Source organism: Shewanella sp. NFH-SH190041, assembly GCF_024363255.1.
Classification (GTDB): domain Bacteria; phylum Pseudomonadota; class Gammaproteobacteria; order Enterobacterales; family Shewanellaceae; genus Shewanella.
On record NZ_AP026070.1, the window covers coordinates 1 to 57,671 of the forward strand.

46 protein-coding genes, 1 tRNA gene and 6 rRNA genes (1 of these 53 running past the window's edge) are annotated in these 57,671 nt (G+C 49.0%); 33 read left to right on the top strand and 20 right to left on the bottom strand.

Going from position 1 to position 57,671, the window contains the following annotated elements; genetic code table 11:
• Positions 1-31 precede the first annotated feature (31 nt).
• The 4 genes from dnaA to gyrB are packed head-to-tail and all read left to right on the top strand — an operon-like array spanning position 32 to position 6,107.
• Positions 32-1,426, top strand: a complete 1,395-nt coding sequence (dnaA, locus tag NFHSH190041_RS00005) for a chromosomal replication initiator protein DnaA (RefSeq protein WP_261923306.1) — start codon at positions 32-34, stop codon at positions 1,424-1,426.
• Between the two features lie 18 nt (positions 1,427-1,444).
• Positions 1,445-2,545: a DNA polymerase III subunit beta gene (gene dnaN / locus NFHSH190041_RS00010; RefSeq protein ID WP_261923307.1), complete on the top strand. Its 1,101-nt coding sequence runs from the start codon at positions 1,445-1,447 to the stop codon at positions 2,543-2,545.
• Between the two features lie 45 nt (positions 2,546-2,590).
• Positions 2,591-3,673 carry a DNA replication/repair protein RecF gene (gene recF, locus NFHSH190041_RS00015; RefSeq protein ID WP_261923308.1) on the top strand — a complete coding sequence of 361 codons (1,083 nt, stop codon included), beginning with the start codon at positions 2,591-2,593 and terminating at the stop codon, positions 3,671-3,673.
• A 16-nt stretch (positions 3,674-3,689) separates the two neighbouring features.
• Positions 3,690-6,107 (top strand): DNA topoisomerase (ATP-hydrolyzing) subunit B, encoded by a 2,418-nt coding sequence (gyrB, locus tag NFHSH190041_RS00020; RefSeq protein ID WP_261923309.1) that lies wholly within the window; start codon positions 3,690-3,692, stop codon positions 6,105-6,107.
• A gap of 137 nt (positions 6,108-6,244) precedes the next feature.
• Here the strand turns inward: gyrB and glyS are convergent, their stop codons facing one another.
• Positions 6,245-8,314 (bottom strand): glycine--tRNA ligase subunit beta, encoded by a 2,070-nt coding sequence (glyS, locus tag NFHSH190041_RS00025; RefSeq protein WP_261923310.1) that lies wholly within the window; start codon positions 8,312-8,314, stop codon positions 6,245-6,247.
• A 13-nt stretch (positions 8,315-8,327) separates the two neighbouring features.
• Positions 8,328-9,233, bottom strand: a complete 906-nt coding sequence (gene glyQ / locus NFHSH190041_RS00030) for a glycine--tRNA ligase subunit alpha (RefSeq protein ID WP_261923311.1) — start codon at positions 9,231-9,233, stop codon at positions 8,328-8,330.
• A gap of 151 nt (positions 9,234-9,384) precedes the next feature.
• Here glyQ and NFHSH190041_RS00035 point away from each other — a divergent pair, with 151 nt between their 5' ends.
• The gene (locus NFHSH190041_RS00035) at positions 9,385-9,981 is read left to right on the top strand and encodes a DNA-3-methyladenine glycosylase I (RefSeq protein ID WP_261923312.1); all 597 of its coding nucleotides are present in this window, start codon (positions 9,385-9,387) and stop codon (positions 9,979-9,981) included.
• A gap of 279 nt (positions 9,982-10,260) precedes the next feature.
• On the opposite strand, the gene NFHSH190041_RS00040 is transcribed toward NFHSH190041_RS00035, so the two are convergent.
• The 4 genes from NFHSH190041_RS00040 to fadB all read right to left on the bottom strand — a co-directional run bounded on the left by NFHSH190041_RS00040 (position 10,261) and on the right by fadB (position 14,817).
• On the bottom strand, positions 10,261-10,698 hold the full coding sequence (locus tag NFHSH190041_RS00040) for an MOSC domain-containing protein (RefSeq protein WP_261923313.1): 438 nt from the start codon (positions 10,696-10,698) through the stop codon (positions 10,261-10,263).
• Between the two features lie 15 nt (positions 10,699-10,713).
• Positions 10,714-10,959 carry a sulfurtransferase TusA gene (tusA, locus tag NFHSH190041_RS00045; RefSeq protein WP_261923314.1) on the bottom strand — a complete coding sequence of 82 codons (246 nt, stop codon included), beginning with the start codon at positions 10,957-10,959 and terminating at the stop codon, positions 10,714-10,716.
• Between the two features lie 524 nt (positions 10,960-11,483).
• The gene (gene fadA / locus NFHSH190041_RS00050; RefSeq protein ID WP_261923315.1) at positions 11,484-12,647 is read right to left on the bottom strand and encodes an acetyl-CoA C-acyltransferase FadA; all 1,164 of its coding nucleotides are present in this window, start codon (positions 12,645-12,647) and stop codon (positions 11,484-11,486) included.
• 16 nt (positions 12,648-12,663) lie between these two features.
• Entirely contained in the window at positions 12,664-14,817 is a 2,154-nt protein-coding gene (gene fadB, locus NFHSH190041_RS00055; protein WP_261923316.1) for a fatty acid oxidation complex subunit alpha FadB, read from the bottom strand.
• A gap of 383 nt (positions 14,818-15,200) precedes the next feature.
• Here fadB and NFHSH190041_RS00060 point away from each other — a divergent pair, with 383 nt between their 5' ends.
• The 3 genes from NFHSH190041_RS00060 to hemG (NFHSH190041_RS00070) all read left to right on the top strand — a co-directional run bounded on the left by NFHSH190041_RS00060 (position 15,201) and on the right by hemG (NFHSH190041_RS00070) (position 17,898).
• Positions 15,201-15,815 (top strand): YigZ family protein, encoded by a 615-nt coding sequence (locus NFHSH190041_RS00060; RefSeq protein WP_261923317.1) that lies wholly within the window; start codon positions 15,201-15,203, stop codon positions 15,813-15,815.
• Positions 15,816-15,901: 86 nt separating this feature from the next.
• Positions 15,902-17,359: a TrkH family potassium uptake protein gene (locus tag NFHSH190041_RS00065; RefSeq protein WP_261923318.1), complete on the top strand. Its 1,458-nt coding sequence runs from the start codon at positions 15,902-15,904 to the stop codon at positions 17,357-17,359.
• Entirely contained in the window at positions 17,359-17,898 is a 540-nt protein-coding gene (hemG, locus tag NFHSH190041_RS00070; RefSeq protein ID WP_261923319.1) for a menaquinone-dependent protoporphyrinogen IX dehydrogenase, read from the top strand. Before NFHSH190041_RS00065 ends, hemG (NFHSH190041_RS00070) begins: the two co-directional genes overlap by 1 nt.
• Before the next feature lie 40 nt (positions 17,899-17,938).
• Here the strand turns inward: hemG (NFHSH190041_RS00070) and NFHSH190041_RS00075 are convergent, their stop codons facing one another.
• Positions 17,939-18,244 carry an ArsR/SmtB family transcription factor gene (locus tag NFHSH190041_RS00075; RefSeq protein WP_261923320.1) on the bottom strand — a complete coding sequence of 102 codons (306 nt, stop codon included), beginning with the start codon at positions 18,242-18,244 and terminating at the stop codon, positions 17,939-17,941.
• 192 nt (positions 18,245-18,436) lie between these two features.
• On the opposite strand from NFHSH190041_RS00075, the gene hemG (NFHSH190041_RS00080) reads away from it, so the two are divergent.
• Entirely contained in the window at positions 18,437-18,967 is a 531-nt protein-coding gene (gene hemG / locus NFHSH190041_RS00080) for a menaquinone-dependent protoporphyrinogen IX dehydrogenase (protein ID WP_261923321.1), read from the top strand.
• 86 nt (positions 18,968-19,053) lie between these two features.
• Here the strand turns inward: hemG (NFHSH190041_RS00080) and NFHSH190041_RS00085 are convergent, their stop codons facing one another.
• The 5 genes from NFHSH190041_RS00085 to def are packed head-to-tail and all read right to left on the bottom strand — an operon-like array spanning position 19,054 to position 24,726.
• Entirely contained in the window at positions 19,054-20,496 is a 1,443-nt protein-coding gene (locus tag NFHSH190041_RS00085) for a TrkH family potassium uptake protein (protein WP_261923322.1), read from the bottom strand.
• A gap of 19 nt (positions 20,497-20,515) precedes the next feature.
• Positions 20,516-21,925, bottom strand: a complete 1,410-nt coding sequence (gene trkA, locus NFHSH190041_RS00090) for a Trk system potassium transporter TrkA (protein WP_261923323.1) — start codon at positions 21,923-21,925, stop codon at positions 20,516-20,518.
• 29 nt (positions 21,926-21,954) lie between these two features.
• Positions 21,955-23,235, bottom strand: a complete 1,281-nt coding sequence (rsmB, locus tag NFHSH190041_RS00095) for a 16S rRNA (cytosine(967)-C(5))-methyltransferase RsmB (protein WP_261923324.1) — start codon at positions 23,233-23,235, stop codon at positions 21,955-21,957.
• 3 nt (positions 23,236-23,238) lie between these two features.
• Entirely contained in the window at positions 23,239-24,198 is a 960-nt protein-coding gene (gene fmt, locus NFHSH190041_RS00100) for a methionyl-tRNA formyltransferase (protein ID WP_261923325.1), read from the bottom strand.
• 15 nt (positions 24,199-24,213) lie between these two features.
• Positions 24,214-24,726: a peptide deformylase gene (gene def, locus NFHSH190041_RS00105; RefSeq protein ID WP_261923326.1), complete on the bottom strand. Its 513-nt coding sequence runs from the start codon at positions 24,724-24,726 to the stop codon at positions 24,214-24,216.
• 152 nt (positions 24,727-24,878) lie between these two features.
• On the opposite strand from def, the gene NFHSH190041_RS00110 reads away from it, so the two are divergent.
• The 3 genes from NFHSH190041_RS00110 to NFHSH190041_RS00120 all read left to right on the top strand — a co-directional run bounded on the left by NFHSH190041_RS00110 (position 24,879) and on the right by NFHSH190041_RS00120 (position 27,564).
• On the top strand, positions 24,879-25,991 hold the full coding sequence (locus NFHSH190041_RS00110) for a LysM peptidoglycan-binding domain-containing protein (protein ID WP_261923327.1): 1,113 nt from the start codon (positions 24,879-24,881) through the stop codon (positions 25,989-25,991).
• 86 nt (positions 25,992-26,077) lie between these two features.
• Positions 26,078-27,088, top strand: coding sequence for a DNA-processing protein DprA (gene dprA, locus NFHSH190041_RS00115; RefSeq protein WP_261925180.1), 1,011 nt, complete (start codon positions 26,078-26,080; stop codon positions 27,086-27,088).
• 2 nt (positions 27,089-27,090) lie between these two features.
• On the top strand, positions 27,091-27,564 hold the full coding sequence (locus tag NFHSH190041_RS00120) for a DUF494 family protein (RefSeq protein ID WP_261923328.1): 474 nt from the start codon (positions 27,091-27,093) through the stop codon (positions 27,562-27,564).
• Position 27,565: 1 nt separating this feature from the next.
• Here the strand turns inward: NFHSH190041_RS00120 and NFHSH190041_RS00125 are convergent, their stop codons facing one another.
• The gene (locus tag NFHSH190041_RS00125) at positions 27,566-27,811 is read right to left on the bottom strand and encodes a hypothetical protein (RefSeq protein ID WP_261923329.1); all 246 of its coding nucleotides are present in this window, start codon (positions 27,809-27,811) and stop codon (positions 27,566-27,568) included.
• Between the two features lie 312 nt (positions 27,812-28,123).
• Here NFHSH190041_RS00125 and NFHSH190041_RS00130 point away from each other — a divergent pair, with 312 nt between their 5' ends.
• From NFHSH190041_RS00130 to NFHSH190041_RS00150, 5 genes are all read left to right on the top strand, one after another.
• The gene (locus NFHSH190041_RS00130) at positions 28,124-28,693 is read left to right on the top strand and encodes a type I DNA topoisomerase (protein ID WP_261923330.1); all 570 of its coding nucleotides are present in this window, start codon (positions 28,124-28,126) and stop codon (positions 28,691-28,693) included.
• A gap of 144 nt (positions 28,694-28,837) precedes the next feature.
• On the top strand, positions 28,838-29,401 hold the full coding sequence (locus NFHSH190041_RS00135; RefSeq protein WP_261923331.1) for an L-threonylcarbamoyladenylate synthase: 564 nt from the start codon (positions 28,838-28,840) through the stop codon (positions 29,399-29,401).
• A gap of 4 nt (positions 29,402-29,405) precedes the next feature.
• Positions 29,406-30,323 (top strand): oxygen-dependent coproporphyrinogen oxidase, encoded by a 918-nt coding sequence (hemF, locus tag NFHSH190041_RS00140; RefSeq protein ID WP_261923332.1) that lies wholly within the window; start codon positions 29,406-29,408, stop codon positions 30,321-30,323.
• Positions 30,324-31,145: a shikimate dehydrogenase gene (gene aroE, locus NFHSH190041_RS00145; RefSeq protein ID WP_261923333.1), complete on the top strand. Its 822-nt coding sequence runs from the start codon at positions 30,324-30,326 to the stop codon at positions 31,143-31,145. It abuts the gene before it with no gap.
• Complete coding sequence (locus tag NFHSH190041_RS00150) at positions 31,142-31,405, top strand: DUF1488 domain-containing protein (RefSeq protein ID WP_261923334.1); 264 nt, start codon at positions 31,142-31,144, stop codon at positions 31,403-31,405. Before aroE ends, NFHSH190041_RS00150 begins: the two co-directional genes overlap by 4 nt.
• A gap of 72 nt (positions 31,406-31,477) precedes the next feature.
• Here the strand turns inward: NFHSH190041_RS00150 and NFHSH190041_RS00155 are convergent, their stop codons facing one another.
• The gene (locus NFHSH190041_RS00155) at positions 31,478-32,014 is read right to left on the bottom strand and encodes a gamma carbonic anhydrase family protein (RefSeq protein ID WP_261923335.1); all 537 of its coding nucleotides are present in this window, start codon (positions 32,012-32,014) and stop codon (positions 31,478-31,480) included.
• Between the two features lie 522 nt (positions 32,015-32,536).
• Here NFHSH190041_RS00155 and NFHSH190041_RS00160 point away from each other — a divergent pair.
• The 7 genes from NFHSH190041_RS00160 (at position 32,537) to rrf (NFHSH190041_RS00190) (ending at position 43,676) form a co-directional block, all read left to right on the top strand.
• Positions 32,537-34,079: ribosomal RNA gene (locus NFHSH190041_RS00160) — 16S ribosomal RNA — on the top strand.
• A 281-nt stretch (positions 34,080-34,360) separates the two neighbouring features.
• A 23S ribosomal RNA gene (locus NFHSH190041_RS00165) occupies positions 34,361-37,253 on the top strand.
• Positions 37,254-37,357: 104 nt separating this feature from the next.
• Positions 37,358-37,473, top strand: a 5S ribosomal RNA gene (gene rrf, locus NFHSH190041_RS00170).
• Positions 37,474-37,485: 12 nt separating this feature from the next.
• Positions 37,486-37,562, top strand: a tRNA-Asp gene (locus tag NFHSH190041_RS00175).
• Positions 37,563-38,739: 1,177 nt separating this feature from the next.
• Positions 38,740-40,282 (top strand): 16S ribosomal RNA (locus tag NFHSH190041_RS00180).
• Positions 40,283-40,563: 281 nt separating this feature from the next.
• Positions 40,564-43,456 (top strand): 23S ribosomal RNA (locus NFHSH190041_RS00185).
• Between the two features lie 104 nt (positions 43,457-43,560).
• Positions 43,561-43,676: ribosomal RNA gene (gene rrf / locus NFHSH190041_RS00190) — 5S ribosomal RNA — on the top strand.
• Together the 16S, 23S and 5S rRNA genes with 1 tRNA gene alongside form the textbook arrangement of a ribosomal RNA operon.
• Positions 43,677-44,318: 642 nt before the next feature.
• On the opposite strand, the gene NFHSH190041_RS00195 is transcribed toward rrf (NFHSH190041_RS00190), so the two are convergent.
• Positions 44,319-44,867 carry a 1-acyl-sn-glycerol-3-phosphate acyltransferase gene (locus NFHSH190041_RS00195; RefSeq protein WP_261923336.1) on the bottom strand — a complete coding sequence of 183 codons (549 nt, stop codon included), beginning with the start codon at positions 44,865-44,867 and terminating at the stop codon, positions 44,319-44,321.
• 90 nt (positions 44,868-44,957) lie between these two features.
• On the opposite strand from NFHSH190041_RS00195, the gene NFHSH190041_RS00200 reads away from it, so the two are divergent.
• Positions 44,958-45,380 (top strand): YybH family protein, encoded by a 423-nt coding sequence (locus tag NFHSH190041_RS00200; RefSeq protein WP_261923337.1) that lies wholly within the window; start codon positions 44,958-44,960, stop codon positions 45,378-45,380.
• On the opposite strand, the gene NFHSH190041_RS00205 is transcribed toward NFHSH190041_RS00200, so the two are convergent.
• The 3 genes from NFHSH190041_RS00205 to NFHSH190041_RS00215 all read right to left on the bottom strand — a co-directional run bounded on the left by NFHSH190041_RS00205 (position 45,355) and on the right by NFHSH190041_RS00215 (position 48,472).
• On the bottom strand, positions 45,355-46,110 hold the full coding sequence (locus NFHSH190041_RS00205) for an NRDE family protein (RefSeq protein WP_261923338.1): 756 nt from the start codon (positions 46,108-46,110) through the stop codon (positions 45,355-45,357). The genes NFHSH190041_RS00200 and NFHSH190041_RS00205 overlap by 26 nt on opposite strands.
• Before the next feature lie 96 nt (positions 46,111-46,206).
• The gene (locus NFHSH190041_RS00210; RefSeq protein WP_261923339.1) at positions 46,207-47,760 is read right to left on the bottom strand and encodes a metal transporter; all 1,554 of its coding nucleotides are present in this window, start codon (positions 47,758-47,760) and stop codon (positions 46,207-46,209) included.
• A 145-nt stretch (positions 47,761-47,905) separates the two neighbouring features.
• On the bottom strand, positions 47,906-48,472 hold the full coding sequence (locus NFHSH190041_RS00215; RefSeq protein WP_261923340.1) for a chorismate--pyruvate lyase family protein: 567 nt from the start codon (positions 48,470-48,472) through the stop codon (positions 47,906-47,908).
• A gap of 174 nt (positions 48,473-48,646) precedes the next feature.
• Here NFHSH190041_RS00215 and NFHSH190041_RS00220 point away from each other — a divergent pair, with 174 nt between their 5' ends.
• Both NFHSH190041_RS00220 and rlmF read left to right on the top strand, forming a co-directional pair.
• A complete protein-coding gene (locus tag NFHSH190041_RS00220; protein ID WP_261924984.1) occupies positions 48,647-49,018 on the top strand; it encodes a flagellar basal body-associated protein FliL in 372 nt (123 codons plus the stop codon).
• A gap of 32 nt (positions 49,019-49,050) precedes the next feature.
• On the top strand, positions 49,051-50,097 hold the full coding sequence (gene rlmF, locus NFHSH190041_RS00225) for a 23S rRNA (adenine(1618)-N(6))-methyltransferase RlmF (protein ID WP_410010841.1): 1,047 nt from the start codon (positions 49,051-49,053) through the stop codon (positions 50,095-50,097).
• On the opposite strand, the gene NFHSH190041_RS00230 is transcribed toward rlmF, so the two are convergent.
• On the bottom strand, positions 50,091-50,999 hold the full coding sequence (locus NFHSH190041_RS00230; RefSeq protein WP_261923342.1) for a helix-turn-helix transcriptional regulator: 909 nt from the start codon (positions 50,997-50,999) through the stop codon (positions 50,091-50,093). The genes rlmF and NFHSH190041_RS00230 overlap by 7 nt on opposite strands.
• A gap of 17 nt (positions 51,000-51,016) precedes the next feature.
• The gene (locus tag NFHSH190041_RS00235) at positions 51,017-51,847 is read right to left on the bottom strand and encodes a formate dehydrogenase accessory sulfurtransferase FdhD (protein ID WP_261923343.1); all 831 of its coding nucleotides are present in this window, start codon (positions 51,845-51,847) and stop codon (positions 51,017-51,019) included.
• Positions 51,848-52,134: 287 nt separating this feature from the next.
• Here NFHSH190041_RS00235 and NFHSH190041_RS00240 point away from each other — a divergent pair, with 287 nt between their 5' ends.
• The 6 genes from NFHSH190041_RS00240 to NFHSH190041_RS00265 form a co-directional block, all read left to right on the top strand.
• Positions 52,135-52,596 (top strand): DUF3305 domain-containing protein, encoded by a 462-nt coding sequence (locus tag NFHSH190041_RS00240; protein ID WP_261923344.1) that lies wholly within the window; start codon positions 52,135-52,137, stop codon positions 52,594-52,596.
• Complete coding sequence (locus NFHSH190041_RS00245; RefSeq protein ID WP_261923345.1) at positions 52,593-53,252, top strand: DUF3306 domain-containing protein; 660 nt, start codon at positions 52,593-52,595, stop codon at positions 53,250-53,252. The genes NFHSH190041_RS00240 and NFHSH190041_RS00245 overlap by 4 nt, the downstream gene beginning before the upstream one ends.
• A gap of 204 nt (positions 53,253-53,456) precedes the next feature.
• Positions 53,457-55,079 (top strand): 4Fe-4S dicluster domain-containing protein, encoded by a 1,623-nt coding sequence (locus NFHSH190041_RS00250; RefSeq protein ID WP_261924985.1) that lies wholly within the window; start codon positions 53,457-53,459, stop codon positions 55,077-55,079.
• Positions 55,080-55,088: 9 nt separating this feature from the next.
• Positions 55,089-55,754 (top strand): molecular chaperone, encoded by a 666-nt coding sequence (locus NFHSH190041_RS00255; RefSeq protein WP_261923346.1) that lies wholly within the window; start codon positions 55,089-55,091, stop codon positions 55,752-55,754.
• Between the two features lie 130 nt (positions 55,755-55,884).
• A complete protein-coding gene (locus NFHSH190041_RS00260) occupies positions 55,885-56,079 on the top strand; it encodes a formate dehydrogenase (protein ID WP_261923347.1) in 195 nt (64 codons plus the stop codon).
• A 94-nt stretch (positions 56,080-56,173) separates the two neighbouring features.
• A protein-coding gene (locus NFHSH190041_RS00265; protein WP_261924986.1) for a formate dehydrogenase subunit alpha crosses the window boundary here: on the top strand, positions 56,174-57,671 show its 5' portion. It continues 1,352 nt past the right edge of the window; 1,498 of the gene's 2,850 nt are visible here — the first part of the coding sequence; its start codon is at positions 56,174-56,176; the stop codon falls past the right edge of the window.

Consider the following 57,671-nt stretch of genomic DNA (forward strand, 5'->3'; position numbering starts at 1 on the left):
CTTTCGGTTGATCTTTTTGGGGATAAGTTCAGTGGCTGTTTCACTTTGGCAACAATGTATCGGACGACTGCAGGATGAGCTTTCTGCTCAGCAGTTCAGTATGTGGATTAGACCGTTACAAGCTGAAATGGATGGCGATACCCTGGTGCTGTATGCCCCCAACCGTTTTGTGTTGGATTGGGTTCGTGATAAATATTTAAATATTATCAACCAGTTCTTTATTGAGCAGTTGGGCAGTGATGCCCCAAAACTGCGGTTTGATATCGGCAGTCGTCCATCTGCCCGCAGCGCGGCACCCACGCCAGCTGCACGTACCACAAGTTATAGTGCACCCGTGAGCAGCAAGCCGGCGGTCAGTGCCACCTTTAATGCGCCGGTTGAGCCGGCTCCCGCCATGCCGGGACACCGCAGTAATATCAATCCAACTTACCAGTTTGATAACTTTGTTGAGGGTAAATCCAACCAGTTAGGTAAGGCCGCGGCAATGCAGGTATCTGAGAATCCTGGTGGCGCTTATAACCCGCTGTTCCTTTATGGCGGCACTGGTTTGGGTAAAACACACCTGCTGCACGCCGTTGGTAATGGCATTATTAAAAACAACCCGAATGCTAAGGTGGTTTACATGCATTCGGAGCGGTTTGTGCAGGACATGGTAAAAGCACTGCAAAATAATGCGATCGAAGAATTTAAACGTTATTACCGCAGTGTGGATGCCCTGTTTATTGACGATATCCAATTCTTTGCGAACAAAGACAGATCTCAGGAAGAATTTTTCCATACTTTCAACGCATTGCTTGAAGGTAATCACCAGATTATTCTGACTTCAGACCGCTACCCGAAAGAAATTGACGGGGTGGAAGATCGGCTTAAGTCCCGCTTTGGTTGGGGCTTAACCGTGGCCATTGAGCCGCCAGAGCTGGAAACCCGGGTGGCAATTTTGATGCGTAAGGCTCAGGAGAGTGGCATTAATCTGCCGGACGAAGTGGCATTCTTTATTGCCAAGCGACTGAGATCGAATGTGCGGGAATTGGAAGGCGCCCTGAACCGGGTGATCGCCAATGCCAATTTTACCGGCCGACCAATCACGATTGATTTTGTTCGGGAAGCATTGCGGGACTTGTTGGCACTGCAAGAGAAGCTCGTCACCATCGATAATATTCAAAAGACGGTGGCGGAATACTACAAAATTAAGATGGCGGATATGTTGTCCAAACGTCGTTCGCGCAGTGTTGCGCGACCAAGACAGATGGCGATGGCGTTATCGAAAGAGTTAACCAACCAGAGTCTGCCGGAAATCGGTGATGCCTTTGGTGGTCGTGACCATACAACGGTACTGCATGCCTGTCGTAAGATCGCGCAGCTGCGGGAAGAGAGTCACGACATTAAAGAAGATTACGCGAACTTGATCAGAACCTTATCTTCTTAATACAGGGAACTGAAGACCATGAAATTTTCGATTGATAGGGATGCCCTGTTAAAGCCGCTGCAGTTAGTCAGCGGGGCAGTGGAGCGCCGTCATAATCTACCGATTTTGTCCAACCTCCTTGTGGAAGTCAGTCCCCAGTCACTTAAATTGACCGGTACCGATCTTGAAGTTGAATTGGTTGGTGAAGCACCGGTACAGGGCGATATTGAACCGGGACGTACTACTGTGCCGGCAAAAAAATTGCTTGATATTGTTAAGTCTCTGCCAGAGCAGACTGAGCTGAAGATTGAACAGCAAGACAATAAATGGTTGTTGCGCTGTGGTCGTAGTCGGTTTTCTTTGGCCACCTTGCCTGCGGAAGAGTATCCCAATGTGGATGCTTTTCAGAGTGAGATAGAGTTCACCCTTAAGCAGGGCATGCTTAAATCCTTGATTGATGCCACGCAGTTCTCTATGGCCAACCAAGATGTGCGTTATTACCTCAATGGGCTGTTGTTGGAGACAGAAGGTAATATGTTGCGGGCGGTCGCTACTGATGGCCACCGTTTGGCATTGAGTCACCGGGTGCTGGAGGCTAACCTGCCAGAAAAGCAAGTGATCGTTCCTCGCAAAGGGGTGGTTGAGCTGTCACGGCTGTTGGATAACGATGAGCAGGATATTCAGATTGCCATCGGGGAAAATGCCATTCGAGCGACCACTGCAACGGCGGTCTTTACCAGTAAACTGGTGGACGGTCGCTTCCCGGATTACCGCCGGGTACTGCCGAAAGGCGGCGATAAAATTGTGATTGCTGGGCGCAATCAGTTCAAACAGGCGCTAATGCGAGCTTCGATTCTATCCAATGAAAAATTCCGTGGGGTACGTATTCAGCTGGAGCAGAACCTGCTGAAAATTACCGCCAACAACCCTGAACAGGAAGAAGCGGAAGAGATCATTGATGTGGAATATCAGGCGCAGCCATTGGAGATTGGCTTTAACGTATCTTATCTGTTGGATGTACTGAACAGTCTGCGCAGTGAAGATGTTCGTATTACCCTGATCGACGGTAACTCCAGTGCATTGATTGAAAACCACGTGGAAGAAGATTCTATGTACGTGGTCATGCCAATGCGTCTTTAATCAGGATGTCAGCCAGTCACAGAGGCTGGCTGCATGTGGTATTGCATGAGCCTGAACCGCCTTACTATTGAAGCGTTCCGCAACATTGATTCAGCCCAATTGCTACCCGGCACTGGGCTGAATTTGATCTACGGCCAGAATGGCAGTGGCAAAACCAGTATTCTGGAAGCCATTTACTTTTTAGGCATGGGGCGTTCTTTTCGCAGTCACCTATCACAACGGGTGATCCAAACCGATGCCGGTATGCTCACTGTCTTTGCGGCACTAAGTCAGGATAATGGTGATGGGAAAATTGGCTTTCGCCGTTACCGTAATGGGGATACCGAGGTCAAAATTGATGGCTGCAAAGTTCGCCGCTTATCGGTATTGGCTGAAACCTTACCTATCCAAGTCATCACACCGGAAAGTTTTTCATTGCTGTTTGAAGGACCCAAGTCCCGTCGCCAGTTTATCGATTGGGGGGCTTTCCATGCTGAACCCCATTTTTACCAAGCTTGGGTTAATACCCGGCGTATTCTCAAGCAGCGTAATCAGCTGCTACGGGATGGTGCCGATTACCAGAATATTCAGTTCTGGGACCGGGAGTTGGTGCGTTATGCCGAGCAGGTTACCGAGATACGAAAAGCATATGTAGACTCGTTAAATGAACTGCTTAAGGGTATAATCGGAGAGTTTTTACCACAGGTTAGCGTTAAGGTTTCTTTTACCCGTGGATGGGACAGTAAAACGGATTTGGCTCAATTACTTGAAGACCAATATCAGCGTGATTTATCCATGGGGCATACCGTTAGCGGTCCCCACAAAGCGGATTTGCGTTTACGGGTCGGTATTTTGCCGGCTCAGGATGCTTTATCCCGCGGACAGCTAAAGCTTTTAGTGTGTGCATTACGCATCGCACAGGGCAAGCTGCTGAAGCAGCAAACCGATAAAAACAGTATTTATCTGGTGGATGATTTGCCATCAGAGTTGGACGCCGATCACAGGCGACTGTTGCTGAAGCAGTTAACCGATACGGGGGCACAGATATTTGTCACCGCCATCGAACCTACAGCCATAGTTGACTCGCTCCATCAGGCTCCCAGCAGGGTGTTCCATGTGGAACATGGGCGTGTAACGCAAGTTGAATAAACGACGAGAGAATAATATGTCAGAGAATAGTTACGATTCTTCGAGCATTAAGGTACTGAAAGGCCTTGATGCAGTACGTAAAAGACCTGGGATGTATATTGGTGACACAGACGATGGCACTGGCCTGCATCACATGGTATTCGAAGTAGTCGATAACTCTATCGATGAAGCGTTGGCCGGTTACTGCAGTGATATCACCATCACTATTCACACGGACGGGTCTGTTTCCGTGCAGGATGATGGCCGGGGTATCCCGGTGGCGCTGCACCCGGAAGAAGGGGTGTCTGCTGCTGAAGTGATTATGACAATACTGCACGCCGGTGGTAAGTTCGATGACAACTCTTATAAGGTGTCCGGCGGTCTGCACGGTGTGGGTGTGTCGGTTGTTAACGCACTGTCTGAAAAGCTGCAGCTGACTATTCGCCGGGATGGCAAAGTCCATGAGCAGTTTTATACCCATGGAGTACCAGATGCACCTATCGCTGTGGTAGGTGAAGCCAGCTCAACCGGTACGGCTATCCGTTTTTGGCCTAGTAAAGAAACCTTCTCCGATGTTGAGTTTCATTACGAAATTCTTGCCAAGCGGGTACGTGAATTGTCCTTCTTGAACTCAGGCGTTGGTATTCGCCTGATGGATGAGCGGGATCATAAAGATGAATTCTTTAAATACGAAGGTGGTATCAGTGCCTTTGTTGATTATTTGAATCGCAATAAAACCCCGGTAAACAAAGATGTTTTCCACTTCACTGCCGAGCGTGAAGAAGATGGCATTACCGTGGAAGTAGCAATGCAGTGGAACGATGGTTTCCAAGAAAACATCTACTGCTTTACCAACAATATTCCTCAGCGTGATGGTGGTACCCACCTGGCCGGTTTCCGTGGTGCGCTGACCCGTAACCTGAATAACTATATGGAACGGGAAGGGTTTAATAAAAAGGGTAAAACCAGTGCCACAGGCGATGATGCCCGTGAAGGTTTGACAGCAGTTGTTTCGGTGAAGGTACCTGATCCTAAATTTAGCTCCCAAACTAAAGATAAATTGGTTTCGAGTGAAGTGAAAACCGCCGTTGAGCAGACCATGGGTGAGCAGCTCAATGACTACCTGCTGGAAAATCCTGCTGATGCCAAGATGATTGTTGGCAAGATTATCGATGCGGCGCGTGCCCGTGAAGCGGCTCGAAAAGCGCGGGAAATGACTCGCCGTAAAGGGGCACTGGATTTGGGTGGCCTGCCAGGTAAGTTGGCAGACTGTCAGGAAAAAGACCCTGGCCTTTCTGAAATTTACATTGTGGAGGGTGACTCTGCAGGCGGCTCAGCTAAGCAAGGACGTAACCGTAAGAACCAGGCTATTTTGCCGCTGAAAGGTAAGATCCTGAACGTGGAAAAAGCCCGCTTTGATAAGATGCTGTCTTCTCAGGAAGTGGCAACGCTGATCACGGCACTGGGCTGTGGTATCGGTCGTGATGAGTATGATCCAGATAAAACTCGTTATCACAATATCATCATCATGACGGATGCTGACGTCGACGGCTCGCACATTCGTACTTTGCTGTTGACCTTTTTCTTCCGTCAAATGCCTGAGCTGATTGAGCGTGGATTTATTTATATTGCTCAACCACCACTGTATAAAGTGAAAAAGGGTAAGCAAGAGCAGTATCTGAAAGATGAGGCTGCGCGGATTGAATATCTGACTACTCAGGCATTGGACAATGCGGCACTGTATTCAGCACCTGGTGCCCCAGCCATTAAGGGTGAGCATCTGGAGCGTCTGGTAAATCAGTACCGTGAAGTTGAAGCGGATCTGGAGCGTTTGTCTCACCGTTATCCTGTCGTGCTGACTGATCGCATGATCTATCAGGCCGGAGTCACCATGGCGATGCTAACCGATGAAGCGGCCATGCAGCGCTGGTGTGAAACCTTAGTGGCTGATTTGACTGAGCGTGAGTCCAGCGGTGTGCTGTACAGCTACTCTCTGAATCACAATGCTGAGCGCAATATTTTTGTACCAGCAATTACGATGCGTAAGCATGGTATCGATACCTGCTACAGCTTCAGTTATGAGTTCTTCCACTCTGTGGACTATCAGCGCATCGTTAAACTGGGTGAAGCGCTGGATACGCTAATTGAAGATGGCGGTTATGTTCAACGTGGTGAGCGTAGCAAGGAAGTCAGCAACTTTGTGGAAGCCCTGGAATGGTTGATGGCTGAATCCAAGCGCGGCCTGTATATGCAGCGTTATAAGGGGTTGGGTGAGATGAACCCTGAGCAGCTGTGGGAAACCACCATGGATCCTGAGCAGCGTCGTATGCTGCAGGTGACCATTGAAGATGCGATTGGTGCTGATCAACTGTTTACCACCTTGATGGGCGATCAGGTTGAACCTCGTCGTGACTTTATTGAAGCTAATGCCCTGAATGCAACGCTGGACGTTTAATTCGTCCGATTAGTTGTCATTGATTGATAATCCGCAGGCCAAGGCCTGCGGATTTTTTTATGTCTGGTATTTAGTGTAATAATACCAAGCATAAAAAAACGCGCCTAAATGGCGCGTTTTTCGTTAATGCTGAGCTATTACTGCAGCAGGGAAATATCCGCAACATGCAGGAATTGCTCACGTAACTGGTTTAGCAGAGCCAAACGGTTGTTACGCAGTGCCATATCGTCGGCCATGACCATTACATCTTCAAAGAAGTTGTCTACTGGTTCACGCAGGGTGGCCAGTAAGGTCAGAGCTTGTTGATATTCACCGGCTGCAAACAGTGGCTGCAGCTGAGGTTGCAGGGCTGTCAGCGCATCAGCGAGGGCTTTTTCTGCTGCTTCAGTCAGTAATTCTGGTTTGATGTCGGTTGGCAACTCGCCTTCAACTTTGGCCAGAATATTGGATACACGCTTGTTCGCTGCAGCCAATGCCAGCGCCGCATCCAGGGTGCGGAAGTGGGCAACGGCATGGATACGGGCATCAAAATCAGCAGGGCGGGTTGGACGGCGAGCCAATACCGCTAAGATCACATCAGTGCTGATGCCTTTGTCTTGATACCAAGCGCGGAAACGTGCCATCAGGAATTCCAGCACTTCTTCAGCGGTATTTGCATTGCTCAGGTTGTCACCGTGCAGGGCGATGCCTTTAGCAATCAGGTCAACCAGATCCAGTGGCAGTTTGTTTTCCACAATAATACGCAGTACGCCGATGGCTGCACGGCGAAGAGCAAATGGATCCGCTGCACCTTTTGGCGCTTGGCCGATACCAAAAATACCGGTCAGTGTATCCAGTTTTTCTGCCAGGGCCACAGCACAGGAAACACCGGCCGTTGGCACGGTATCACCAGAGAATTTTGGCTTGTACTGTTCATCCAGCGCAACTGCAACCGCTTCGGTTTCACCGTCTAGGCGGGCGTAATGCATGCCCATGGTGCCTTGAGTATCGGTAAATTCCATCACCATATTGGTCATCAGATCGGCTTTGGACAACAAACCTGCGCGCTCAGCATCCGCAGCGTTAGCACCGATTTGCGCGGCAATAAAGCCTGCCAGAGCAGAAATGCGTTCTACCCGGGCTTTCAGTGTGCCCAGCTTTTGCTGGAATACCACGGTTTCCAGGCTGGTCAGACGGGATGCCAAAGTCTGTTTTTTGTCGGTGTTGAAGAAGAACTCAGCGTCAGCTAGACGTGGACGAACGACTTTTTCGTTACCGGCAATAATCTGCTGAGGATCTTTGGACTCAATATTGGCCACAAAGATAAAGTTAGGCAGCAGCTTGCCGGCATCATCAAATACTGGGAAGTATTTTTGATCGCCTTTCATGGTGTAAACCAGTGCTTCAGCTGGAACGGCCAGGAATTTTTCTTCAAAGGCCGCGGTCAGCACCACTGGCCACTCAACCAAAGAGCTCACTTCTTCCAGCAGATCATCTTCAATATCAGCTTTGCCGCCGATTTGCTGGGCTGCCAGTTCGGCATCCGCTTTGATGATGGCCTTACGCTTGTCATAGTCGGCGATTACTTTACCGCGCTGCTCTAAGGCGGTGAGATAATTATCGGCATGCTCCAACTCAAAGCTGGATTCACCCATAAAGCGATGGCCACGGATAGTACAGGCGGACTGAATACCCAATACTTCACCGGCAACCACTTCATCATCTAACAGCATGGTGATGGTGTGAACTGGACGGATAAATTGAGTCTTGTTAGCACCCCAGCGCATAGGTTTAGGGATAGGCAGTTTATCCAGTGCGCGCTGCACCATATCAGGGATCAAGCTTTTGCTTTCAACGCCTTCTACTTTGGCGCGGTATACCAGCCATTCACCTTTATCTGTCACCAGACGTTCGGCCTGATCAACGGTAATACCGTTACCACGGGCCCAGCCTTGAGCTGCTTTGGTAGGGTTACCCTCGGCATCAAATGCTGAGCTCACAGCAGGGCCGCGCTTTTCAACGATTTTGTCTTCCTGAGCCAGTGCCAGCTGATCAATTTTGATCGCCAGACGGCGTGGCGCAGCGTACCAGTGTCTGCTGCTGAAAGGCAGATCGGCTTTTTTCAGCTCATCGGTAAAGTTTGCCAGCAGGGATTGCGCTAAGTTGCGCAGTGCTTTCGGTGGCAGTTCTTCAGTACCGATTTCAATGAGTAAGTTTGCAAATTTCATCTGTGTGTTACCTCTACTTACACATAGGGAAGCCAAGCGCTTCACGGGAGTGGTAATAAGCTTCAGCCACGGCTTTGGCCAATGTCCGTACGCGCAGAATGTAGCGCTGACGCTCGGTCACAGAGATGGCGTGACGGGCATCGAGCAGGTTGAATGCATGGGAAGCTTTCATTACCTGTTCGTAAGCTGGCAGAGGTAACGGTGTTTCCAGCGACAGCAGATGCTGACAGGTCTTTTCACACTGATCAAACAGGCCGAATAGGAAGTCTACGTCAGCATGTTCAAAGTTATAGGTAGATTGTTCTACTTCATTCTGATGGAACACATCACCATAAGTGATGCGACCCAGCGGTCCGTCAGTCCAAACCAGATCGTAAACACTGTCCACACCCTGGATGTACATTGCCAGACGCTCCAGACCATAGGTCAGTTCGCCGGTAACTGGAGAGCATTCTAAGCCACCAACTTGTTGGAAGTAGGTGAACTGACTGACTTCCATGCCGTTAAGCCAGATTTCCCAACCCAGACCCCAGGCGCCCAGTGTTGGCGACTCCCAGTTGTCTTCCACGAAGCGAATGTCGTGAACTTGTGGGTCGATCCCCAGCGCTTCCAATGAGCCTAAGTACAGTTCTTGGATGTTGTCAGGGGAAGGCTTGAGTACTACCTGGAACTGATAGTAGTGCTGCAGACGGTTAGGGTTATCACCATAACGACCGTCAGTTGGGCGGCGGGAAGGCTGCACATAAGCACTGCTCATTGGCTCGGGGCCCAGAGAACGCAGGAAGGTCTGAGGGTGGAACGTACCAGCACCCACTTCCATATCTAAGGGTTGGACAATGGCGCAGCCTTGCTGCGCCCAATATTCCTGCAGGGTCAGGATAAAACCCTGGAATGTTTTTACGTCGTGTTTGCTAGTCATATTTCCGCTGTCAGGCTGAATATAGAAAATGGTTCAGATTATACCTTGTCGCTCTGGTCTTATGTAGGTTAATTTTTAACGTATTGACCCAGTTCATATATCAGAGATAACCAATCAAGCAACCCGTAAACAAATGTATATGGAGGTGTGTATGACGACCCCTGTCCGCTGTGGTTGGGTCACCGCTGATCCCTTGTATCTTGATTATCATGATCAAGTCTGGGGTCGGCCGGTTTATGACAACCTGACGCTATTTGGTAAGTTGTGTTTTGATGGGCAACAGGTGGGATTATCATGGTTAACCATACTAAAAAAACAACAGCGCTATGAGCAGGTTTTTGCTGGATTTGATCCGAAAATAATTGCCCAGTTTGATAGCCATAGGGTAGAAGTGCTGATGCAAGATCGCGGTATTGTGCGCAACCGAATGAAAATCAACAGCATCATTACCAATGCGCGGGCTTATCTTGCCATGGCCGAGACGGGTGAAGACTTCAGTCAGTTTCTCTGGCAATTTGTTGATGGTGTACCGCAACAGCATTTTTTCAGCCGCCATCAGGACATTCCCGCTAGCACTGAAGTCTCTATCGCTTTATCCAAAGCACTCAAACAGCGTGGCTTTAGTTTTGTCGGCCCCACTATTGTCTATGCCTTTATGCAAGCTGTGGGGATGGTTAATGATCATCTCGTGGATTGCCACTGTTATCAGGACTGTGCTCGATTGGGTCAGGCTAACATTAGCGGATAGTTGGTATATGTTTCACGTGGAACATACTCGGTACATTGATGTTGGCAGATCAATATGCAAGGAATATTTCGCGGTAGAAGTTTAAGTTAGCTGTTCGCCTCTGGGGCGCTAAGAGAGTTACAGGCTTTCTGTAAGTGTTTAAGTGACGGGCTGTAGATGCTCTATTGTGGGTGTTTGACTATGTGTGCTGGTTTGTTTTTCGATAGTTGGTATTTGCGGCTCTGAGACGATGGCTCAGAGCCGATGTAATAAGTCGCCTGACTTATCACTGGATTGTTCTTACCTGATGTCGACCTTATCGCCAACGGCAATCTCACCCGGGGTGACAACTTGGCAGGTAACGCCAGCCAGATAATTACCTGTGAGCAATTGCTTTAAACCGGGGGCTGCATCATCCATACGATTGCAGGGCGCGGTTTCGCCGGTGATCAGCAGTGTTAGCTTGCCAATCTGTAATTGTTTGTCGATATCTGTGCTGGAAAAGTTGTAATCATCTACGAGTAAGTTAGCTCGGCGACTGAGCCAAGATAGCGATAGGCCAAGCTGGGCACATGCATGTTGCCACTGTTGTTGTGATACCAGGGTTACTTGACGTGGACCTGGTTTGCCACGCACATCTCCGATTATGCCAGCTTCACAACTCACGTTGGTTTGCTGTAGTTCTAGCATCGGGCCACGTTTTTCCGCTTTATATGCAATGCCGATAAGCTTGGTCATTTTGCTCCCCTTAGATTACAAGCCCTTTTTGATCAGGTATTGATAGGGTGTGCTGTCGGTTTGACTCGCCAGCAGGGTGTGATCCATAAACTGACAGAAGCTAGGAATATCACGGGTCGTTGCCGGATCATCAGCAATAATCAGCAAGGTTTCACCTTCTGCCATATGACGGACTGTTTTACGTACCATCATAACTGGCTCGGGACAGCGCAGGCCCAGTGCATCTAATTGGTGTTGTGCCGCAGCGAATTGGTCGCTCATAAACCCTCTGTGATAATAAAAATCAAAGTGGGTAATTTTACTCCAGCATATGGCATAAACCAAGGGTGCAAGCCTTGGCACCACCACACACTATTCAATTATGCGGTTTGTCAGTCATGGTTGTGGCCATAGATGACTGTGCAATTGCTGCAGCTTGTTTGAATCGGATGATGATGGTTAGTTGAACAACAAAGGTAGTTATCCCTGAGCGTTAATAACGTAAATGTGCAGAGAGTAGCGTGAATGTTTCACGTGGAACATCGACTTTGATGATGTTGTCAGTGTAAAAGCAAAATCATCAGGGGCGTACTCTGTTTGCTCTGATTCTAGTATGCCGAGTACAAATGAATTATTGGGTGATGCGGGGTGATAAAGCCAAGCTATTTAGCCGATGTATTAACAGAGTTCCACGTGGAACATTACTGCATATAAATACTTATGGCGAAGAAGGGGTGAGCTTGCGAAGCCCAGTGTTGGGCAATAAAAAGGCCGGCTAATGCCGGCCCAAATGGTTAAGTAAGGAATTAGACCCGCTCAAACACTGTGGCTATGCCTTGGCCTAAACCAATACACATGGTTGCCAACCCATACTTGGCATCCTTATATTCCATCAGATTGATCAGCGTGGTTGAGATGCGAGCACCAGAACAGCCTAAAGGGTGGCCTAAGGCGATAGCACCGCCATTTAGGTTTATCTTTTCATCCACAACTTCCATTAGCCCCAGATCTTTTACGCAAGGTAAAGATTGCGCCGCGAATGCTTCATTTAACTCAATAACATCCATGTCCGTGATTGCCAGTCCAGCCCGAGCTAATGCTTTCTGTGTTGCCGGGACAGGGCCGTAACCCATAATTGCTGGGTCACACCCGGCAACGGCCATTGACTTAATACGGGCTCGGATCGTCAAACCGAGTGCTTTGGCTTTTTCCTCCTCCATTACCAACATGGCAGAGGCTCCATCAGATAGCGCTGATGATGTGCCTGCGGTAACAGTACCATTGACTGGGTCAAAGACAGGGCGCAGGCTGGCCAGAGACTCGATAGATGTTTCAGGGCGAATCACTTCATCATAATCCACCTTGATTAGGGCACCGTCTGCATCATGGCCTTCAATAGCAACAATCTCATTAGCGAAGCGGCCTTCAATACTGGCTGCATGGGCACGTTGGTGGGAGCGTACGGCAAACTCATCTTGCATTGCCCGGCTGATATTATGCATACGACCAAGCATTTCGGCAGTCAGCCCCATCATGGCAGAAGCCTTGGCGACCTTGTTTGCCAGTGCTGGATGGAAGTCGACACCATGGTTCATGGGAACATGGCCCATATGCTCGACACCACCAATAATGAAGGTATCACCCATGCCCGTCATAATGGCGCGAGCTGCCTGATGCAGCGCTTCCATTGAGGAGCCACATAGTCGGTTTACTGTTACGGCGCCCGCTTGCTTTGGAATACCTGCCAGCAAAGAGGCATTACGGGCGATATTGAAGCCCTGTTCCAGCGTTTGTTGTACACAGCCCCAGATCACATCTTCAATGTCATTGGCATCAACCTTGGGGTTGCGGGTTAGCAGGGCTTTCATGAGTTCGGCGGATAGGGTTTCAGCTCTAACGTTACGAAAGACTCCCCCTTTGGAGCGGCCCATGGGAGTGCGGATACAATCGACGATTACGGCTTGTTTCATTTTTATTTCCTCTCCCTTAGCCTGCTTGATAATAGCTGCCATTATTAGCGGCTAATTCACGCATCTTGTCCGTGACCTGGTATAGACCGCCCAGGTGTGCATACTTATCTGCCAGCGCAACAAAGTTGGTTACACCCATGGTATCCAAATATCGGAAAACGCCACCGCGGAACATGGGGAAGCCCAGCCCATAAATCAGCCCCATATCGGCCTCAGCCGGTGAAGCAATAATGCCTTCTTCTAAACAGCGGACGGTTTCGATAATCATGGGGATCATGGTGCGAGCGATAATTTCATCACTGCTAAAGGCCTTGGTATCACCATACTCAGTATTCAGCAGATTAATGGCCACTGCATCTAACTCTTTTTTGGGCTTACCGCGTTTATCCATGGTGTAGTTGTAGAAGCCTTTCCCATTTTTTTGTCCCAACCGCTGATGATCAAACATGATATCGATAGCATCTCGCCCTGTTTTCCCCATGCGGTCTGGGAAGCCCTCAGCCATAACCGCCTGTGCATGGTGAGCGGTATCCAGGCCAACCACATCGAGCAGATAAGCAGGCCCCATAGGCCAACCAAATTGTTTTTCCATTACCTTATCAATGGCAGAAAAATCTCCTCCATCAGCGAGCAAGCCATTGAAGCCAGCAAAATAGGGGAAGAGTACCCGGTTAACGAAAAAGCCTGGGCAGTCATTCACTACAATTGGCGTTTTGCCCATCTTACTGGCATAAGCCACCACTGAAGCAACGGTTGCATCTGTGGTGTGTTCGCCCCGGATCACTTCAACCAGTGGCATTCTGTGTACGGGGTTAAAGAAGTGCATCCCACAAAAGCGCGCCGGATTTTTCATGCTCTTGGCGAGCAGATCAATCGAGATGGTGGAGGTGTTAGAAGCGATAATAGCGTTGTTGCTAACCTGAGCTTCAACCTCAGCTAACACCATGGATTTTACTTTGGGGTTTTCAACTACTGCTTCAACAACTACATCAGCTTGGGCCAATGGGGCGTAGTCCAGAGCAGGGGTGATATTATTGAGTACTCCGGCCATCTTGGCGGGGGTTGAACGACCGCGTTCTACCTGTTTGGACAGTAATTTGGCCGCCTCATTCAGCCCTAAATCAAGCGCGTCTTGGGCGATATCTTTCATGACGATAGGGGTGCCTTTACTGGCACTTTGATAAGCGATACCACCGCCCATAATACCGGCACCTAAAACGGCGGCTTGGTTTATTGGACTGGCTTGTTTGGCCGTTTTCTTAGCTTTGCCTTTTACCAGTTGGTCATTGAGGAATAAGCCTATAAGCGCCGTTGCCACATCTGTTTTGGCTAATTGGGCAAAAGCTTGGTGTTCTACCTGCAGGGCGTCGGCGCGATTCATTCCGGCCGTGGCTTCTACAACATCTACCGCCGCCATGGGGGCAGGATAATGTTTGCCGGCCAATTTAAACACCATGCCTTTAGCGGTAGTAAAGCTCATGGTGGCTTCCAATTTGGGCAATGTCAGCGCTACTTGTTTGCGCTGGCGACGGCTTTGCCAATCGAGCTTGCCCTTGATGGCATCATTGAGCATATTCAGTCCGGCTTGGTGCAGTTTATCCGGAGCTACGACCGCATCGAGGGCACCCACCGCCAGTGCGGCATCTGGGCGTTGTTCTTTCCCTGACGTGATCCATTCTAAGGCATTATCGACACCTATGATTCTTGGCAAACGGACTGTGCCACCAAAGCCTGGGATAATACCGAGTTTGGTTTCTGGCAGCCCAATGCGGGCGCTGGTATCTGCAATACGCAGGTCGGTGGCGAGAATCGTTTCACAGCCACCACCTAAGGCAAAGCCATTAATCGCTGACAAGGTCGGAAAAGGCAGATCTTCGAGCTTATTAAACACGGCATTGGCCTGTGCTAGCCACTCGAGCAACACATCTTCACTTTGAGCGAATAAGCCGAGGAATTCAGTAATATCAGCCCCGACGATAAAGGCGTCTTTACCACTTGTCAGTAATAAACCTTTGACCTCTTCGTGGGTCAGGATGGCGTCCAGTGCCTTATCCAAGGCGGAAAGAGTGTCACGGTCAAACTTGTTGACTGAGCCCGGGGCATTGAAACAGAGGCGGGCAATTTGGTTGGGCAGAAGTTCGACCTCAATAGGGGTACTTTGGTAGATCATTGCTTGCTTCCTTTTTGCTCTGGTGTGGCACGGGGATATCTCCCCCGATACCTGTCCATTGTGCGGCTGAGCCGATGATTGTTTGACCGGCTGCCGCTCAGTTTGCGGCCAAAATGAAAAAAAAACAACCGTGATTTTAAACGGGTGTTTGATTTTGGTTGCAAAAAGGTGTCTTTGAGCAAGTGTTTGTCTAAGGTCAGATTTTTTGATTATGTATTATTTTATCTGCTGGGATTGGCCTTGAAGCCAAAGCTGGTGTGCCGTTACGGAATAACAAAACTGTGTTTACAACGGCGGTAAAGGGCGCTGTCGGGGTAGAATGGCTCACTACAGCACTGTTGCTGTTATGCCAGTGATTGATTGTGATTTTGCAGAGGACGAGTTTGAGCGAACGTTACCCGATACCGGCCCAAGAGCTGATTTTTGAAGAAGAGATTAAACACAGCCATTTTATTTCTGTGCTGTTTCACTGTGCCAGCCCGGAGCACTTTAAACAGCAGTTAAACGATATTCGGCTGCGCTATCCCGGAGCGACCCATTACTGCCAGGCCTTTCTTACCGGCAAGCCTGGTTGCACTATGACGGCGGGATTCAGTGATGATGGTGAGCCTGCCGGCAGTGCTGGCAGACCCATGCTGGCGGTATTGCAGGGCTCTGGTATTGGAGAGATTGGCGCTGTGGTGATCCGTTATTATGGCGGCATTAAATTAGGCGTAGGGGGGCTGGTTCGGGCATATGCCTCTGGTATTAAACAGGCATTGCCACAGTTACCTACCTTGATGAAGCAGATCCGTTTTCCCGGCACACTGGCCTGTGATTATGCTCGGTTACGGGATGTGGAATATGTTTTGGAGCAACATGATGGCGTGATTGTTGATCGCCAATTTGGCGCAGAAATTGTGCTGGCATTTGAATTACCTCGCTCCCAACAAGAGGCGGTGAATACCCAGTTGGCAACGATCAGCCAGGGTTGTGTTCAGGCGCATTTTGATAACTGAACCGTGCTTGCGCTGCTTATTTATGACAAAATAAATTTTTCTTTATAATCGCATATTTAACGCTAGCGTTTGACCGGGCACTGTCAATGCAATACAGAACGATAACAAGAATCATCGGCCTGCTGGTTGGCCTGTTTTCTATGACTATGCTGCCTTCAGCTCTGGTGGCTTTTATTTATAAGGACGGTGGCGGTAAAGCATTTATTCAGGCCTTTTTCGTCAGTCTGATCATCGCTTTTCTGCTTTGGTACCCAAACCGGCAATGTAAAAAAGAGCTCCGTACCCGGGAAGGTTTTTTGATTGTGGTACTGTTCTGGACCGTGTTGGGACTTATCGGTACCTTGCCGTTTATTTTTTCTCATCAGCCTGATTTAAGTTGGACAGATAGTATCTTTGAATCTTTTTCTGGCTTAACGACCACGGGGGCGACCGTGATTGTCGGTTTGGATTCATTGCCCAAAGCCATCTTATTCTACCGGCACTTACTGCAATGGCTGGGGGGAATGGGGATCATTGTACTGGCGGTGGCTATTTTGCCCGTATTGGGGGTCGGTGGGATGCAGTTGTATCGCGCCGAAATTCCCGGGCCAGTGAAAGACAGTAAAATGACCCCCAGGATTGCCGAAACAGCGAAAGCACTGTGGTATATCTATTTGTTGCTGACTATTGCTTGTGCTTCAGCTTACTGGTTGGCCGGTATGTCGGCATTTGATGCTATCTGCCACTCATTCTCCACTATCGCGATTGGTGGCTTTTCTACCCACGATGCCAGTATGGGCTATTTCCACAGTCCGACTATCAACCTTATCTGCGTATTTTTCCTGCTGGTTTCGGCGATAAACTTCAGTATCCACTTTGCCGCTTTTTCCCGCCGCGGGATTAATTTTAAGGTGTATTGGCGGGATATGGAGTTTAAGGTGCTGATTGGCGTTCAGCTGATGTTGGCGGCTATCTGTTTTGGCACCCTGTATTACACAGGCATTTATGACTCTGCCGAGGAAACGTTGGATTATGCCTTGTTTCAGGCGGTATCGATTTCGACTACGGCGGGCTTTGGTACAGAAAGTTTTCACCTGTGGCCGCTGTTTTTACCTATGCTGCTTATTTTTTCCAGTTTTATTGGTGGGTGTGGCGGGTCAACTGCCGGTGGCATCAAGGTCATGCGGATGATCTTGCTTTTGCTGCAGGGCTCGCGCGAGTTAAAGCGGCTGGTGCATCCCCGGGCGATGTTTTCTATCCGGATTGGTGCAACGGCATTGCCGGATCGGGTCATTGATGCGGTATGGGGATTTTTCTCTGCTTATACCTTGGTTTTTGTTCTTTGTATGCTGGTGTTGTTGGCGCTGGGAATGGATAACATCACCGCCTTTAGTGCCGTCGCCGCCTGTTTGAATAACCTCGGTCCAGGGTTGGGTGAGGTTGCCAGTAACTACGCCAGCATTTCAGATGGGGCTAAATGGGTGCTGGTGATTGCCATGTTATTTGGGCGGCTGGAAATTTTTACCTTATTAGTGTTATTTACCCCAACTTTCTGGAAAAACTGATGAGTCATATCCTAATTGTCTACTCCACCATTGATGGCCAAACGCGGCGTATCTGTGAGCGTATTGCCATTATTTGCCGCGAAGCGGGATCGGGTGTGGATGTGGTTGAGTTGGCGCAGCTCGATGAAACGAGATTGGCGGAGTATGACAAAATCCTACTGGGCGCCAGTATCCGTTATGGCCGCCATCGCCCGGCTGTACAGGCGTTTGTCCAGCGTTATCAGGCATTGTTACACCAGAAAGTCAGCGGCTTTTTCAGTGTGAATGCGGTGGCGCGCAAAGCTGACAAAAATACGCCGCAAACCAATCCTTATATGCAAAAGTTCTTTGCTGAAACCGACTGGCAGCCTGACTGTTTAGCTGTGTTTGCAGGACGAATTATTTATCCGGAATACGGTTTTTTCGATCGTAATATCATTCGCTTTATTATGTGGCTGACCAAAGGGCCAACCAATGTGACGCAGCGGTTTGAGTTTACGGATTGGCAAAAGGTTGATGCTTTTGCTGCGCAATTTGCCACTATGATGGTGGAGAAATAAAACAGCCTGCAAAGTGCAGGCTGAAGGAGGACATGCAGTATCAGACACAGAATTGTCGGTACATAATGCTGATGACATCCCGGACACCATCGTTATTAAGGCGATAGTAAATATTTTGGGAGCTTTTTCGGCAGGCAACGAGTTCTTGCTTGCGTAAAATAGCTAGGTGTTGCGACAGAGCCGATTGGCTAAGGGGAACGGTCGCATTGAGTTGGGTGACACTGAGCTCTTGCTCTAACAACTGGCACAATACAATTAATCGATAGGGATTTGCCATCGCTTTAAGCCACTCAGTTGCTTGCTGGGCATTAGTCACCATTTCCCCGGTATCGATTTTCTTTTCCATATTTACCTGCGTATTTTCAAAGGATTAGCTGATTCTAATCGCAATGGGTTTCAGGCGCCAGTCTTGTTACTGTGGCATTGCACGCCGGGTTGTGGAACTGAGTGTTGGCATATTTGTGATCCTCGCTGCGGCAGCGGTTTGCTGATGCTGTAATATGCTCTACTGGGCAGTTGTCTTCTTAATGGTATCGAGATGAAAACCGTATTAATACTCTATTTTTCTCGCGGTGGTCATACCGCAAAAATTGCCAATACCATTGCGGAGCAGATCCGCTTGGACGGTGATCAGTGTGATGTGGTGAATATTCGTGATGGTGTGGAACCACAATGGGATAAATATGATGTGATTGCCCTTGGAGCGCCGGTACTGTACGGCACTTATCATAAATCTGTTTTTGCTTTTATTGAGCGTTATCGGCAACAACTGGCCGACAAACCGAATAGCTTCTTCTGTGTTAATGTGGTGGCGCGTAATCCGGAAAAGCGGGTGTTAGAAAACAATAAATACCTGCAGAAGTTTCTGACCTTATCTCCCTGGCAACCGACAGATTTAAAGATTATTCCCGGTAAGGTGGATTATCCTTCTTGGCCTTGGTATGACCGTTTGGCAATTCAGTTGATTATGAAAATGACCAATGGGCCGACAGATCCGAAAGCTGTGATTGATTATACCGACTGGCAAGATGTGAAACGTTATGCCAGCCATTTACGGCAACTAGCCTGATACTTAATTACCAGCGACGACCGTTTTTAGGGTTGTGGAAAATGGCGCCTGGGGGACTGGGCGCCATTTTTGATGGTGCGATGGGCTCAGTACTTCCAAAAACTAGGGTGGAATAGTACTGCGACAGTCAGGATTTCCAGTCGCCCTAGTAGCATGCCGATGGCCAGTGACCATTTGGCAATATCCGGCAGCGAAGAGAAATTGCCTGATGGCCCCACTACTGGTCCGAGCCCTGGCCCGACGTTGGTCACTGCGGTGATTGAACCTGAAATGCTGGTCATGGGATCCAGCCCTGTGAGTACCAGAATAAAGGCAATCGCCACAATTACTCCGAGAAAGAGCAGGCTGAATGTCACTATCGAGCGGACAATATCATCGGATACCGGGCGATTGTTGTAGGTTTGACGAAACACGCCATTGGGATGGAATTGCAGTTTCAGCTGTTCCCGCATAACGGATAACGCAATTTGAAAACGGAAAATTTTAATCCCGCCCGCTGTTGAACCTGAGCAGCCGCCAACCAACATGAGAAACAGGAATACCACGTAGGAGAATCCTCCCCAGGTGCCGTAATCTGTTAATCCATAGCCTGTGGTGGTGACCACTGAAACCACGTTGAAACTGGTCAGACGGATAGCATCATTGAAGGCGACATCCCGGGTATACCAAAGCCACACGGCGAGAACCATAGAGACAGTGATCAGCAGCATGATATAACCGCGTACCTGCGCATCTTTCCACACACTCATTGAGCGTTGGCTGATCGTCTGCATAAACAGCAAAAGGGGTAACCCCCCAGCTGCCATAAAGACGGTACCAACCCATTGTGCCCCATGACTGAAATTGGACATGGATTTATCTGAAGTGGAATAACCACCGGTGGACAGCGTGGTCATAGCATGGTTGATGGCGTCAAACCAGTTCATCCCCGCGATGTGATAGCTAATGGCACACATAATGGTGAGCAGGATGTACACCCAGAACAGGTTTTTCGCCATGCTGCGGGTACGGGGAACCGCTTTATCTCCCCAGTCAGAGCTTTCGGTGCGGAACAACCGCATCCCCCCGACGTTGAGGAAGGGCAAAATGGCTACGGCCATCACAATAAAGCCGATCCCTCCCAGCCACTGCAACAGGGAGCGCCACATCAAAATACTGTGGGCCATATTATCCAGTCCGGACAATACGGTAGAGCCCGTAGTTGTTACCCCGGACATGGTCTCGAAAAATGCATCTGTGTAGCCGATACCGTGGTAGAGGGTAAATGGCATCGCGGCAAATAAACTGACAATCAGCCAGGTGAGGCTGGTCAGCAGAAACATGTCGCGGATATTGAGCTTGAACTGCTTTCTTTGCCCACTATGGATACACATACTGGCGACTGTCCCTGTAATCAGGGCCGACAGCATAAATGCGCCCACTGTTTCTTCGCCATAGATCAGCGCAAAGAACAGTGGTAACAGCATAAAGCCTGCCATCATCGACAGAAAAGTACCCAGAATGAACAACAGCGGACGGATGTTCAACATAGGATTGATTTCTACGTGATTAGAAGAAAAATGCGCTCGGCTGGAACAGCTTCTCGACTTCGCCGATAAACTTTTTGTTCACTAAAAACAGAATCACATGGTCCCCCTGTTCGATCACTGTCTTGTCATGAGCCATCAATACCTCTTCGTCACGGACGATAGCACCGATGGTTGTGCCGGGCGGCAGCTTGATATCGCCGATAGCCTTACCGACGACCTTTGAAGTATTGGCGTCACCGTGGGCAATTGCCTCAATGGCCTCAGCGGCACCACGCCTCAAAGAATACACATTACAGATATCGCCTTGACGAATATGGGTCAGCAGCGCCGAGATAGTGGCCTGTTGAGGTGAAATGGCGATATCAATATTGGCCTCCTGCACAATATCCACATAGGCTTCACGCTGGATAAGTACCATTACTTTTTTGGCACCCATGCGTTTGGCCAACAGTGCCGACATAATATTGGCTTCGTCATCATTGGTGACGGCAATAAATACATCGGTCTGATCAATATGTTCTTCCTGTAATAACTCCTGATCGGATGCATCGCCACAAAAGACTGTGGTGTTTTCCAGTTTTTCAGACAGTGCTTCGGCCCGTTCTAGCCGCCGTTCAATCAGTTTAACGGAATGGCTGCGTTCCAGCCGCTTGGCTAATCCCAAACCGATATTACCGCCACCGGCAATCATGATATTGCGGTAGGAATTGTCCAGCTTCTGCATTTCACTCATCACGGCCCGGATATGGCGACTGTCAGCGACAAAGAACACTTCATCATCGGCTTCGATAATCGTGGTGCCCCGGGGCATGATAGGTTTACCTTGGCGGAAAATCGCTGCCACCCGGGTATCAATATTCGGCATATGCTCGCGCAGGGTTGCTAGCGCATTGCCGACTAACGGGCCGCCATAATATGCCCGTACCGCCACTAAGCTTAAGCGGCCTTCGGCGAATTCCAATACTTGGAGTGCACCAGGGTATTCCACCAATCTTTGTATGTAAGCGGTTACTAATTGCTCAGGTGCTATCAGTTCATCGATGATAAAACCACCACGGGGACGGGAGTCACTGTTTTTGGTTTCACTGTCGATAAAAAGTTTGTCCTGGATCCCCAGATACTGCTCGGAACGGATCCGGGCAATTTTGGTGGGAGTGCCAAACAGGGAGTAGGCGATTTGGCAGGCGGCCATATTACACTCATCACTGTTGGTCACAGCAATCAGCATATCGGCATCTTCTGCTCCGGCCTCTTTTAGCACTCCCGGGTGGGCGCCATGACCGGCAACCACACGGAGGTCAAACTTATCCTGCAGTGAATTTAGTCGGGCGCGATCACTGTCGACAATAGTGATGTCGTTGTTTTCGCCCACCAGATTCTCGGCCAGGGTGCCCCCGACCTGACCTGCCCCTAAAATAATAATCTTCATGCGGTTGCCCGTATTATCTCGCCGCTGATTTAGCCGGCTTTATGCAGAAGCGCGTAATAGAAACCGTCCATTTGATGCTGCCCCGGCAGGATTTGCCAACCGGTTTCGCCTTCTTTGGCCTGCGGCAGTGGCTCTAGGGTAGCATCGGCGGTGCGGGCAAGGAAGGCTCTGATTTGATCGCTATTTTCAGCCGGCATAATTGAGCAGGTAGCGTATACCAAGGTGCCGCCGGGCTTAAGCCACTGCCAGCAGTGATCCAGCATTTGGCACTGTAATTCAGCAAGCTCTTGAATATCTTTTTGTTTTCTTAGCCATTTGATATCTGGGTGGCGACGTATTACTCCGGTGGCGGAACAGGGCGCATCCAGTAAGATTCGGTCGAACTGACCACCTTGCCACCAGGTGTCGATATTGGCGGCGTCGCCGTGGATCACTTGCGCGGTGAGTTTTAGTCGATCGAGGTTTTCTTGTACCCGGGTGAGCCGTTTGGCATCAAAGTCGACGGCAACTAATTGGGCATTAGGGGCTTGTTCTAGAATATGACAGCTTTTACCGCCGGGGGCGGCGCAGGCATCCAAGATCAACTCACCATTTTGTGGGGCCAACAATGTCGCGGCCCACTGGGCGGCGCCATCCTGTACTGAGGCTGCACCGTCAAAAAAGCCGGGTAATATCGCAACATCTTTCGGGCTGTCGAGTAAAATGGCATCTGGGCTGTTGCCCGCACTGGCACTGATATCTAACGCTGCGAGTTGCGCAAGGTAAGCGTCACGGCTTTGACTTAGTCTGTTGTTGCGCAACCACATCGGTGGGCGCTCATGACTTTGTTGGATAACCTCTTGCCACTGTTGTGGATAGGCACTCTGCAGGGCTTTAATGATCCAGGCCGGGGTGTTATAACGCAGCACCTCATTGTCTTCTGCCAGTGGTTGTTGGTTACGTTGAATGGTACGCAGTACACCATTGACCACTTTCACCAGCCCTTCAAACTTCAGCTGACGACAAGCTTCAGCTGTTTCAGAAATCGCCGCGTGAGGCGGGATCCGGGTAAAGAACAGTTGGTAACAGCCGACCAGTAGCAACTGATGTACGATGCGTTGTTTGCCCTTGAGTGGTTTGCTCAGGCAATCACTGATCTGTTTATCCAGCTGTGGCAGAAAACGCATTACGCCATAGCAAAGCTCTGCCAGAAGCGCCTTGTCTTTGCCACTGGCTAATTTGTGCTGTTGCTCTGGCAGCGCAACGGATAAAGAGATGCCCCGCTCCAGTACATCAAAGACGGCTTTGGCCGCCAGTGCGCGGATATTCATGGGTTATTCTGCCTCCGCAGTAGCAATTATCTTGCCCGGGGTAAACCAGTCAGCGCGGCCATTAAGGATATCCGCTGCGGCAAGAGGTTTTTTACCCGGTAACTGCAGCGTCTGTAGGATCAGCGAACCTTGGGCTGTGGCTATTTCAATGCCTTGTTTGCCGGCATTGATGACAGTACCCGGTGTTGCATCTGTCGCCGTAGGGTTAACCTGAGTTTGCCATACTTTTACTGTGCTGCCTTCGTGTTCAAAGTAGCTGACTGGCCAAGGATTAAAAGCACGCACTTCACGCCACAGGGTTTCTGCGGGTTTATTCCAATCAAGCCGGGCTTCTTCTTTACTCAGTTTTGCGGCGTAGTTGGCAAGGGATTCATCCTGTTTTTCTGCTATTAAGGTACCGTTGGCTAAACCTTGTAATGCTTCAAGCAGCGCATCTGGGCCTTGCTGTGCCAATTTTTCATATAAGCTGGCAGAGGTATCGTCATCCATGATTGGTAAATGGGTTTTTAGCAGCATATCGCCAGTATCTAGACCAATATCCATTTGCATAATGGTTACACCGGTAGCGCTATCGCCGGCCCATAACGCACGCTGAATCGGCGCTGCGCCGCGCCAGCGTGGCAGAATTGAACCATGCACATTGATGCAGCCCATTTTCGGGGTATCTAGTACCACTTGTGGCAGGATTAAGCCATAAGCAACAACGACCATCAGATCGGCATTTAGGGCTGCCAGTTCACGCTGGGCATCTTCATTACGCAAGGAGGCTGGCTGGTAAACCGGAATATCGTGCTCAAGGGCCAGAGATTTAACCGGGCTTGGCGTCAGTTTTTTACCGCGACCCGCAGGGCGATCCGGCTGGGTGTATACGGCAATAATATTATGATGTGAGCCAATCAGAGCCTGCAGATGGCGAGCGGCAAAATCCGGCGTACCGGCGAAAATGATATTTAACGGTTTCAAGATAAATCCTGTAAATCAGTTGGCTTTAGTTTGCTGGCGGGCGGCTTTTTCTAATTTTTGCCGAATACGCTGTCGTTTCAATGGCGACAGGTAATCGACAAAGAGTTTGCCTTTGAGGTGATCCATTTCGTGTTGGATGCAGATGGCAAATAACCCGTCAGCGTCAATGGTAAATTCGTTTCCATCCCGGTCCAGAGCGGTGACTGTGACCTGCTCGGCACGATCTACTTTGGCATAGAACCCCGGTACAGAGAGGCACCCCTCTTCGTTACAGAAGTCACCACTGCTATGAAGCAGACGAGGATTAATAAAGACCTTGGGGCGTTCAACATCATCTTGAAGATCCATCACAATTAACTGTTGATGGAAATCAACCTGGGTGGCAGCTAAGCCTATGCCCTTTTCTTGGTACATGGTGTCGAACATATTATCGATTTGAGTTTGCAGCGCATCACCAAAGTCCGTGACCGGCTCGGCGATGGTTCTCAACCTCTCATCGGGGAAACGTAACACATTGAGTAAAGCCATATGTAAACTCTTAACAAGTCTGTCAAAATTACACCAGTTAGTTATACTGGCTCTAAGGGGGCTAAATTGAAAAACAAAGCCCACAGTTGCCTTAATTTTAATCCTTAGCGGCATGCAATAACAGTAAAAGCTGACTAACGGCACGAATGAACATGGATGGTCTGATGAAACGCATTTTCCTGCCTCTGATGCTGGGGGGCGCACTTTTAGTGCAAAGTGCTGCTGGGGTTGCAGATACCCTGACCTTGAAAGCCGGTCATCCGGATACTTACCTGGTGAAAAAAGGCGATACGCTGTGGGATATTTCTGCCCACTTTTTAGATGATCCCTGGCGTTGGCCCACGCTGTGGGGGGCTAATCCACAAATTGCCAACCCGCATCTGATTTATCCTGGTGACAGGTTGACCTTGGTATTTATTAATGGCGAGCCAAGATTGGTGGTCAAGCCTCTGGTACGCCAATCGCCACAGGGACGGATACAACCCAAAACGGGTGCTGTTCCGGTTGTCGATTTAGCGCTAATTCGCCCTTATCTTATTCAAAATCGGGTAGTGGCACCTGATTGGCTTGCTAGCCAGCCGGTTGTTTTAGGCGGTGAGTCCCCTTCTCGTCACCATATTGCTGGCGATATTATTTATGTTCAAGGCGCGCTGACTGCCGGAACAAAAGTGGGGCTTTATACTGGAGGTCGGGTTTTTAGCCGGCAACAGGATGGTGAGGTTTTGGGCCAAGAGGCCATTTTAACTGCAGCGGGGCAGGTAGTCAGTTCCGGTGAAATATCCAAGGTTAAATTGCTGACGTCGTACCGAGAAAGTAAAGCGGGTAACCGGATCTTATCTATTGATGATTCCGCTTTGCTGCCCATTTATTTTATGCCCCGGGCTGCGCAAGTCAGTACGCCTGCCCATGTACTTGCATCTGGAATTGATATTCGTGAAATGGGTAAGCTAGACGTTGTTTATCTTGACCGCGGCGCGATAGATGGTGTCACTGCCGGTGATGTTTTTGCGGTGCATCGTCCAGGCGATACTGTGGTATTCAATCATGATAATCAGCCGGTATCTTCGCTGGAACGCTCCCGTTATGAAAATATGCTAGCAGCGGTTTCTGATACCAGCATACAGTTACCGCCGATTTACCATGGGCAGATTATGGTGTTTAAGACGTTTGAACGGACCAGTTTAGGGCTGATTATGGTGAATGAAAGGCCGGTGCGGGTTCATGATAAACTGTCTTCTCCTCAACCTCCGTTGTTGGGAGAGTGACACTGACCGCGCCACTGATAGATTGGGTGACGATTGCCTCTGCATCTGGCATTGGAGCTGCTGGGGTACAGCGGCTACTACAGGTGATGGATGTCGAAGAACTTAGTCAGCGTCTGAGGTTTGAGCCCGACACTTTACCTGGGGTTAATGTTAAACGATTAATGCTGCGGCCGGCGCGGGTTGAACAGGCGCTGCAATGGCGAGATGCCAGTGAGCAACACCATCTGATTGCTTTTGATGACCTTTATTATCCTCCGTTACTAAGACATATATATGATCCGCCTGTGCTGCTATTTGCTAAAGGCGATCATACTCAGTTGTTGCGACCAGCTATAGCTGTAGTCGGAAGTCGTAGTGCATCACGAAACGGATTGGATATCGCGACATCACTGAGTCAGGAGTTAAGTTTGTGTGGTCTGGCGATATGCAGTGGTATGGCATCAGGTATTGATGGTGCTGCCCATCAAGGGGCGTTGGTGAATTCAGGTGTCACTTTGGCAGTATTGGGGACTGGGGTCGATCAATGTTATCCGGCTCGGCATCGGCAGTTATATCAAAATATTGCCGAGCGGGGATGTTTGCTGAGTGAGTTTTGGCCTGGTACTAAACCTGTGGCGGCAAATTTCCCGAAGCGAAATCGGATTATCAGTGGTATCAGTGTCGGTACTTTGGTGGTGGAAGCCCAGCTAAAAAGTGGCTCCTTGATCACAGCACGCCTTGCCTCAGAGCAAGGGCGGGAGGTTTTTTCTGTGCCAGGTGGAATTTTGAGCGGTCAGAGCCGCGGATGTCATGAATTGCTTAAAAATGGCGCCAAACTTGTGGAGAATGTCAGCGATATTACCGAAGAAATTTCACCATTATGTGGGCTACATCTTGAAGATTTACCCCAGCAACACCATATAAAAGGCGATAATGCCTGTGAGTTGCCATTTTTACCCCTATTAGCTAGTGTGAACTATGAGGTCACAACATTAGATGAGGTGGTAGAACATAGTGGAAAGACGATAGATCTTGTGTTGGAACAAATACTTGAACTTGAGTTACAGGGCTGGGTGGCTGCGGTGCCCGGAGGTTACGTCAGACTAAAGAGGAACTAGCCATGTTCGATATTCTCATGTATCTGTTTGAAAACTATGTCCACAGTGAGATGGAAATGATGGTTGATGAAGACGAACTGACTCAGGAACTGACTCGGGCGGGCTTTCATCAGGCTGAAATTCTTAAAGCATTTTCTTGGTTGGAGCGTTTAGCTGAGCTACAGGAAAGTGACAAACCTTATCTGCGCAACCATGATCAACACTCCTTCCGTATTTTTACCGATCAGGAAATGACGAAGCTGGATGTGCAATGCCGTGGGTTCTTGCTGTTTTTAGAGCAAATCCAGGTATTGAGTGTTGCCACCCGTGAAATGGTGATTGACCGGGTGATGGAGTTGGATGAACAGGAGCTGGGGTTGGATGATCTCAAGTGGGTGATCCTGATGGTGCTGTTTAATGCCCCAGGCAATGAATCCGCTTATGCTCAGATGGAAGATTTGATTTTTGAACAGCCCGAAGGGATGCTGCATTCCTAAATCAAATAGTGAGCGCTGCCAAATCATCTTGGAAAGATGGTTTTAAAAAGATAAAGCCATAAAATATGGTGATGTAAATAATGAAGGGGACCTCAAGGTCTCCTTTTTTGTGCTTGCGACATAGTGATTGCAGACTGTATTGACCTAGAGGCTGGCTTTTTACTTGTATATACAAGTCTGTTTGTGCCGGTTTTGTTGGCTGGCCTTGGCCGAGACAGAACAGGGCAGAAAATCCCTTGTTCTGCATTTTGCTCATATCCTGTGGTGTGGCGACTTTTCTACTGATACGGTAATTACTTTATACCTCCTTAATTTCCGGCTAAAACATTGTGGATTTAACATAATATTTAGTGGGTGTTCGGGCGGGTGAAAGGTCATTATTTACTTCGTAAGGGCAGTTATCGTCAGCAGTAATCATATTTGTCCTAAGAGATTTATATTTCTGGTCATTATGAAACTGGCATAGATATTAGGATTGTATTGGTTTGGTGCGGTATTTGATTTTCACTAATCGGCCTGCCTGATAAGATGTGAGAGTAGGCCGTAACGAGAGATAATCATGGCAAATAAGATTGATGAGCAGCTGTTCAGTGTGCATAAACGTGCTTTGGCTCGCGAATATGAAGTTTGTCCCAAGTGTGGGGGGGAGCTGACGGTTCGCCATTCCAAGCACGGTAGCTTTGTTGGCTGTGGTAATTATCCGGCTTGTGATTATATTCGTCCCACAGCTCAGCATGAAAATTTGGCCGCACAGCTTATTTCTGGCTCTGAGTGCCCTGAATGCGGTCATGAGCTCGCAGTAAAGTCCGGTCGATATGGGTTATTTATTGGTTGTAGTCAGTATCCTGCATGTCAGCATATTGAAAAACTAGAATCCCGCGATGAAGCTGAGGTGAGTTGCCCCCAATGTCATCAAGGGGCGTTAGAGCAAAGAACCAGTCGTTATGGTAAGCCTTTTTATGCCTGTAACCGTTATCCTAAATGTCGTTTTATCGTGAACTATCCTCCAGTTGCTGAAGCTTGCCCTGAGTGTGGCTTTGGTATTTTAGTTAAGCGACATGGGGCTGGCGGGGATCGACTGGAATGCCCGAGTAAAACGTGCCGCTATCGCCGAACACTGGCGGACTAGATTTGCTGAATAGGTTTTGTGATCAACCCCATAAACTTTGTTTGTCCTCACCGTGCCGGGTATCATTTATCCAATTTCGCATCAAGGTATTGCCCGGTCTCCGGGAACCCCTGATATCCGCTAATACAAAAGGTAAAGATAAAGATGTTGCAATTGCCACCTTCTGAGAGTGAAGCCGTGATCCGTAAGGGCGGTGTTATTGCTTACCCCACCGAAGCTGTGTACGGTCTGGGGTGTGATCCAGATAATACTGCTGCACTGCAGCAACTGTTAGCGATTAAGCAGCGCCCCTGGCAGAAAGGTTTGATTTTAGTCGCCGCAGATATTGGCCAATTATCAGGGTATGTTGATTTTGCTCAGTTATCGGCTGAGCAATTGGCGCTGGTTAACAGTAAATGGCCCGGGCCGGTGACCTTCGTGATGCCAACATTCAGCCATATATCGCCTTTATTACGGGGCGAGTTTGATTCAATTGCGGTGCGTGTTTCAGCCCATCCGGTTGTACAACAGCTTTGTCATACTTTGGCTAAGCCTCTGGTTTCAACCAGTGCGAATTTAGCGGGAGAACCATCGGCCGTCAGCGCTGATGAGATCTTGACGCGGTTCTCCGGGCAAATCGATGCATTAATTCTTGGCGAGTTAGGACAACAACGTCAGCCTTCCACCATTATCGATGTGCAGTCAGGTCAGGTGCTAAGACAGGGATAACACTATGGAGCAAGTGGACAGCCAGCGAGTTAAAGCGTTTTTGTTATCTCTGCAGCAGCAGTTGTGTGATGAGTTAGCAGCGCTTGATGGACGGCAACAGTTTCAGACTGATTCATGGCAACGTGCCGAAGGTGGGGGCGGTTGTAGCCGAGTGTTAACTGATGGGACTATCTTTGAGCAGGCCGGGGTTAACTTTTCCCATGTTACCGGTGCACAGATGCCAGCTTCGGCGACGGCGCATCGACCTGAGCTTGCGGGCCGCAGTTTTGAAGCCATGGGGGTGTCTTTAGTGATCCATCCCCGTAATCCTTATATTCCCACAACCCATGCTAATGTTCGTTTTTTCATAGCTAATAAGCCTGGGCATGATCCTGTGTGGTGGTTTGGCGGGGGCTTTGATTTAACCCCATATTATCCATTTCGCAGTGATGTGGTGGATTGGCACCGGCAAGCACGAGCACTATGCCAGCCTTTCGGGGCTGATATATACAGCAAATATAAATCTTGGTGTGATGAATACTTTTTTCTGCCTCACCGAGGAGAAACTCGCGGGGTCGGTGGATTATTTTTTGACGATCTCAATCAACCGGGTTTTGAGAATAGTTTTGCTTTTATGCAGGCGGTTGCCAATGGTTTCTTGCCGGCTTATCGGCCAATTGTATTACGGCGGCAGGATACCCCTTACGGAGATAAAGAGCGGCAGTTTCAATTGTATCGTCGTGGCCGTTATGTTGAATTTAATCTGGTATATGATCGGGGAACCTTATTTGGCCTGCAAAGTGGCGGCCGCACTGAGTCCATTTTAATGTCGATGCCGCCCTTGGTGCGCTGGCAGTATAACTTTACCCCTGAGCCCGGCTCTGCGGAAGAGTCGTTATACCGAGATTATCTTAAGCCTTGTGACTGGTTGACTGGAGAGTAAATGAAAGATTTATATGCGGTATTTGGCAATCCTGTTGCGCACAGCAAATCGCCACAAATTCATGAGTTCTTTGCTAAACAGACTGGGCAGGACATGCATTATCAGACTCGGCTCGCTGCTCTCGATGGCTTTGAACATGCTGTGCGGCAGTTTATCGCTCAAGGTGGTCGGGGCGCTAATGTTACCTTGCCTTTTAAAGAGCAGGCATTTGCGCTTTGTGATGAAGTGAGTGATTATGCCCGGCAAGCGAATGCGGTAAATACCCTGAGCATATTGCCTGATGGCCGACTGCTGGGGGATAACACAGATGGTCGGGGGTTGATTGCCGATCTGCTGGCTGTTATGTCGCTTAAGCATAAGCGCATTTTATTGATAGGAGCCGGTGGCGCGGCTCGTGGATGTATTGGGCCATTATTGGCTTGTCAGCCAGCCGCTTTAGTGATCTGCAATCGCACTCAGCATAAAGCTGAACAGTTAGCGAGCTTATTTCAAACTATGGGGCCAGTGACTGCTGAGCCTATAGCAGAGCTAAAAGCTGGCTTTGATTTGGTTATCAACTCTACGTCAGCCAGCCTTAATGGACAACTTCCGGCGATTCCTTCGGCTGTTATCACGGAAAAAACACTGTGTTATGACATGATGTATGGCGCAGAATTGACCGCTTTCAATCATTGGGCGAAGGAACAGGGGGCCCAAGAGGTGAGGGATGGCCTTGGGATGTTGGTCGGACAGGCTGCTATTAGTTTTGAAATCTGGCGCGGGGTTCGTCCAGGGACTGAGTCCCTTATCGCGTTACTCAGAAATCAACTGGAGTCTCAATGAATCAGAATATCTTGTTTCCTGATCTGCAGAGCTGGGATGCCGGCAAACAGCAGGTCGTCTTCCCTGTTCAGGTAGAAGGACGCACATTATTTTGTGTGATTAGCGTGAAAAAATTAGCTCAGATAAGTGGTGTTAATGGTATTACGGCTGACAATGTCCTGACGGTGTTTAACGATGCTCGCTTTGATATTGAAGATATGACCGAAGCTTTAGTCGAAGATGAGGCTTATGATGATCAAGGCCATATTAACCTTGGTTGATGTGCACTAGCCGTGACACTGAATTATTAGAAAGGCTGACATTAACTTTGTCAGCCTTTTATTTTGGGACTGTTATTGCTCAAGGTATTCGTTTTTTAGTCGGACATAATTGTCGGCAGATGTTTTTAGAAAATGGATTTCATCTGCGTTGAGCTGCCGGGCAATTACTGCGGGGCTACCTATATAAAGATGGCCTGATTTTAGTGTCTTATTTGGTGGCACCAGTGTGCCGGCTCCAATCATGACATCATCTTCAATTATGGCACCATCGAGAATGATGGCTCCCATACCAATCAGTACTCTATTTCCTATGGTGCAACCATGTAGCATGGCTTTGTGTCCGACAGTAACATCATCACCAATGAGCAATGGATAGCCTTGAGGATTTTGCCCTGAAGTTCGGGTGACATGTAGTACGCTGCCATCCTGAATATTGCTGCGTGTTCCGATACGGATGTAGTTCACATCGCCACGGGCGGCAACTAAAGGCCAAATACTACTGTCAGCTCCTAATGTGATGTCACCAATCAACACTGCACTACTATCTACATAGCACCCAGCAGCTACTTGTGGCGCCTTCCCTTGGTAATACCGGTTATTTGACGACATCGAATTTTCCATTTTGTAGTTTTTTTAACAGTATAACGGTTAAAAAAACGCTGAATAGGGTGATTTGTCAGCAAACGGCTGTTGAATTGTATTTTTCTTCCAATTTTGGCTTGCGCAAACCATTTGCACGCCTATAATGCACCCCATCGACACGGCACAACGCGCTTCCAGCGGTTGTTGAAGTGATGATTCACTCACTTGCTAAGGCGGTGAGTGACGCGAAAAAACATTTGAAAAAATGCTTGACGCGACAACAGGAAAGCGTAGAATACGCAGCCCTGACCCGGTGAGAAACAGCATCGGTTGCTCTTTAACAATATAAACAGACAAGCAAATCTGTGTGGACATTCGCAGATGTTGATGAGGTCGACAAAGACTTATTTCTCCTAACGGAGAGCATCAATGAAACGAAGTTCGCGCAGCATGCAAATGCAGTCATTGCCTTCTCTTTGTTTAAAGAAAGGGGTAATGATGCAAAGACAGAATTCATTGAGCAGAACCTTCGGGTTCAACCAAAACTTTTAATTGAAGAGTTTGATCATGGCTCAGATTGAACGCTGGCGGCAGGCCTAACACATGCAAGTCGAGCGGTAACAGGAAGTAGCTTGCTACTTTGCTGACGAGCGGCGGACGGGTGAGTAATGCCTGGGAATATGCCGAGATGAGGGGGATAACAGTTGGAAACGACTGCTAATACCGCATAATACCTACGGGTCAAAGCAGGGGACTTTCGGGCCTTGCGCATCTTGATTAGCCCAGGTGGGATTAGCTAGTAGGTGAGGTAAAGGCTCACCTAGGCGACGATCCCTAGCTGTTCTGAGAGGATGATCAGCCACACTGGGACTGAGACACGGCCCAGACTCCTACGGGAGGCAGCAGTGGGGAATATTGCACAATGGGGGAAACCCTGATGCAGCCATGCCGCGTGTGTGAAGAAGGCCTTCGGGTTGTAAAGCACTTTCAGCGAGGAGGAAAGGTTACTGGCTAATATCCAGTAGCTGTGACGTTACTCGCAGAAGAAGGACCGGCTAACTCCGTGCCAGCAGCCGCGGTAATACGGAGGGTCCGAGCGTTAATCGGAATTACTGGGCGTAAAGCGTGCGCAGGCGGTTTGTTAAGCGAGATGTGAAAGCCCCGGGCTCAACCTGGGAACCGCATTTCGAACTGGCGAACTAGAGTCTTGTAGAGGGGGGTAGAATTCCAGGTGTAGCGGTGAAATGCGTAGAGATCTGGAGGAATACCAGTGGCGAAGGCGGCCCCCTGGACAAAGACTGACGCTCATGCACGAAAGCGTGGGGAGCAAACAGGATTAGATACCCTGGTAGTCCACGCCGTAAACGATGTCTACTCGGAGTTTGGTGCCTTGAGCACTGGGCTCTCAAGCTAACGCATTAAGTAGACCGCCTGGGGAGTACGGCCGCAAGGTTAAAACTCAAATGAATTGACGGGGGCCCGCACAAGCGGTGGAGCATGTGGTTTAATTCGATGCAACGCGAAGAACCTTACCTACTCTTGACATCCAGAGAATTCGCTAGAGATAGCTTAGTGCCTTCGGGAACTCTGAGACAGGTGCTGCATGGCTGTCGTCAGCTCGTGTTGTGAAATGTTGGGTTAAGTCCCGCAACGAGCGCAACCCTTATCCTTACTTGCCAGCGGGTCATGCCGGGAACTTTAGGGAGACTGCCGGTGATAAACCGGAGGAAGGTGGGGACGACGTCAAGTCATCATGGCCCTTACGAGTAGGGCTACACACGTGCTACAATGGTCGGTACAGAGGGTTGCCAAGCCGCGAGGTGGAGCTAATCCCAGAAAGCCGGTCGTAGTCCGGATCGGAGTCTGCAACTCGACTCCGTGAAGTCGGAATCGCTAGTAATCGTGGATCAGAATGCCACGGTGAATACGTTCCCGGGCCTTGTACACACCGCCCGTCACACCATGGGAGTGGGCTGCACCAGAAGTAGATAGCTTAACCTTCGGGAGGGCGTTTACCACGGTGTGGTTCATGACTGGGGTGAAGTCGTAACAAGGTAGCCCTAGGGGAACCTGGGGCTGGATCACCTCCTTACCTAAGCGACACATTACGCTGTTGAGTGTTCACACAGATTGCCTTGTCTGGCAACATTGACTCCTTAGTTGAGTTGATGACGTTCTTTAACAATTTGGAAAGCTGATAGTAGAAACAAACCTCTCTTTTTAAGAAAGGCTTTGTTAATACAAAATTGAGTTCTCAAACACTTTAATCAAGTAAATTGAGTATTCTAATCAAGGCGTTGTGATTCGAAAGAATTACAATTATCAAACCAGCAAGTTGCAATGCAACCTGAATGAAACTCATTTGGGTTGTATGGTTAAGCGACTAAGCGTATACGGTGGATGCCTTGGCAGTCAGAGGCGATGAAGGACGTGTTAATCTGCGAAAAGCTGTGCTTAGCCGATAAAAGGCACTTGAGGCACAGATGTCCGAATGGGGAAACCCGGCACCATAAGGTGTCATCATATACTGAATACATAGGTATATGAGGCGAACGAGGGGAACTGAAACATCTAAGTACCCTTAGGAAAAGAAATCAACCGAGATTCCCCAAGTAGCGGCGAGCGAACGGGGACCAGCCCTTAAGTCTTCAGGGTGTTAGTGGAATAAGTTGGAAAGCTTAACGGTACAGGGTGATAGTCCCGTACACGAAAACTAACTGAAGATGAAATCGAGTAAGGCGGCACACGTGATATGTTGTCTGAACATGGGGGGACCATCCTCCAAGGCTAAATACTCCTGACTGACCGATAGTGAACCAGTACCGTGAGGGAAAGGCGAAAAGAACCCCTGTGAGGGGAGTGAAATAGAACCTGAAACCGTATACGTACAAGCAGTGGGAGCGGTTCTTGAGACCGTGACTGCGTACCTTTTGTATAATGGGTCAGCGACTTACATTTAGTAGCGAGGTTAAGCGAATAGCGGAGCCGTAGGGAAACCGAGTGTTAACTGCGCGTTTAGTTGCTAGGTGTAGACCCGAAACCCGGTGATCTAGCCATGGGCAGGTTGAAGGTTGAGTAACATCAACTGGAGGACCGAACCGACTAATGTTGAAAAATTAGCGGATGACTTGTGGCTGGGGGTGAAAGGCCAATCAAACCGGGAGATATCTGGTTCTCCTCGAAAGCTATTTAGGTAGCGCCTCGCACGAATACCATTGGGGGTAGAGCACTGTTAAGGCTAGGGGGTCATCCCGACTTACCAACCCTTTGCAAACTCCGAATACCAATGAGTACTATGCGGGAGACAGACAGCGGGTGCTAACGTCCGTTGTCAAAAGGGAAACAACCCAGACCATCAGCTAAGGTCCCAAAGTTATTGCTAAGTGGGAAACGATGTGGGAAGGCTTAGACAGCTAGGATGTTGGCTTAGAAGCAGCCATCATTTAAAGAAAGCGTAATAGCTCACTAGTCGAGTCGGCCTGCGCGGAAGATGTAACGGGGCTAAGCAATACACCGAAGCTATGGGTACTAGCACTTGTGCTAGTGCGGTAGAGGAGCGTTCTGTAAGCGGTTGAAGCGGAAGCCGTAAGGCACCGTGGACGTATCAGAAGTGCGAATGCTGACATGAGTAACGATAAAGGGAGTGAAAAACTCCCTCGCCGAAAGACCAAGGGTTCCTGTCCAACGTTAATCGGGGCAGGGTGAGTCGACCCCTAAGGCGAGGCCGAAAGGCGTAGTCGATGGGAAACGGGTTAATATTCCCGTACTTCTGCTAACTGCGATGGAGAGACGGAGAAGGCTAGGCCAGCACGGCGTTGGTTGTCCGTGTTTAAGATGGTAGGCAGTGTGTTTAGGCAAATCCGGACACATAATGCTGAGAATTGATGACGAGGTGCTACGGCACTGAAGTGGTTGATGCCATGCTTCCAGGAAAATCTTCTAAGCTTCAGGTTAGTAGGAATCGTACCCCAAACCGACACAGGTGGTCGGGTAGAGAATACCAAGGCGCTTGAGAGAACTCGGCTGAAGGAACTAGGCAAAATGGTACCGTAACTTCGGGAGAAGGTACGCTCCTGTTGGTGATGAGACTTGCTCTCTAAGCTGACGGGAGTCGCAGATACCAGGTGGCTGCAACTGTTTATCAAAAACACAGCACTGTGCGAACTCGCAAGAGGAAGTATACGGTGTGACGCCTGCCCGGTGCCGGAAGGTTAATTGATTGGGTTATCTTCGGAGAAGCTCATGATCGAAGCCCCGGTAAACGGCGGCCGTAACTATAACGGTCCTAAGGTAGCGAAATTCCTTGTCGGGTAAGTTCCGACCTGCACGAATGGCGTAATGATGGCCACGCTGTCTCCAGCCGAGACTCAGTGAAGTTGAAATTGCGGTGAAGATGCCGTATACCCGCGGCTAGACGGAAAGACCCCGTGAACCTTTACTATAGCTTGGCACTGAACATTGACCCTACATGTGTAGGATAGGTGGGAGACTTTGAAGCGGTGACGCCAGTCATCGTGGAGTCAACCTTGAAATACCACCCTTGTAGTGTTGATGTTCTAACTCTGGCCCCTGAATCGGGGTTGAGGACAGTGCCTGGTGGGTAGTTTGACTGGGGCGGTCTCCTCCCAAAGAGTAACGGAGGAGCACGAAGGTTGGCTAAGTACGGTCGGACATCGTACGGTTAGTGCAATGGCATAAGCCAGCTTAACTGCGAGACAGACACGTCGAGCAGGTACGAAAGTAGGTCATAGTGATCCGGTGGTTCTGAATGGAAGGGCCATCGCTCAACGGATAAAAGGTACTCCGGGGATAACAGGCTGATACCGCCCAAGAGTTCATATCGACGGCGGTGTTTGGCACCTCGATGTCGGCTCATCACATCCTGGGGCTGAAGTCGGTCCCAAGGGTATGGCTGTTCGCCATTTAAAGTGGTACGCGAGCTGGGTTCAGAACGTCGTGAGACAGTTCGGTCCCTATCTGCCGTGGGCGTTGGATGATTGAGGGGAGCTGCTCCTAGTACGAGAGGACCGGAGTGGACGAACCGCTGGTGTTCGGGTTGTCATGCCAATGGCATTGCCCGGTAGCTACGTTCGGAATCGATAACCGCTGAAAGCATCTAAGCGGGAAGCGAGCCCCAAGATGAGTCATCCCTTAGACCTAGAGTCTACTGAAGGGCCGTCCGAGACTAGGACGTTGATAGGCAGGGTGTGTAAGCGTTGTGAGGCGTTGAGCTAACCTGTACTAATGACCCGAGAGGCTTAACCATACAACCCAAAAGGGTTTTGTTGGAAACCTTGATAGAATAATCAAGACTTGATTGAAGTTAGAGAACGAGAAAAAAAAGCAGCTTTCTAGATTGTACAGAATTTGCTTGGTGACAATAGCACTGTGGTCCCACCTGATCCCATTCCGAACTCAGAAGTGAAACGCAGTCGCGCCGATGGTAGTGTGGGGTTTCCCCATGTGAGAGTAGGTCATTGCCAAGCGCCTAATTTAGTGGAGCGGTAGTTCAGTTGGTTAGAATACCGGCCTGTCACGCCGGGGGTCGCGGGTTCGAGTCCCGTCCGCTCCGCCACTTACATCGAAGCCTCGTCAGAAATGACGGGGCTTTTTTGTATTTGAAATTTAGCTCAAAAATTTAATAGCTGGGGTATTTCTTCCTACCTCGTATGGCTAAGGCATGTGAACAGCTCCGCTCTACTACATTGAGATGACAACAGTTCTTGTAGTCATGCAGATGTATATACAGAATTGGCATTTGTGTTATCCTGACTTCAAATACATCTTCTACTAGACTAAATTTGGTGCTTAAAAAATGGGCTCTTGCTCTTATCCTTAGCTTGAAATATTTACTTTTGCAGTTCAGGTTGGTTTGGTTTTTATTTAATCACCTATCATGTTGCACCGAAAGAGAGCGGCGTTCCCTGGATGTCCTAAGAACTATATAAAATTATCTATAATCAATATCTCGTCTTAAAACCTTCCGCAGCCCAGTTTAGGTTTAATTAAATCACTTAAATTAACCGCTTAATCATATAAGGTCATCGGGATTCTCTTTTTGTGTCTTGCGATGTGGTATTTTGCGTTGTGTGTTATCGGCCCCTAGGTGTAAAGCGTGAGGTTAGTTGTCCTTCTGGGCTACCAATTAATAATTCATAAATCTACGTAGTTAGTTGTTTGTTTGAATATTAACCTGATAATTATCTGTAAATAGAACTGAAATATTAATTAGTGATTAGGGTGAAGCATGGATATTGTGTCTTACATAAAATGGAGTGTGGATAAATCTGTGAGTAATGTGTGGTTTGAATGTGCTTTTTAAGGGGGTAAGTTTTTATTCACTTAAAACTGCATTTTTCTTTAAAAAAGCCCTTGCGCAAAAAAATAAGCTGCCTATAATGCGCTTCCATCGACACGGCACAACGCGCTTCCAGCGGTTGTTGAAGTGATGATTCACTCACTTGCTAAGGCAGTGAGTGTCGCGAAAAAACATTTGAAAAAATGCTTGACGCGACAACAGGAAAGCGTAGAATACGCAGCCCTGACCCGGTGAGAAACAGCATCGGTTGCTCTTTAACAATATAAACAGACAAGCAAATCTGTGTGGACATTCGCAGATGTTGATGAGGTCGACAAAGACTTTTATCAATGAACGAAGTTCGCGCAGCATGCAAATGCAGTCATTGCCTTAATGGGTAATGATGCAAAGACAGAATTCATTGAGCAGAACCTTCGGGTTCAACCAAAACTTTTAATTGAAGAGTTTGATCATGGCTCAGATTGAACGCTGGCGGCAGGCCTAACACATGCAAGTCGAGCGGTAACAGGAAGTAGCTTGCTACTTTGCTGACGAGCGGCGGACGGGTGAGTAATGCCTGGGAATATGCCGAGATGAGGGGGATAACAGTTGGAAACGACTGCTAATACCGCATAATACCTACGGGTCAAAGCAGGGGACTTTCGGGCCTTGCGCATCTTGATTAGCCCAGGTGGGATTAGCTAGTAGGTGAGGTAAAGGCTCACCTAGGCGACGATCCCTAGCTGTTCTGAGAGGATGATCAGCCACACTGGGACTGAGACACGGCCCAGACTCCTACGGGAGGCAGCAGTGGGGAATATTGCACAATGGGGGAAACCCTGATGCAGCCATGCCGCGTGTGTGAAGAAGGCCTTCGGGTTGTAAAGCACTTTCAGCGAGGAGGAAAGGTTACTGGCTAATATCCAGTAGCTGTGACGTTACTCGCAGAAGAAGGACCGGCTAACTCCGTGCCAGCAGCCGCGGTAATACGGAGGGTCCGAGCGTTAATCGGAATTACTGGGCGTAAAGCGTGCGCAGGCGGTTTGTTAAGCGAGATGTGAAAGCCCCGGGCTCAACCTGGGAACCGCATTTCGAACTGGCGAACTAGAGTCTTGTAGAGGGGGGTAGAATTCCAGGTGTAGCGGTGAAATGCGTAGAGATCTGGAGGAATACCAGTGGCGAAGGCGGCCCCCTGGACAAAGACTGACGCTCATGCACGAAAGCGTGGGGAGCAAACAGGATTAGATACCCTGGTAGTCCACGCCGTAAACGATGTCTACTCGGAGTTTGGTGCCTTGAGCACTGGGCTCTCAAGCTAACGCATTAAGTAGACCGCCTGGGGAGTACGGCCGCAAGGTTAAAACTCAAATGAATTGACGGGGGCCCGCACAAGCGGTGGAGCATGTGGTTTAATTCGATGCAACGCGAAGAACCTTACCTACTCTTGACATCCAGAGAATTCGCTAGAGATAGCTTAGTGCCTTCGGGAACTCTGAGACAGGTGCTGCATGGCTGTCGTCAGCTCGTGTTGTGAAATGTTGGGTTAAGTCCCGCAACGAGCGCAACCCTTATCCTTACTTGCCAGCGGGTCATGCCGGGAACTTTAGGGAGACTGCCGGTGATAAACCGGAGGAAGGTGGGGACGACGTCAAGTCATCATGGCCCTTACGAGTAGGGCTACACACGTGCTACAATGGTCGGTACAGAGGGTTGCCAAGCCGCGAGGTGGAGCTAATCCCAGAAAGCCGGTCGTAGTCCGGATCGGAGTCTGCAACTCGACTCCGTGAAGTCGGAATCGCTAGTAATCGTGGATCAGAATGCCACGGTGAATACGTTCCCGGGCCTTGTACACACCGCCCGTCACACCATGGGAGTGGGCTGCACCAGAAGTAGATAGCTTAACCTTCGGGAGGGCGTTTACCACGGTGTGGTTCATGACTGGGGTGAAGTCGTAACAAGGTAGCCCTAGGGGAACCTGGGGCTGGATCACCTCCTTACCTAAGCGACACATTACGCTGTTGAGTGTTCACACAGATTGCCTTGTCTGGCAACATTGACTCCTTAGTTGAGTTGATGACGTTCTTTAACAATTTGGAAAGCTGATAGTAGAAACAAACCTCTCTTTTTAAGAAAGGCTTTGTTAATACAAAATTGAGTTCTCAAACACTTTAATCAAGTAAATTGAGTATTCTAATCAAGGCGTTGTGATTCGAAAGAATTACAATTATCAAACCAGCAAGTTGCAATGCAACCTGAATGAAACTCATTTGGGTTGTATGGTTAAGCGACTAAGCGTATACGGTGGATGCCTTGGCAGTCAGAGGCGATGAAGGACGTGTTAATCTGCGAAAAGCTGTGCTTAGCCGATAAAAGGCACTTGAGGCACAGATGTCCGAATGGGGAAACCCGGCACCATAAGGTGTCATCATATACTGAATACATAGGTATATGAGGCGAACGAGGGGAACTGAAACATCTAAGTACCCTTAGGAAAAGAAATCAACCGAGATTCCCCAAGTAGCGGCGAGCGAACGGGGACCAGCCCTTAAGTCTTCAGGGTGTTAGTGGAATAAGTTGGAAAGCTTAACGGTACAGGGTGATAGTCCCGTACACGAAAACTAACTGAAGATGAAATCGAGTAAGGCGGCACACGTGATATGTTGTCTGAACATGGGGGGACCATCCTCCAAGGCTAAATACTCCTGACTGACCGATAGTGAACCAGTACCGTGAGGGAAAGGCGAAAAGAACCCCTGTGAGGGGAGTGAAATAGAACCTGAAACCGTATACGTACAAGCAGTGGGAGCGGTTCTTGAGACCGTGACTGCGTACCTTTTGTATAATGGGTCAGCGACTTACATTTAGTAGCGAGGTTAAGCGAATAGCGGAGCCGTAGGGAAACCGAGTGTTAACTGCGCGTTTAGTTGCTAGGTGTAGACCCGAAACCCGGTGATCTAGCCATGGGCAGGTTGAAGGTTGAGTAACATCAACTGGAGGACCGAACCGACTAATGTTGAAAAATTAGCGGATGACTTGTGGCTGGGGGTGAAAGGCCAATCAAACCGGGAGATATCTGGTTCTCCTCGAAAGCTATTTAGGTAGCGCCTCGCACGAATACCATTGGGGGTAGAGCACTGTTAAGGCTAGGGGGTCATCCCGACTTACCAACCCTTTGCAAACTCCGAATACCAATGAGTACTATGCGGGAGACAGACAGCGGGTGCTAACGTCCGTTGTCAAAAGGGAAACAACCCAGACCATCAGCTAAGGTCCCAAAGTTATTGCTAAGTGGGAAACGATGTGGGAAGGCTTAGACAGCTAGGATGTTGGCTTAGAAGCAGCCATCATTTAAAGAAAGCGTAATAGCTCACTAGTCGAGTCGGCCTGCGCGGAAGATGTAACGGGGCTAAGCAATACACCGAAGCTATGGGTACTAGCACTTGTGCTAGTGCGGTAGAGGAGCGTTCTGTAAGCGGTTGAAGCGGAAGCCGTAAGGCACCGTGGACGTATCAGAAGTGCGAATGCTGACATGAGTAACGATAAAGGGAGTGAAAAACTCCCTCGCCGAAAGACCAAGGGTTCCTGTCCAACGTTAATCGGGGCAGGGTGAGTCGACCCCTAAGGCGAGGCCGAAAGGCGTAGTCGATGGGAAACGGGTTAATATTCCCGTACTTCTGCTAACTGCGATGGAGAGACGGAGAAGGCTAGGCCAGCACGGCGTTGGTTGTCCGTGTTTAAGATGGTAGGCAGTGTGTTTAGGCAAATCCGGACACATAATGCTGAGAATTGATGACGAGGTGCTACGGCACTGAAGTGGTTGATGCCATGCTTCCAGGAAAATCTTCTAAGCTTCAGGTTAGTAGGAATCGTACCCCAAACCGACACAGGTGGTCGGGTAGAGAATACCAAGGCGCTTGAGAGAACTCGGCTGAAGGAACTAGGCAAAATGGTACCGTAACTTCGGGAGAAGGTACGCTCCTGTTGGTGATGAGACTTGCTCTCTAAGCTGACGGGAGTCGCAGATACCAGGTGGCTGCAACTGTTTATCAAAAACACAGCACTGTGCGAACTCGCAAGAGGAAGTATACGGTGTGACGCCTGCCCGGTGCCGGAAGGTTAATTGATTGGGTTATCTTCGGAGAAGCTCATGATCGAAGCCCCGGTAAACGGCGGCCGTAACTATAACGGTCCTAAGGTAGCGAAATTCCTTGTCGGGTAAGTTCCGACCTGCACGAATGGCGTAATGATGGCCACGCTGTCTCCAGCCGAGACTCAGTGAAGTTGAAATTGCGGTGAAGATGCCGTATACCCGCGGCTAGACGGAAAGACCCCGTGAACCTTTACTATAGCTTGGCACTGAACATTGACCCTACATGTGTAGGATAGGTGGGAGACTTTGAAGCGGTGACGCCAGTCATCGTGGAGTCAACCTTGAAATACCACCCTTGTAGTGTTGATGTTCTAACTCTGGCCCCTGAATCGGGGTTGAGGACAGTGCCTGGTGGGTAGTTTGACTGGGGCGGTCTCCTCCCAAAGAGTAACGGAGGAGCACGAAGGTTGGCTAAGTACGGTCGGACATCGTACGGTTAGTGCAATGGCATAAGCCAGCTTAACTGCGAGACAGACACGTCGAGCAGGTACGAAAGTAGGTCATAGTGATCCGGTGGTTCTGAATGGAAGGGCCATCGCTCAACGGATAAAAGGTACTCCGGGGATAACAGGCTGATACCGCCCAAGAGTTCATATCGACGGCGGTGTTTGGCACCTCGATGTCGGCTCATCACATCCTGGGGCTGAAGTCGGTCCCAAGGGTATGGCTGTTCGCCATTTAAAGTGGTACGCGAGCTGGGTTCAGAACGTCGTGAGACAGTTCGGTCCCTATCTGCCGTGGGCGTTGGATGATTGAGGGGAGCTGCTCCTAGTACGAGAGGACCGGAGTGGACGAACCGCTGGTGTTCGGGTTGTCATGCCAATGGCATTGCCCGGTAGCTACGTTCGGAATCGATAACCGCTGAAAGCATCTAAGCGGGAAGCGAGCCCCAAGATGAGTCATCCCTTAGACCTAGAGTCTACTGAAGGGCCGTCCGAGACTAGGACGTTGATAGGCAGGGTGTGTAAGCGTTGTGAGGCGTTGAGCTAACCTGTACTAATGACCCGAGAGGCTTAACCATACAACCCAAAAGGGTTTTGTTGGAAACCTTGATAGAATAATCAAGACTTGATTGAAGTTAGAGAACGAGAAAAAAAAGCAGCTTTCTAGATTGTACAGAATTTGCTTGGTGACAATAGCACTGTGGTCCCACCTGATCCCATTCCGAACTCAGAAGTGAAACGCAGTCGCGCCGATGGTAGTGTGGGGTTTCCCCATGTGAGAGTAGGTCATTGCCAAGCGCCTAATAAGTGAAGAAGCCACCTGAATAAGGTGGCTTTTTTGCGTTTGGGTTTTGAACATTGTTAACACTATCTTGAAGCCCAGAGTATTTTTACTCAGCTGGTTGTATAGCTTATACCCAAGCGGTAACCCCCCTTAGTATTCGGTTAAGAAATCACTTCTATATTTATGCTATTTATAGCCTTTCCTGTACTGAACAGTCAGTGATTGTTCCTCGGGAACCACTTCGATGTTGTACTAGTCTCTATCCTATATACAGATATTGGGCAACTTCGGATGCTTTAAGCTTAAGTTAACTCAGTCATATTTCGTTTATGTGCTTATTTTTGAGGTTCACTGTTATCGAAAGGCTCAAGCCTATGGGCTTTACCACTGATCTTTAATTGAATATTGGATTTTGTCGTTCCGTTGGAATGACCTATTTTCTTTTTAATAGCATTTCAAATACAGCTTTATCTGAGGGATTGGATATGTCGTATATTTATGGAGTAGCGGCAAAAGGTTGATCATGGGAGGAATAACAGATTGATGGCCAAGGCTCTTATTCGATTGGTCGCTTGCTTATGTTAGCAAAGATGAAAATAGATAATTGGGAGGATAAAATAATAAAGTCTGCAAGCAGGCTTTATTTAGGTCTATAACTATTTGAAATCAGGGATTAGCTTAGGTTTCTTTCCCTGAATAGTGCGGTAAAACGCCATGAGTTCATTCATGTCATGATGCATATCATCCCCAGGATATTTGGGATGACTTATGACCAGCTTTTTACGGCCAAAATCAAATCCGATAGCAACAATAGGGATCTGTGATTGTTTGGCAATATGGTAAAAACCAGTTTTCCAGCGCGTCACCTCTGCTCTGGTGCCTTCAGGTGCTAATGCCAATTTATACTCGGGATCTTCTGCAAATAATTTGCTGACGGCATCAACGAGGTTGTTGTGTTTGCGCCGATCAACTGGGCTGCCGCCTATCGCCCGAAATAGCCAGCCCCAAGGGGGGATAAATAATTGATGTTTACCGAGGAAATGAATGCGTTGTCCTAGCGCCCCTCTGGCCATGACACCCACGATAAAATCCCAGTTACTGGTGTGAGGGCCAACAATAATGATATAGCTGACTAATGCGGGTAATTTACCTTCGAACTGCCATCCAGTCAGTTTCATTAGCCACTGGCAAAGTTTGGTGAACATAACACCTCTGAAGTTTTGTTGCAGTATCCCTTGAGTTGGGGACGTATTCTCAGGGTATAGTATAACCGCCCAAACTCTTGGAGAAAGTTTATGTTAGCCAAAGGAATTGCTGCATTACTATTATTGCTAGCGCTACCGGTTGCTGCTGTGCCCAGTGATGACATTGCTCGACTATTACAACAGCAGGAAGATGCTTGGAATCAGGGGAATTTGGATGCGTATATGCAGGGATACTGGCAAAGTGCCAATATGCGTTTTGTCTCTAATGACCATGTTCGTTATGGCTGGCAAACAACCTTAGATGCATATAAAAAACATTATCCAGATAAAGCAGCATTAGGGACACTGACCTTCAATATTACTGAAATCAAAATGCTAAGTAATTATGCGGCTTTGGTCGTGGGTCGCTGGCAGTTAGAACGCGAGAAAGATAGGCCAAATGGTGTTTTTACGCTCTTAGTCGAGCGCATTGATGATCGTTGGGTTATCACCCATGACCACTCATCAGACTAATATGAAATTCCCCGAGTTGCTCACCTGTAGCGTTATATCTTCTCTCTAGGAACTGTAACTTACCACTGTGGTGATACAGCATAATGCTAGTTGAGCGGGTACCATAATCTGGGTGGCGGATAAAAATCGCTGAGAATTGTTGCTCCCAAGCTAATGGTAAGCCGGTTTGAGGGAGTAAATGATCTGCTGGCCGGGTCTCATCTTGCATCATCAAGATTAATTGCTCTAAGTCGGGTTGCCGATAACTTTCAAGTATTTGTGTTAGCTTTTGTTTTCCTAAAGCCATCTTAGGCCAGATATCTGTTAATGCCCCATTACAGATTGCATGAACTCCTGAAGATATAGGGATTAATTGCTGTTGGGGGCTATGGAAGCAGTACAGTTGTTGTTGATACTCAAATACTAAATTGAACGGGTTATAGTCTTGGCTATGTTGCATTAGCCATGCTGGAGTAATGAGCTCCTGTAGGGCCTGGGTAACAAGTTCTCCACGGCTGAGTTTTGTGGGATCGTTTGGCGTGTTGGTGCGGATATTGGTCACAGCGGCAATGGCACCATTTATCTTGCAGCCAAGCCAAGTTCCGCCGGCCTGAAGATCTTTACCTGCGACAATGCCTTCTGGCCAAAGATGAGCCGGGGCTGTAGCTCGGTGATGGAATTCATCCCGATTTGCGCAAAGAATGATTGGATAATCTGGATGGTATTGATAGGCAATAAACAGAATACACATAAACACAGCGCTACAGAATAAGTGCTTCTACTGTAGCCTGAACTGCACCGAATAAAAATGCCGACCGATTATCACATCGGTCGGCATTATGGAATATCAGTGATGATGTCCGTGATTGTGTTCATGCCCATGGGCATGATGTTCGTGTTGTGGCAGGACTTTGATCAGCATCAGATGTTTTAAAAACTTTCTTGGTCCCAAACGCAGTAAACTGGCAGCAAACAGCAATGCAATAACGGCCAGGCAGGCATAATTAACACTGAGTGGTAACGCTAGCAGAGGTTGCATTATTGGGTTGACCAAGGCGGTGCTGAGCCAGACGAGCGCCAGTAACATAATCAGTAAGCTAATGCGTTGGCCCCAAGACATCAGTTTGAGTTGGGTCCGATTAAATACCGGTGCTGCCAGTAGTGCCAGCATTACCGCGGCGCTGTGCCAACCACTTACGGCTAGCGCCATTGCTAGAATAACACCTCCGAGTGGGCAGAAACGTGCTGATATAAATACCACCAAGAGCACAATAATTTGCAATAGAGGGTTGCTCAATGGCACTGATGGGTGACCGATCAGGTTGGCTAAAATTAAGCTGAATAAAATCCAGGGAGCACTGCGGTCTACCAATTGGCTAAAGCCAAATTGTAGGGCGGAATTCCCCTGATAGGTATGATGCTCAACGGGTTGAATATTGCTGTAGCAGAGATAGGCTCCCACAATCAGCAGCCCACCGAATTGCAGCAGAGCATATCCTGGCCCCAGTAGCAGCAAGGTAACCAAGATTGCCTCTGGTCCAGCAAGGCGCTGAATCCATTGGCTAACCATATTACCTGCTGGCTTGAGGCCTGCAGCGAACCTAATCACAGCCGTGATATAGGCCAAAAGCAGTGCTGGTGCGGCCAAAATTAACCACTCAGCTAATTGATCAGTACTGTGTTCATGGCCTTCATGGTGATGTTCACCAGAGTCCAGCGCTAACAGCAGTACGAGTAATACAATTCCGAGCAAACTGCCAATACCGGCTTGATATTCGTACTTACCCTGTTTATCCGCATTCGGATGCCCATGGGGTTGGTGTAACACCACATGCAGAATCGAACCTGTGACAAAGGCTTGCAGATATACCGTATTGTCTAGGCTCAACTGAGATAGCAGTTGTCCGCTGGCAAAATAGCCCACAGCAGTTAGTAGCATCATGCCAAATAAGACCAGTGCCGCCCACTTGGTGCCTACTTGGGGTTTAAGTAGCCACCAAATGGCTAAACCAACCGGTAGCCGATGCAGAATCACCCCTAAGGCTAATAAGGAAGAGTTACCATCCTGTTGCGCCAGCACCATTGCCCCACCATCGGTGAGGGTATGCAGCATGAGCCCACCAATGCCTAAAGCCAGGGTGAGGTTATGGGTAATGTCTGAATAACGATGAAAGAGGCGTTCACTGGCCGTCGGCCCCCACAGACCGAGTATGACAAAAATAATGGCTAAAAAACCGCCATGGTGCAGCAGCTCGGGCAGAATATGGACTAATACCAATCCGCCGAGGGAAACAAAAATAAAGCCGTCTAATCCTTTTTGCAGACCGCTTCCAGATGAGAAGTAGCGGTAGAACAACGGACCGAGTAGCAGTGCGATACAGCTGGCAACTAAATAAAGCATGGATCCAACGGGGGATGATTATCGAAGAGCGCAACATTATAGCAGCAGGCTGTTAATTGGCCAGCATTGAAAATCATTCGCATCTAATATTTGTGATCTTGAATTTACATTTGCTTCAAACTGAATCGATTTTGCCGCGATATTGTCAGAGAAACGTTTCAGAAACTGCCTCGCAGATCATTTGCTCTGCCGCGGGTAGAAAGAGCTCTGTTACGCAGAGGGATTGGTGGTGGTAATGGAAGAGCCGTTGCCGCCCCCAAAATGAGTTGGGAGCCGTTTGCTGTAGTTGACGACATAGATCTGCAAACGAAGGGTTATGGCGAAAATGAAGCAGCTGCAATTGACCGGTTTCAAATGGGTTATCAGCAAATAGCAGCTCCCCTAAGGGCTGACTTCCTAGTTGCATTAATCCGGCATCTGGATTTTGCATCAGGGTATGGGGGATTAAGGTACGGGCATAAATCCAAGCAATGCCATCCAAATAAAGTAAAACTTCCCGAGCCCAAAATGGTTCAGTGTTAACCGAAGTGTGGGGAGATTGGTGTAATAACTCAACCTGGAATGTATCGCAATGCTGTTTGAGTTTATGGGTCAGACTGCCGGGACAAAGCAGCCATTCTTTTAGTGGCGTATCAGGGATATTTACAGTGTCAGCTGGCGAAAAACGCTGTATTGGCTCACCATAAGGAAAGCTGAAATCTGTCACATCCATCTGATCACCCTAGGCTTAACTGCAATCCGAGCCAGTCTAGCATAGGGCTAAGCATGACAGATAGTAGTGGAATGACCGGGGAGGGAAATCTATATGGTAAGGGAATATATTGGCTTGCGGCAGTCGCTACTGTATCTGTTGGTGCTGATGTGGTTAACGGCATTGGTGCCGGTTATGGCTGCTGATGAAGAAGCGCCGGCCGAAGGTGATGAGCCTGTGGTGGAAGAATACGCCTATTATGGTTTTGACCCTGATATTGTGACTAATTACATTACCAACAGAAAAAAACTGGGTTATGTCAGGATCACCGTTGAGCTCATGGTGCGCAACGCCGATGATCTGATAGAGATAGAGCACCATGACCCCCTACTGCGCTCTGCGATGCTGGAGATATTAGGTAATCAGGAAGAGGAGCAGGTCAAATCCATTACGGGGCGTGAACAGATCCGTCGTGAATGTTACGATACCATCAATCGCTTACTGAAGCAGGAAACCGGCAAAGCCATGGTGGTTAACCTGCTGTTTACTCGTTATCTATACGATTGATGCCATCGGTGTCGTCGTCACCGGTCTAAATCATGAATGCTGCACACTCTCGCCCTCGCAGGGCAACGTCTTCTCAAAAAGTTCATACAAAAACAGCTGAAAAACCGAGTTTACTTAGTACCCAGACATTCGTGAAAACCGTTTGTCGGGCATTGCACCCCGCTAATCCACATCGGCAAGGGTATGACTTTAAATCGCTTACCGCGACTTTGCCGGCACTTACGCCTTTTGTTCGCCCTAATCCCCAAGGTAGACAGAGCATTGACTGGGCAGATCCTCAGGCAGTTAAGTTACTGAACCGGGCATTACTGCAGCATTATTATCAGATTCGTCAGTGGGATATCCCTGCTGGATTTCTCTGTCCCCCGATTCCGGGGCGAGCGGATTATCTGCACCATGTAGCGGATTTATTGCCTCAGGCGGTAAAGCAATCGGCTCGTGTGTTGGATATTGGTACCGGTGCCAATGGTGTCTATCCGCTGGTTGGGCACAAACAGTTTGGTTGGCAATTTGTGGGCTCAGATGTGGATCCTCGCTCATTAGCAAATCTACAACAGATCATTGAAGCGAATGGTTTACAGCAGGCAATTCATACCCGCCTGCAGCGCGATGCCAAAAAAGTCTTTGCAGGGATCATGACGCCAACTGATCGTTTTGAGCTGACCATGTGTAATCCGCCGTTTCATGCCTCTTTGGCTGAAGCCAGTGCCGGTAGCCGCAAAAAACAGGCTAATTTGGCTGCGGCAAACGGAAAAACGGCGAGCCGAGGGCTAAAGCTGAACTTTGGTGGCCAGAAGGCAGAGTTATGGTGTGAAGGCGGTGAGATCCGTTTCTTGGAAACCATGATCCGGGAAAGCCGCCAGTTTGCTAACCAGTGTCTGTGGTTTAGCTCACTGGTTTCTAAATCCGATAATATTCGCCCTTGTCGCCGCTTGCTGGCGAAATTAGGGGCTGCCCAAGTGAGACTGATTGAAATGCACCAAGGCAATAAAATTATCCGGATTTTAGTTTGGAGTTTCTTGTCTACTGAGCAGCAGGCCGCATGGCCCGGAGCTGACTCCGGGGTACAGACTTATTGATTGGCGGTCCAAATCAGCTGACCTGTATTGGCCAGATCATATCCGGTTAACAGGCTCGCCATCTGACGGGTCTGGGCACTGGATAGCATGGTAAACAATTGCTGCAGCTGGCGGCGGAAATAGATACTTTGGGTCATCACAAAATCAAAAGACTCTGTCAGTAATGGCACAAAGCTCAGTCCACTTTCCATAGCAACGGATTGACAGCCAAAGCCGATATCCGCATCCCCTCTAGCAATATAACCTGCCAGCTCTCGCTCACTGTACGCTGTCAGTACGGTGTTGAGCTGATCGATTCTGGCACCTTGGGTCATCAGCCATTGCTCTAGGTGCTGCTGACTACCTGCGCCGCCTTGTCGTAGTATCCAACGCCAGGATTGATTGGCAACTTGTGCTTGTTCCTGACATCTGTGGTGCATTTCTGGGCGGACAATCAGTCCCTGTTGGCGCGTATAGCCATGTACCATAATCCACTGTTGATGATTGGCATAGCCTTTCAATAGCGCTGGATGGCGGATGCTGCGCTCTTCTACGCTGCCCCAGTGCAAGGTACAAACATCAGCATAGCCTTTGGAGAGCAGTTCCAAGCCCAATCTTGAGCCGGTTGCGCTATAGCTGATCAGTTCTCGACTGCCAACCTGGGACATCAACCGGGCAACAAGCATTGCCAGTAAAGGATCGTCACTGCCGGTGATCAGCAGCCGATCAGTCAGCATTCCGGAGTGACAGGAGTCCATAATCCAGCGGTCAATTAGGATTTTGGGAAATAGCCATTTACCCGTCACCTTGGTGGCTGGCAAAATGCGGTCATTGGCCATGGCATAAACTTTTTTCTCGTTTAAATCCAGATATTCGGCGACCTGTCTGGCACTCATGTAGACCAGATCACTGGCTTCTGTCATGGCGTATCCTTGGTATGTTATTGATTAACATCAAATTGAAGATTTTCAGCACCGTTATATACCAGAAAATGACGGCCTTTGGCTCGGGCAATCATGGTGATCCCCAGCTTTTGTGCCAATTCCAAACCCATCTGGGTGACACCACTGCGTGATAACAGCACGGGAATGCCCATTTTGGCCACTTTAATGACCATTTCAGAGGTGAGGCGACCTGTGGTATAGAAAATTTTGTCTCCGCCAGGCTCTCCGCTCAACCACATATCTCCTGCCAGAGTATCAACGGCGTTATGGCGGCCGACATCCTCGACAAAGGCTGTAATGGTATCATTGTGACAAAGGCCACAGCCATGTACGGCTCCGGCATGCTTGTAGGTTTCGTTATAAGCACTGATATTTTTCAGTAACTGATACAGGGTGCTTTGTTTCAGCGTTTGTTTCGGCAAATGGATATCATCAATACCCTGCATGAGGCCACCGTATACAGTGCCTTGTCCACAACCTGTGGTCACTGTTTTTTCGGATAATTTTTCATCCAGATCGGTTATCTGTTCACTGGTCACAATGGCGGCAGAATTGGTATCCCAGTCGACAATGACAGATTGCAACTGAGTTACATCTGAGATAAAGCCCTGATTTTTCAAGTAGCCAAGAGCGAGAGACTCAGCTTTGGCTCCCAGCGTCATCAGGGTCACTATGGGGCGCCAGTTTAGGTATACCGTCAGCGGGCGTTCACAGGCAATAAACTTCTGTTCCGGCTCTCCGTGTTCGTTGACTGCGGTTACTTCAATGGTCAGCGGCACTTCTGCACGGGTTTTTACAAGCGAAAAAGCAGCATTGGTTTGGCTCATGGGCTTCCGGATTCAATAAGACAGAGTTCAGAGTGAATAGTTAGCAATATTCATACCCGCTCTGCTATAACCTTAAAAGAGATATTTATCACAATTTACCGGGTTTTGCCGGACAATTATATCCCTATTGCCAATCGACATTGGACAAAATGTCCGATGTATGCGTTAAATTGAATGATCTTGTGCAAATAATCGGCTGATCTTTTTGCTGGCACTAAATTTGCAGTCTCAGCCGTGCAAATATGAGTTTCTTCCTGCTGGGCAGGAGAGGCATAAAAGGTAAAAATATGCAGCATACAGAAAATGTTTGGCCAATGTACGTTTCCCTGAAACGGGAAGAAAAACAGGTGGGGCGGTGGTTGTCGGTCGATTGGGTACTGGATCAAATGGTGCCGGCGACGATGGAAGCCCCTGCAAACAGCAAGCTGGTGTTGTTGGAATTATTCCGAGATGAACGTGCCAGTTATCGGTTGAATTTGGATCTCGACACGCCCATGCTTTATTTGGTGTGTGATGAGCTCAGTGATGGTACTTGGGAGCCTTCCGCTTTGTCAGCCGATCAGAATGTGGCTGCTGGTTGCTTGGAGGGGGATACCCCAGTGATTGGGCTGGCGATGCCTGAAGCTGTTGCTTGTTGGATTGAAGCTTTTATTACCCGGCATGGTGAAGTGGAAATTTGTGCCCACCGGCGTAAACACGTTAACCGCCGCAAGGAGCTGGCCGAGAATCAAAGGCGTAAAACTGTATGAGTGATAAACCCCAGGGTTTTTTCAGCCGTTGGCAACAGCGGCGTGAACAGGTGGCTGAAGAGGCGCAAGAGACTCAAGCCGAGACTTTCTCTGAGGATTTAGCGAGTGACTCCACTGCTGCAGAAGCGACGCTTGATACTGCATTGCAAACAGATACCACCGTTGCATTGCAGCATAGTGATGAAACGGTTTGTGAGCCTGATGTACTGACAGCCGCTGATTTACCGGATCCTGACAGCATTGAGGTTGGCGGGAGTTTTGCGGCATTTATGGCGCAGAATGTGGACCCGTTGGCGAAAAAAGCCGCCTTGCGCGCACTATGGAAACAACCTCATTTTAATGAGATTGATGGCTTGTTGGAGTATGCCCTTGATTATTCTAATCAGCCTAAATTAACCGCAGAAGTTTCAGCTGAATTAGTGAAAAAGGTCTTTAATAAGGTATTTGACGATACGTCGGAGGATGAAGATAAGCAACCTGCTGACATGGCAGATATGCCCGAAGCCACCGAGCCATTGCTGGTGCAAGATCGCATTGAGCCTGAGACAAATCCTCCTACAGACAAATTGAGCGTAGAGGAGATTGATATTGCCCAGAATGTACCAAGTGCTGCGCAAGAAATAGACGTTGATGTTGTAAAAGGTAAGTTTAGCTAATTTTAGACTCTGTAAAATTGGTACACCACTTGCTGTAAGTCGTTCAAAAGAATGACAGTCCCTGCGCACCACAAACCCCAATAACAGGGCGCTGGGACCGACATAACAACGGCAACAGCCAATACTGTTCAGGAACGCATAGTGAGCATAAATTCCAATACTGTGCCAAGTCAGCTTCAGCTGAAGCAGGCTCGGCAGGACGTGATGGCGCAAACCCGGATTCTGCAGAATCTGATCCCGCCAACAGTCAGCTATACGACTCAGGGCAATGTTCTGATCATTGGCCCGGAAGATTTAATTCGTCTGGCTGCAGCCCAACTTACTGCTATGGCTAGTGTCGTGCTGTTGGCAACCGACCCCATTTCCAGTCAGGATGATGAACACCTCGAGCAGGTGATGAATGCTGTACCTGATACGGAATGTTTTTATAACCGATTAATCGCCGTAAAAGGCTTTTTAGGGCAGTTTCAGGTGCTGGTTGCTGGTGAGGCCGCTGCTGATAGCCAAGTGCAGCTTAGTCAGGTTGCGATTCGTCAACCGCATTTTGATCTGGTGCTGGATTTAGGGCTGGAACCATCGTTACAACTGGAAATGTTGCCTCCGGGCTATTTTTACGTTGGTCGTGAGCCGCAAAAACTCGCCGACGCGTTGCAGCAATTACCAGACATGGTGGGCGAGTTTGATAAGCCCAGATACGTGAAGGTGAATGCCGAGCTGTGTGCTCATCATCGTCATGGCATGAATGGCTGTAACCGTTGTTTGAATGTGTGCCCGGCAGATGCCATTGCTTCGGTTGAGAATGTGATTGAGATAGATCCATACCTATGCCACGGTGCTGGTAGTTGCACCAGTGCCTGTCCAACTGGCGCACTGAGTTACGATCTGCCTAACCCACAAGCGTTACACTGTTATCTGCACAAATTAATCACCCGTTATCAGGCGTTGGCCCAACAGGCTCCTGTGGTGCTGTTTTATGATGAAGACAGTGCTTTAGCTGCTCAGATTGATGTGTTACCTGGTGACGTGTTGCCAGTGGCGTTGGAAGAAGTCGCAGTAGCCGGGATTGACCATTGGTTGGCGGCATTGGCTTGGGGCGCTCGACAAGTGCTCATATTGACCACTGATGCTACTCCGGAAACCCTAATGGCGATGCTCAGCGGAGAGTTGGCACTGGCCAATCGTATGCTGAGTGAAATGGGCCAACCTGAACGCATCAGTACAGTGCAAGATATCGCGCCAGAGGCGTTGTCTGACACCTTGATGCTAAGTCTTACGTGGCCGCTAACACCCGCTGGGGAATTTACTGCAACCACTAAGCGCGCGACCTTATATGCTGCTGTTGATCATCTGAACCAACAAGCTAATGTGGTTAATAACATAGTGCCTTTGGCTAATATTCCTTACGGTACGGTGAGCATTAAGGCGGAAAACTGCACCCTGTGTTTGAGCTGTGTGGCTTCCTGTCCAACTTGGGCGCTTAAAGATGGTGGTGATGAACCCGCGCTGCGTTTTACGGAGCAAGACTGTATTCAGTGCGGTTTATGTGAAAATGCCTGTCCTGAGCAGGTGATTAGTCTGTCTTCGCGCATTAACTTCGATCAGGTGCAACGTCAGCAGGCACGCACGTTAAAAGAAGAGCCGCCATTTGAATGTATTGTCTGCGGCACCCCATTTGCTACCCAGTCTATGGTGCACCGCATGTTGGACATGGTCGGTAGTCATGATGCTTTTTCTGCCAATATCGAGCGGCTGAAAATGTGCGGTGATTGCCGGGTGAAAGACATGTTTGAAGATATTTTACAGGATCCAGAGAAGCAACTGCGTTAAGAGACCTCTATGACAGAATCAGTAAGACAAATTAGCGAAAACGATCAACTTCGGGCTGATATCTATCAGCTGATCGCCGCCTTGCTGCGCCGCTCACCCACTGCAGAATTGCTGGATTTTCTGGCTCAGCTGGAGGTGGATACCGATCAGGATAATGATATGACCAAGGCTTGGCTGGCGCTGAAATTGGCCGCTGGTCAATTTACCCCAGAGCAGCTGGAAGACGAATATTTTGCCCTGTTTATCGGGGTCGGTTGCGGTGAAATCCTGCCCTATGGCAGTTGGTTCGTTACCGGTTCGCTGATGGATAAGCCTCTGGCATTATTGCGTCAAGATTTGCTGCAGTTGGGCTTTGCCCGTCAAGAGGACGTGAAAGAGCCTGAAGATCATGTGGCAGCTCTGTGTGAAGTGATGGGGACGTTGATCTTGGAAGCCCCTAGCTTCCGTCAATTGGCATTTTATCAGCGTCATATGGGCGATTGGATTGCCCGCTTCTGCGATAAATTAGCCGAGGCTCCCAGTGCAGCGTTTTATGCCACGGTGGCACAGTTAGCAAAAGCCTTTTTTGCGCTGGAAGCTGTGGAGTTTGAACAGTTAAGTTTGAATATTCCGGTGAATTGTCCCGGTAATGACGATATTCAACCCGAGACAGAAGGCACTGTCCGGGTGAATTGAGGATCCGGGGATCCTCAAGCGCGGCCGCGCCGGCGAAAGCTGGTGCGGCTGTACTTCGCCGGGGACAGGGATATCCCCATAAACGGGAATACTAAAAATTTAGTATTCCATTGATAAATCAGGAGACCTTATGAAGAAGCAGGCTTCCGGCATCAGTCGACGTCAAGCGTTAAAACGTTTGATTGCAGGCGGTGCGGCAGGTAGCGCTGTTGTCCTTGCGGGCACAGCACGCGCTGAATCACAAGCAGTCACCAAAGCAGTTAAAGGTGAGGGTTACCAAGAAACAGACCACATTCGCGCCTATTACGCCTCATTGCAGCAGTAACCATCTGCATAAGCCGTAGTTGTCAGGACGCGACGATACCCTGATACCGGTCAGTACTGGATCAGCCGTATCACAACCTACAGGAGGATGTGTGATGCAACTGACACGCACATCGAACCAGACCAAACCCGCTGAAAAGCCAGGTCTGGGGCTCAATCGCCGCCAGTTTCTCAGAACTGCCGGTCTATCTGCCGGCAGCGTAGCCGCAGCATCAGTACTGGGTACAGGATTGATGCGCAAAGCGCATGCCGAGTTTATTCCCCACGACGCACCTGTCGAAGTTAAAAAAACCATTTGTTCCCACTGCGCCGTTGGCTGCGGTATCTACGCCCATGTACAACAGGGAGTGTGGACCGATCAGGAGCCTGCTTTTGATCATCCCTTCAACTCTGGCGGTCACTGCGCCAAGGGGGCTGCTGTTCGGGAAGTCGGTCATGGCGAAAAACGCCTGAAATACCCGATGAAACGGGAAGGTGGTAAATGGAAACGTATCAGCTGGGAACAGGCCATTGAGGAAGTAGGCGCTCAGGCGCTGAAAATCCGCAAAGAATCTGGCCCTGATTCCGTATTTTTTATGGGGAGTGCCAAATTCAATAATGAACAGGCCTATCTGTATCGCAAATTCGCTGCCATGTGGGGCACCAATAATGTTGACCACAGCGCGCGGATCTGCCACTCCACTACGGTTGCCGGGGTAGCGAATACCTGGGGCTATGGCGCGCAAACTAATTCTATCAATGATATGCGTAACGCCAAGGTGATGCTATTTGTTGGCTCAAACCCCTGTGAAGCTCACCCGGTCGCCATGCAGCATATTCTGGTGGGGAAAGAGCGGGGCGCCAAAGTGATTGTGGTGGATCCTCGTTTTACCCACACCGCGGCTAAGAGTGATGAATACGTGCATCTGCGGCCGGGGACGGATATTCCATTTATCTACGGCTTACTATGGCACATTTTTGAAAATGGCTGGGAAGATAAAAAGTTTATCGAAGAGCGGGTATATGGCTTGGATCGCATCCGAGAAGAGGTAAAAAAGTTCCCGCCGGAGGTGGTGGAAAACGTAGCCGGTGTGCCGAAAGCTCAGATGTATCGCGTCGCAAAAACAATGGCTGAAAATAAGCCCGGTACCATTGTTTGGTGTATGGGTGGGACCCAGCACCACATGGGAAACTCCAATACCCGTAGTTACTGTATTTTGCAGTTGGCGCTGGGCAATATGGGGGTGTCTGGCGGCGGGACAAATATTTTCCGCGGTCACGATAATGTACAGGGGGCGACAGATTTTGGTCTGTTATTTGATACTTTACCCGGTTATTACGGTTTAAAAACGGGCTCTTGGCAACACTGGAGCCGGGTGTGGGATCTGGATTATGAATGGGTGAAGGGGCGTTTTGACCAAGGGACATATCTTGGTCAGGTGCCGATGAACTCCACTGGTATCCCTTGTTCCCGTTGGCTTGATGGGGTACTGGAAAACAAGGATAAAATTGCCCAGCGCGACAATATCCGAATGGCGTTTTTCTGGGGACAGTCCGTCAACACTGAAACCCGGGGGCCGGATGTTCGTAAGGCGCTGAATAAAATGGATATGG

What these genes read in the sequence shown, in the direction of transcription:
- trkA (WP_261923323.1), bottom strand. Translation starts at nt 21,925, where the DNA reads ATGAAGATTATTATTTTAGGGGCAGGTCAGGTCGGGGGCACCCTGGCC.
- NFHSH190041_RS00210 (WP_261923339.1), bottom strand. Translation starts at nt 47,760, where the DNA reads ATGCTTTATTTAGTTGCCAGCTGTATCGCACTGCTACTCGGTCCGTTG.
- NFHSH190041_RS00065 (WP_261923318.1), top strand. Translation starts at nt 15,902, where the DNA reads ATGCAATACAGAACGATAACAAGAATCATCGGCCTGCTGGTTGGCCTG.
- NFHSH190041_RS00235 (WP_261923343.1), bottom strand. Translation starts at nt 51,847, where the DNA reads ATGAGCCAAACCAATGCTGCTTTTTCGCTTGTAAAAACCCGTGCAGAA.
- NFHSH190041_RS00155 (WP_261923335.1), bottom strand. Translation starts at nt 32,014, where the DNA reads ATGTCGTCAAATAACCGGTATTACCAAGGGAAGGCGCCACAAGTAGCT.
- NFHSH190041_RS00205 (WP_261923338.1), bottom strand. Translation starts at nt 46,110, where the DNA reads ATGTGTATTCTGTTTATTGCCTATCAATACCATCCAGATTATCCAATC.
- NFHSH190041_RS00130 (WP_261923330.1), top strand. Translation starts at nt 28,124, where the DNA reads ATGGCAAATAAGATTGATGAGCAGCTGTTCAGTGTGCATAAACGTGCT.
- hemG (WP_261923319.1), top strand. Translation starts at nt 17,359, where the DNA reads ATGAGTCATATCCTAATTGTCTACTCCACCATTGATGGCCAAACGCGG.
- NFHSH190041_RS00245 (WP_261923345.1), top strand. Translation starts at nt 52,593, where the DNA reads ATGAGTGATAAACCCCAGGGTTTTTTCAGCCGTTGGCAACAGCGGCGT.
- aroE (WP_261923333.1), top strand. Translation starts at nt 30,324, where the DNA reads ATGAAAGATTTATATGCGGTATTTGGCAATCCTGTTGCGCACAGCAAA.
- NFHSH190041_RS00240 (WP_261923344.1), top strand. Translation starts at nt 52,135, where the DNA reads ATGCAGCATACAGAAAATGTTTGGCCAATGTACGTTTCCCTGAAACGG.
- NFHSH190041_RS00255 (WP_261923346.1), top strand. Translation starts at nt 55,089, where the DNA reads ATGACAGAATCAGTAAGACAAATTAGCGAAAACGATCAACTTCGGGCT.
- fadA (WP_261923315.1), bottom strand. Translation starts at nt 12,647, where the DNA reads ATGAAACAAGCCGTAATCGTCGATTGTATCCGCACTCCCATGGGCCGC.
- fadB (WP_261923316.1), bottom strand. Translation starts at nt 14,817, where the DNA reads ATGATCTACCAAAGTACCCCTATTGAGGTCGAACTTCTGCCCAACCAA.
- NFHSH190041_RS00260 (WP_261923347.1), top strand. Translation starts at nt 55,885, where the DNA reads ATGAAGAAGCAGGCTTCCGGCATCAGTCGACGTCAAGCGTTAAAACGT.
- tusA (WP_261923314.1), bottom strand. Translation starts at nt 10,959, where the DNA reads ATGAGCGACCAATTCGCTGCGGCACAACACCAATTAGATGCACTGGGC.
- rsmB (WP_261923324.1), bottom strand. Translation starts at nt 23,235, where the DNA reads ATGAATATCCGCGCACTGGCGGCCAAAGCCGTCTTTGATGTACTGGAG.
- NFHSH190041_RS00195 (WP_261923336.1), bottom strand. Translation starts at nt 44,867, where the DNA reads ATGTTCACCAAACTTTGCCAGTGGCTAATGAAACTGACTGGATGGCAG.
- hemF (WP_261923332.1), top strand. Translation starts at nt 29,406, where the DNA reads ATGGAGCAAGTGGACAGCCAGCGAGTTAAAGCGTTTTTGTTATCTCTG.
- glyS (WP_261923310.1), bottom strand. Translation starts at nt 8,314, where the DNA reads ATGAAATTTGCAAACTTACTCATTGAAATCGGTACTGAAGAACTGCCA.
- dnaN (WP_261923307.1), top strand. Translation starts at nt 1,445, where the DNA reads ATGAAATTTTCGATTGATAGGGATGCCCTGTTAAAGCCGCTGCAGTTA.
- gyrB (WP_261923309.1), top strand. Translation starts at nt 3,690, where the DNA reads ATGTCAGAGAATAGTTACGATTCTTCGAGCATTAAGGTACTGAAAGGC.
- NFHSH190041_RS00110 (WP_261923327.1), top strand. Translation starts at nt 24,879, where the DNA reads ATGGATGGTCTGATGAAACGCATTTTCCTGCCTCTGATGCTGGGGGGC.
- NFHSH190041_RS00075 (WP_261923320.1), bottom strand. Translation starts at nt 18,244, where the DNA reads ATGGAAAAGAAAATCGATACCGGGGAAATGGTGACTAATGCCCAGCAA.
- glyQ (WP_261923311.1), bottom strand. Translation starts at nt 9,233, where the DNA reads ATGACTAGCAAACACGACGTAAAAACATTCCAGGGTTTTATCCTGACC.
- hemG (WP_261923321.1), top strand. Translation starts at nt 18,437, where the DNA reads ATGAAAACCGTATTAATACTCTATTTTTCTCGCGGTGGTCATACCGCA.
- NFHSH190041_RS00200 (WP_261923337.1), top strand. Translation starts at nt 44,958, where the DNA reads ATGTTAGCCAAAGGAATTGCTGCATTACTATTATTGCTAGCGCTACCG.
- rlmF (WP_410010841.1), top strand. Translation starts at nt 49,051, where the DNA reads ATGAATGCTGCACACTCTCGCCCTCGCAGGGCAACGTCTTCTCAAAAA.
- NFHSH190041_RS00215 (WP_261923340.1), bottom strand. Translation starts at nt 48,472, where the DNA reads ATGGATGTGACAGATTTCAGCTTTCCTTATGGTGAGCCAATACAGCGT.
- NFHSH190041_RS00220 (WP_261924984.1), top strand. Translation starts at nt 48,647, where the DNA reads ATGGCTGCTGATGAAGAAGCGCCGGCCGAAGGTGATGAGCCTGTGGTG.
- NFHSH190041_RS00250 (WP_261924985.1), top strand. Translation starts at nt 53,457, where the DNA reads ATGGCGCAAACCCGGATTCTGCAGAATCTGATCCCGCCAACAGTCAGC.
- NFHSH190041_RS00150 (WP_261923334.1), top strand. Translation starts at nt 31,142, where the DNA reads ATGAATCAGAATATCTTGTTTCCTGATCTGCAGAGCTGGGATGCCGGC.
- NFHSH190041_RS00085 (WP_261923322.1), bottom strand. Translation starts at nt 20,496, where the DNA reads ATGTTGAACATCCGTCCGCTGTTGTTCATTCTGGGTACTTTTCTGTCG.
- NFHSH190041_RS00135 (WP_261923331.1), top strand. Translation starts at nt 28,838, where the DNA reads ATGTTGCAATTGCCACCTTCTGAGAGTGAAGCCGTGATCCGTAAGGGC.
- dprA (WP_261925180.1), top strand. Translation starts at nt 26,078, where the DNA reads ATGGATGTCGAAGAACTTAGTCAGCGTCTGAGGTTTGAGCCCGACACT.
- NFHSH190041_RS00125 (WP_261923329.1), bottom strand. Translation starts at nt 27,811, where the DNA reads ATGCAGAACAAGGGATTTTCTGCCCTGTTCTGTCTCGGCCAAGGCCAG.
- NFHSH190041_RS00040 (WP_261923313.1), bottom strand. Translation starts at nt 10,698, where the DNA reads ATGACCAAGCTTATCGGCATTGCATATAAAGCGGAAAAACGTGGCCCG.
- def (WP_261923326.1), bottom strand. Translation starts at nt 24,726, where the DNA reads ATGGCTTTACTCAATGTGTTACGTTTCCCCGATGAGAGGTTGAGAACC.
- NFHSH190041_RS00120 (WP_261923328.1), top strand. Translation starts at nt 27,091, where the DNA reads ATGTTCGATATTCTCATGTATCTGTTTGAAAACTATGTCCACAGTGAG.
- recF (WP_261923308.1), top strand. Translation starts at nt 2,591, where the DNA reads ATGAGCCTGAACCGCCTTACTATTGAAGCGTTCCGCAACATTGATTCA.
- NFHSH190041_RS00230 (WP_261923342.1), bottom strand. Translation starts at nt 50,999, where the DNA reads ATGACAGAAGCCAGTGATCTGGTCTACATGAGTGCCAGACAGGTCGCC.
- NFHSH190041_RS00035 (WP_261923312.1), top strand. Translation starts at nt 9,385, where the DNA reads ATGACGACCCCTGTCCGCTGTGGTTGGGTCACCGCTGATCCCTTGTAT.